The following is a 57,671-nucleotide window of genomic DNA, read 5'->3' as shown; positions in this document are numbered from 1 at the left end:
AATATAGGTGCTTTATTTTATGTGAAGTTTTGTATATATTGCATATACAAGCAATACAATTATTTTTTAATATTCTTGTTCTATTAAAGATTATATGGTAATAGTAGTACAAATGTCATATGAACAGCATAAAAAAGAATATTACACTATAAATTTAAGACATATCAAATAAATTATGATTGGATATCTATATAAACGCCATACAAAAGTACTTAAGTGTAATATGATTAATAAAAATATATACAGATATGGGGGAATAATGATGAATTATTTTAAGAATTAGTTTGTTATAACATATTTCTATGATTCTATATATTTTTTACTTAAGAATTTATTACTTTTTTGGCACCATGAAATAAAATAAGTATCTAATTGAATATTAAAAAAAAGAGTGCTATACTTTTTTCGTATAGGGTACTATGGTACTTTATTTGAAAATCCCTGAAATATATATAAGTGATCCTCGGCTCATTAACTGTATCAGTCATTGTATTTATTGGTGTTTATATCAATATATTATGGTGGAATTATGTTGATTCAAATGAGAAAAATGACATTCGCAAATGAATTGGAACAATTATAACAAGAGCAGATAATCATAATAAGATTTCACTTTCGTTAAATACTACTTCTGAAAAGGCATTAAATTTATCATCCTTGATAATCATAAATGAGATAGTATTGTGTGGAAGGCCTGTAGAAGAGAACGTTTATTGAAGCAGATCGGAGGTGCAAAAGTGCAAAAAAAGATATTAGTTATAGATGACGATAAAGATATAGTAAAACTTATAACAAAGAGTTTAAGCTATGAAGGATTTGAAACTATTTCGGCATATTCTGGGAAAGAAGCCTTATGTGTATTGAAAGAAAATAATATTGATTTCATCATTCTTGATATAATGATGCCTGATATGGATGGCCTTGATGTCTGCAGAAGCATCAGAAAATCTTATAATGCTCCAATTCTGTTTTTAAGCGCCCGGGATAAGGATATTGATAAAATCGTTGGGCTCGAAATAGGGGCAGATGATTATATGACAAAGCCCTTTAGTATTCAGGAGCTTAATTCCAGGATAAGGGCCAACTTCAGGAAAGTCGACAGGCTGTTTAAAGAGTGGAATGAACTTAGTCCAAATAGAGAAAAGATTGATTCTCCTCTCATTTTGAATGATAAGACTTTTGAAGCATTTCTAAATAACAAAAAGCTTAACTTATCAACAAAGGAATTTCAAATATTGTCCATGCTCATGCATAACCCCAATAATGTATTGACTCGTGAGCGGATATATGAATATGTCTGGGGAGACGAATACGGAGAATTAAATACTGTAACGGTTCATATAAAAAATATCCGTAAGAAACTTGGTCCTGAATATGATTTTATTAAAACAATTTGGGGAATTGGATATAAGTACAAGGAAAGAGAGTGATAATATGAAACTGAAAATAAAGCTTCCTTTACTATTTCTGGTTATGTTTATAGTTTTTATGGCTTCAATTGGAATCTATTTGAAGTTTATCTTTGCAGAATATTCACCTATATCTAGTTCATTACTGGATCCATCATATATAGTATTACTCCTTCCCATATTTGCTATTGCCTGTTTCATCTTTATTATTTTAATTATGTATATCCATTTTTGTATAGAAGAACCAATAAGATTACTTAATTCCAGACTAGAAAGAATAAATATTGTGCATCCATTGCCGCCACTTGCGCTAAGGAGTAATGATGAAATTGGAGACCTTTATAATCATTTTAATAATATGGAAAAGAGGCTCCAACTAGCACATAAAGAGCAAATGGATATGATTGCTGCCATTGCTCATGATCTAAAAGCGCCATTAACATCTATTAATGGTTTTGCTGAACTGTTAGCCATGCAAAAGGGTCTACCAGAAAATGAAAAGCAGGAATATTATGAGTTGATTCAAAAAAAGTCAAAATATATGGCTGAACTTATCAACGACTTTGTAAGCTTCATCAAAGAGAAACTGAATTTAGAATCCATGACCGTGAAACCCGTTAATGCATCAAAATTATTTGAGAACATTGCCCTAGAATATGAACATGAGCTATCAGGATTTGACTATGAGCTTATTTACAAACATTTATTTAAGGAAAATATGATGCTTATGGTCAATGAGATTATGATAGGTCGAGTCTTTGGTAATCTATTCAGTAATGTTGTAAGATATGGAGGAAAAAATGAGTTGAAAGTGTATATGACTGGATACTCACAAGGGGCTTATGCCTATTTTGAAATTGAGGATAATGGGATTGGAGTACCGGATAAGGATATATCTTCACTATTTCTTAAATTTTTCACTGTGGATAAATCCAGGCAAATTGAAAATGGTGGGATAGGACTTGGACTAGCAAGCTGTAAATCAATTATTGAATATCATGGTGGAGAAATCTATGCATATTCTTCTGAATATGGTGGCCTGGGTATAAAGTTCAGCCTTCCACTTGTACAATACTAATTTTATTTCTCTAAAATAAATTAAAGGTCACTGTTGGTTGAACGTAGAGAACACCGGCAGTGGCTTTTTTGCTTCCTAATACTTTATAATTTTTTACATTCTCTTTATAAAGATTTATTTTCCTTTTAGGGCAGCTTTATTTTTATATCGTAAAATTTACTTGTAGCTTAAAAACTACAAGTAAATTGATAGGAGGAAATGATATGGTAGAGAATCAAGTTCGTGGCACGGACATAGATAGGTGCCGCTATTTCGAAACATGTACTCTTATGCTTAATCAGAGAAGGATGGAAGTAATAAATATAACTAGAGAAGGAGGATACTGCAATGTCAATTGAATTTAGCCGTTGGCCAAACAACTATATGATGTCATATCAAGTAACTAAAGCTCTAGGTTTGGCAAGTCTTGGTGCTGCTGACGTCACCGAAATTTATGAAGCATGCAAAAAAATAGATCCAAATGATAAGGAAACATGGCATAGGGAATGGCTCATAACAGCAGATGCTTTGGAAAGGCATGGTAAGGAGGCAGAAGCGGTTGGAAACTGGTATACAGCACGTAACTGTTACATTCGTGCTTGCAATTACCACCGAATCGCTGAATATGCTGTGATGGATAATGATGCCGAGAAACTCCGTATATTTAGGAAAGTAAATGAACTCTTTGAAGCTGCTGGAAAGTACTTTGATGTAAAACCAGAGAAAATCCAAGTAGATTATGAGGATGTCAAGTTGGATGGGTACTTTTTCTCACCTCCTTGGATAAAAGGTCCGAAGCCCACAATTTTGGCCCTCAATGGTGGTGATGAGTGGTCAATTGAGAACTATTTCTGGTTAGGACCTGCCTTTATTTCGTGTGGATATAACTTTATGGTCTATGATCAGCCTGGAACTGGTCTTTCAATGTACGAAAAAGGAAAGGGCAGAAGAGCTGACAGCGAGGCTTTTCATTCAAGAGCAATTGACTTTCTTCTAACTAGACCGGAAGTGGATCCTAACAAGATTATTGTTCATGGTGAGAGTTTTGCGGCATATGACTCCCTTAGATTTGCTGCATTCGACAACAGGATTGCTGCCGTCATCTCTGACGGAGGAACCCACGCGTTCGACTGGGAGGCAATGCTAAAATGGATGCCACCAAGTTTAGCTGCTCACGGCATGAGAATTTTGGGTGCAAGAAGCTTGGATGACTTTGCTGGAAATCCTCGTTTTGCCTACAATCTTGAGGGCGTGCTTCACCAGATAGAATGCCCACTTCTTGTGATGCACGGTGCGGAAGAGATATTGGTTCAGCCCAATCCGCTAACACAAGCTCTTAAAAATTACGAGCAGGCTGGTTCGAAAAACAAGACGTTCTTCGCCATAGAGGATAGAAGACTTGGCGGATTAGAACACTGCCAGGTAGACAACATAAATGTGCTGCATGAGGTAGTACTGAATTGGCTTTGTTCTATTGGTCTTGGACCTTCTGCACCTAGACCAAGTGATTTCTAGGATATTTTTAAGTTAATCAGAAGGTGGAGCTTATGAAACTTACATTTATACAGGTGGAACCGTGCTTGTTAGAAAGCATATAGCGAGATATTTTAATTTAAGGATACGGAAGATATTAAAGAAAATTTAGATGATTATTTTAAAGAATTAACTTATGTAGTAGTAGGATAGCCATTTGCCACTGTATTTAAAATATAATGATGATGAAATTCCTGTTAAGATAATTGGAATTAATGGAAAGCCTGGAACTGGAATAAAGAAAGCAATGATCACTTGTTTTTATTTAGTTCATGTTAAGTTAATTATAAATAAGGTATATCATATGCCAATTTTTAAAATTCATGATAAATTAGAAAATATTGATTTAATGGAGTTAAGTAATATCGTTAAGGAGACACGTAACTTTGAGGGCCAGTACATATTTCTAATTCTGAATGATGGAATTGAGAAACTTGGAATAAAAGGAATACTTAGAGTAATAGGAACTTTGAGTATTCCTTTTTCTATTTTGAAGAGGTACTAACGATGATGAAATTATATAAAAAGGAACAACTAGAGGAACTAAAATAAAAATACTCAAAGTAAATATTAAATTAAGTAGAGGAAATAAAAATCATGTTAGGCGAAAAAGAAATAGAGCTTAAAATTGTACTGTAGTTGTACTATTTTATTTTGATAAGCAAAAAATAATAAGAAATTAAACAAAAAAATGAACAAAAGTTTTCATACTGATTCTTAAAAGGAAAGTCAAAAAAATATAGATAAATATTTTAGGAGTTTAGTGCATATATACGCTAATACTTGATATTAAATGCTAGCATCCTATATCAAAGAATTTGGATTTATAAATGTAAAAGAGATGAGGAATCAAGAGATAAGAGATAGTGTTTTTCTCTCAAATCTACCAACAAGCTATTTCAATATATGTAATTATTTGTATGAAATAGCAATTAGGAGTATAATTTAATATTATTTACAATAAGAAAGGAGGCTGTCCATAAAAAACGAATGATAGCAAAAGATCACTTTTAATTATTATTAAAAGTGGACTTGCAGTGATATCAAAAAAATGAAAAGTTATGTGGGAGGAATAAGATAATGAAAAAAATAAAATTAGGTTTTCGCAATAAAAAATCTAAAAGTTTACTTATTGGAGCAATTGCACTTATTTCAGTAATTACTGCAGGTAATTGCCAATATTCTAGTGCTGCAGTAGTTAATAACACATCTGCAATTCAAGATGCTAGCGGAAATTCTGTTTCAGAAAAAGAAAATTATTCAATACCTGAAAAATCTAAAATAGTGATTGGAAAAACTGTTGAAGATAAGGGAATTAAGGTTACTCTATCTGATTGTTATGCAGATACTCATATGCTTACTTTTACAACACATTTGGATAGTAAAGAAAGAGGTGATTATGCACAAGAGTTGAAACCAAGTATATCTATTAATGGAAAGATAATAAATAATGAAACAAATAAATTTAAGTACGATTATATCCATAACGATGATGGAACTTGTGATATAGTGACACATATTTACTTAGACAATATAGATACAAGTCAAAATTTAAATATTTCAATAGATTATGATAGGATAGGGGTAACTAGTACATCCAATATTGACTCGTATGTAACAGGGAATTGGAAATTCAATTTTGCAATTGGCGCATCTCAAATAGACAAGCCGATTTTAGCCAAGGATATTAATCAGACTCTAGTAATAGATGGCCATGAACTATATGTGCACAATATAAAAATATTCCCATACCGAATTGAATTTACAGGAGGCAGTGATATCGATAGTTTTAGTGATACTACAGATATGGCATCATGGGAACTTACGGATGATAAAGGAAATAAGATTAAGGAATCAGATGGTCATGGATCTGATAAAAGTATAATGTTAAATTATTTTGTTGACACAACTGATATGAGAAGTGTAACGATAATCCCAAGAACTTCTTTTAACAACCCTGATACAGCATATCCTAGAAAATTTCCTACTATTAGCAATTATGATAAAGCCATTACAATAAATATAAGATAATAAGTAAAAGAAATACTTAAAGTAATAAGAACTTTAAGTATTTCTTTACTTATGTAGGAGAATTATCATGAGAAAAAGATTAAGTATATTATTGAAAATACTTTAGATTTGGATTATATAAATAGACTAATTTCGCAGTGAGGAATATCCAGCGTTCATATAAGTTAATAATATGTTTTTCATATTTTGATACTAAGAATATAAATAAACTTCGAGTAGTATGTTTCTATATCTATAATTACATATAGATTAAGAAGTTATATTCTAAGTAGATAAAATAAAATTTTTATAAATTAAATGTTGTGTATATTGTATAGACAAGCAATACAGTATATATTTTTCTAGATAAGATTATGGAAATTTAGACTTTGTATAAGGTAATTGAGGTATAAGAACCATACTAATGACATAAAAAAGAATACTAAAATAAGTATTACGTTTGGATAAGCAATTTATAAGCAGATTATATTACAAATGCCATATAAAAGTATTTGAATAGAATATAAGAACAAGAAAGTAGTTATGACAACATATATAATAGTGTGCTAAGATTGAATAATAAGATAGTAATGTATTACAATAATGTTATTGCAACTATTGAAATCGTATAATAATTAGAGGATGATTAAAAATGAAAGTTGATCTAAGCAAAATTGTTAATAATAAAAAAATCACACCGATAGAAGAACAAGTATTAGAATATATAATCAATAATATTGATAGTGTAATGGATCTTGGCGTTAGAGGGGTTGCTGCTGAAAACTACACATCTACATCAACTATTATGAGACTTTCAAAAAAATTAGGTTTTACAGGATTTATAGATATGATTTATAATATAACACCACTAATAGATGGTGGTGGCACGGGAATTATAGAAGAGTCAGAAGCATTAATAGGTACTGATATTAAGTTTTTATCTAAATATACAGATGAGGAAAATGTAAAAAGGTTTATAGAAATATTAGCAAGTGGAACCAAAAAGTATATTTTTATTTATGCAAGAGGCTACTCTGAAATCACTGGAGAATACTTTAACAAAAAGCTGCTTGGGGTAGGGATAAAGAGCATATTAATAGATTCTAAGGGGAGTTTTGAAAATAATCTAGAAGACATGGAAACATTAATAGTAATATCAAAGTCTGGAGAGACTAAAGAAGTATTAGATAAGGTTCAAGTGGCGAAGAAGAAAAATAAAGTAGTAATTTCCTTCACAAAGGAAGTAGAAAACAGTATTTCAGCTCTTTCGGATATTTCATTTAAGATATTTGATATGCATAAATTAGATGACAGTAATGTGCTGCCTAACTCGTTTTTTGCAAATATGCTTATGTTTATGGAATACTTAATCTACAGATATTATCAAGAAACAAGAAAAGAAAATAAATAGTCAAATTAAGAAACCTGTTATCTTTTAAGCTAACAGGTTTCTTAATGCTTGCAATCTATTTCAATTAAATGAAAACGTATATATAATGAGCCTATGGATGACACAATAATTGATAAGAGGTGGAATATATGAAGGATAAAATTATGAATGCTATGCAAAGATTTTCTAAGGCTATGTTTATTCCAGTATTAATACTTCCGATTGTAGGTATATTAATAGCTTTTGGAAATATTCTCACAAATACCAAATTAGCAGAATATGCACCGTTCTTAAAGAATAGTGTGATATTTGGATTTGGAAAAATATTATCAGGATCCTTGGTTCCTATACTATCAAACCTTGGAATAATATTCTGTGTTGGTTTAGCTGTAGGACTTGCGAAAGAGAAAAAAGCAGAATCAGGTTTCACATCAGTATTAGTATATTTAATATTTAATAATGCCATGAATATTTTCTTGAGTTTATCAGGGAAGTTAGTAAATCCAGATAATTTAAGAGGTTCTGGTCAGGCGATTGTACTAGGGACTCAAGTTTTGGATATGGGAGTTTTTTTAGGAATAATTTTAGGTATAGTGGTAGCGTATTTTCATAATAAATATTGCAAGAAAGAATTTAATGGAGCATTTCAAATATATGGGGGTTCAAGATTAGTATTCTTAATATTAATTCCAGTAGTTGTTGTATTAGCTGTTATACTTTCTTATGTTTGGCCATCAGTACAGTGGGGAATATCAAGTTTAGGATATTACATACAAAAGAGTGGTAATTTTGGAGTATTTATGTATGGAACACTAGAAAGACTTTTAATACCAACAGGATTGCATCACTTGGTATATACTCCATTCTTATATAGTCAGCTTGGAGGAATAGAGACTATAGGGGGAAAGGCGATAGAAGGAGCAAGAAACATTTATTTTGCACAAATTGCAGATCCTTCAATTAAAGTTTTATCCAGTACAGTTATATGGGATGCTAGAGGATTATCAAAGATGTTTGGATTAGTAGGAGCGTGTTTAGCACTTTATCACACAGCTGATGCTGATAAGAAAAAGAAGGCTAGAGCGATTCTTATACCAGCAGCAGTAACTTCAATAATAGCAGGTGTTACAGAACCTATAGAATTTTCATTCTTATTTACAGCACCAATATTATTTGGAGTACATGCAGTTTTAAGCGGTCTTGGAATGGTAGCTTTAAATATATTAAACGTAAGGGCTATAGCACCTAATGGATTTATAGATTTCTTACTTTATAATTTACCATTAGGTATAGAGAAAACAGGTTGGCCAATGTTTATTTTAGTAGGTGTAGTGCAATTCACAGTTTACTATGTAATATTTAGATTTCTAATAGTTAAGCTTAACTTAAAGACTACTGGAAGAGAAGAAAGTAATGAAGAAGTTAAACTTTATACTAAGCAAGATTATAAGGATAAAGTAACAGGAGGCCAAGGGTCTGGAGATAAAGAATCAACATCAGGAAATGAAGCACTTGTAATAATAGAGGCCCTAGGAGGAAAGGAAAATATTAAAAAAGTAGATAACTGTTTCACAAGACTAAGATTAATCCTTGATGACACATCAAAAGTTGATGAAGCTACATTAAAGGGAACAGGAGCTACAGGAGTAGTTAAAAAAGGAGAAAATGTTCAAGTAATTTATGGATTACATGTAACTAGAATAAGATCGATAGTGGATGAAGCACTAGGAATTGTAGGAGAATAATAATATAAATCGTAGAAATATTTGAAGAATAGTATAAATTAAAGGAAAGAGGTAATATATATGAAAAAACATTCTATTGTTATTGCAGGAGGCGGAAGTACATTCACTCCAGGAATAGTTATGATGCTATTAGATAATCTACACCGTTTTCCAATTAGAAAATTAAAATTATATGATAATGATGCTGAGCGTCAAGGTGTCATTGGTGAAGCTTTAGAAATTGTATTAAAAGAAAATGCACTAGATATCGAATTTTCTTATACAACAGATCCTAAAGAAGCATTTACAGATGTTGATTTCTGTATGGCCCATATACGTGTTGGAAAATATGAAATGCGTGAGAAGGATGAAAAGATTCCTTTAAAATATGGAGTGATTGGTCAAGAAACTTGTGGAGCAGGAGGAATTGCTTATGGAATGAGAAGTATAGGAGGTATGTTAGAGTTAATAGATTTGATGGAAAAATATTCACCAGACTGTTGGATGTTAAATTACTCTAACCCAGCATCAATTGTTGCTGAAGCCTGCCGTAGATTAAAACCAAATTCGAAGGTATTAAACATTTGCGACATGCCGGTTGGAACACTTCGTCGTATGGCTGGTATTGTGGACTTAGAACCAAGTGATTTGGAAGTTAAATACTTTGGATTAAACCACTTTGGATGGTGGACTAGCGTTAAAGATAAACAAGGTAATGATTTAACAGACAGAATTAAAGCTTATGTTGCAGAAAATGGCTACTTAACAGTAAAAGAAGTAGAAACACAACATACAGATCCAAGCTGGCAGGAAACTCATAAAAAAGCAAAAGATTTATTAGCAGTAGATCCAAGATTTTTACCTAATACTTATTTAAAATACTATCTATATCCTGATTATGTTGTAGAACATTCTAATGCAGAATATTCTAGGGCAAACGAAGTAATGGATGGAAGAGAAAAAGATGTATTTAATGCAGCACGTGCTATTACAAAGGCAGGAACAGCAAAAGGCGGAGAATTCCATATTGATGCTCATGCAACTTTTATAGTAGATTTAGCTAGAGCAATTGCCTATAACACACATGAAAGAATGTTATGTATAGTAGAGAATAAAGGTGCAATATCTAATTTTGATCCAACAGCTATGGTTGAAGTTCCATGCATTGTTGGAAGTGATGGGCCAGAACCTTTAGCACAAGGAGAAATTCCACAATTCCAAAAGGGATTAATGGAGCAACAAGTATCAGTAGAAAAATTAGTTGTTGAGGCATGGATTGAAAATAGCTATTTGAAATTATGGCAGGCACTTACTTTATCTAAGACTGTACCAAGTGCTAGAGTTGCTAAATTATTATTAGATGATCTTATTGAAGTTAATAAGGGCTATTGGCCGGAATTAAAGTAGGAGTATGTATGTTTAAGAATTTGTTTAATAAAAATAAGAATAAAGTATTTTATGCTTTTGCTAATGGTGTAAGTGTTGACCTAAGTGAGGTTAATGATGAAGTGTTCTCACAAAAAATGATGGGGGAAGGAGTTGCGATTAAACCAAGTGAAGGAAAAATATATTCACCTTGTGATGGAACGATAGCGGCAGTTATGAAGGAAAGTAAGCATGCTGTTGGAATAAGGACCAAAGATGGAGTAGAATTTCTAATTCACGTGGGAATTGATACTGTAGCTCTAAACGGAGAAGGTTTTGAACTATATTGCGAAGAAGGAAACGCAGTAAAAAAAGGTGATCTTCTTTTAAGCTTTGACAGAAAATTTATTAAGGAAAAGGGCTTAGACGATATTACTATGCTGGTAATATCAGAACTTAATAATCATAAAATTGTGGATATTCATATTGATTTGGATATGAAGGTAAATGAGATAATCCTACTAGAGTACAACTAGTTTGTTAAAGATACAATAAATTAAAATGATAAATTATGAAGGTTGATTTAAATGATCTAGAGTATAATATGTGAATATATGCTCTAGATTATTTTTTATTCTCTAAGATTATAGTTGTTAAATAATCCTTTGTATAAATCAATATACTGGCAAGAGAGTCAAGTCTATATACTGGAGTGACTTACGAAAGTGATAATGTTTATATAATATAAAAAACAAAATACGAAAGAAGTCGAGAGATTTTATAATTTTCATGCTATATTTTTACAAAAAATGTAAAACAAGTGTGATATTGTATGTAATGTATAAATCGTAATTACATTATATACATTACGTAGAATGGGGGGATACGATGAAAGATGCTACCATAATGCTCAGAGTTACAACAGAACAGAAGCTAGCTATAAAAAGAATGGCTAGAAAGCAAGGAATGACTATTACAGAATTTATGCTATTTAATATGATGAAATCGATTAGTGAATCTGAATTATCTGAAATAAATGGAGATATTAATTTGAATTTAGAATCCAAAGAATAGTAAGTTGACCTTGAGTTTTACCTGCTTGTATATAAAGCATAGACAAGCAATACATTGTACAAATACTGTTTAATGGCCTAAGGTACTAGCAGTATGATAGCTATATAAACTACATACAAAGGAATATTAATGGAGAAACATTTCATAAGGATAAATAATTTTTAGGTGAACGGTGGTATAAACGCCATAAAAAGATATTCAAATAGAATGTAAAAGTAAAAAAGGGGGATTAAAAAATGAGAATCAGTGCAGACATAGGCTACAATACAACAAATTTTATTGGACATAACATAGAAGGCTCCTTTTCATCGACAGTAAAAGAAAAGATGCACGAGTTAGAGACGGCTAAATATACTGTTGAGTACAATAATAAAACATATTTAATTGGTAATGATGATGGATTTACCAGCATAGAACATTCAAGAGATAAGGATATTATATTTCATATTTGCCTATATACAGCTATAGCAGCTACAATGAGTTCAACAATAGATAACAATGTAAGGGTTATAACAGGACTTCCTGCTCAATTTTTTGCAGAACAAAAGAATTCTCTGATAAAAGCTCTTGAAAATAGACGAGTCTTTATGAAACTTAATGGAGAAAATAGAAGTTTTACAATTACCAAAGTAATTGTATTTCCTCAGTCGGCAGGATTATTTTTATATGATAAATCATTAGTAGAAAAGGATACGCTAGTAGTAGATATAGGTGGTGGTACACTAGATATAGCATATATGAGCAATGGCCAATTTAAAGAAGGTAGAACGTATCCATTGGGAGTGAATCCGACATATGATGTACTTCTACAAGAGTTAACCAAATATGGAGTCAACTACTCTAATCGTATGAAAGCAGAACAAATAATTGCAGATAAAGCTATATTTGTAGAAGGAAAGGAAATAGATGTAAGCAAGGATATTGATAATGTATTAAGTTTGAGAGCAGGAGAAATAATAAATGCCATAAAACAGGCATTTCCAGAGCAATCGAAATATTCGAGATTTGTTTTCATAGGTGGGGGAGCCTTATTGCTTAAAAATTATTTAAAAGACTATAGAGTATTAGATGATGCACAGATGATTAATGTAAAAACTTATGACATAATAGGTAAGAGTAAGAATGTGTAAAAAGTTAAAAACTACAATTACTTTAGCTCCCCATATTAAGGAATTTGCATCTAAAGAAGCTAAATCTCTGGGTTTAGATTTTTCTGCATATATAACTGTACTAATAGGTGAAAAAATGAGAGGTACTATGATACCTTCAACGATTAAAAAAGTTAGTGATGATAAAATTGATGAGGCAGCTATATCCATAGACGAAAAAGAATCTATAAAAATAGATAGTGAGCAGGAAAATGAGATAGATAGATTGCTTCAGTGGTAAAGAACAGATGAAAATTTTCATCTGTTCTTATGCATCTCATTATTAATAAAAGGATATGAATGTATAGTTGCTGGATTATAGAAATTTATATGAAATCTATGTAATATTTCACAAAAAGTAAAAGAACTAATATAATTAATTGCTATTAGTATGTATAATAGTAATTAAGTAATGATAAAATGAAATTTTCATTGAAATAAATTTTGATTTTATGCTTACTACATGATATAAATTAATTTAAAATATTTACTATAGATATAACTGTTTAAAGGGGGAGTGAGAATATGGAAGTTGTTTTAGAACAGTTTATTCCATCAGATAAGCCTAAGAGAATTAGTAACATACTCCAAAAGATTTCAATTGTTTTTTTTGTAGTTGGATTAATGATTGTTTTTGCATCACCAATAATCGGAATAGCGCTAATAATAGTAGCATTAATATTTTTTGTGGGAAGTTACTTTATGTATATTGATTATGAGTATGAGTTATATAATGGTGATATAACAATATCTAAGGTCTATAATGCAAGTAGAAGAAAGATTGCTCAAAAGATTAGTAGAGATGATGTGAGAAAAGTATACATTACAGAACGGAAAGATGCTCTTAAGAGCGGGGTGGCAGCATATTATAATACTAATATAAATGGACTAAAGATTTATACTTTTGAATTAAACAACAATAAAATAATACAATTAGCCTTAAATGAAGAACTTGAAAAAATAGTCAAGATAATTTATGTTCAAAAAATTACATTTTAAAAATACAGTATAGTTAATAAGTGTATTCCTTAAACTACAAAAAGGAGTACACTTTTTTTATGTTCTAAGAACTAATTGTTTTATATATAAATTTAATTCTTAAAATTAGCAATAATAGTGGGAACAGTACCACATAAGATGAATTATAGTTTTCGAAAATATAAATCATATGAATAGGAAGGCGTAATGGATAATGTATTAGAAACCATGCATTGTACATGGGGGAGAAAGGAAATTTATATAATTTATTATTTAGGTAAAAAACGTATTGACACATTATATATGGAACTGGTATCATATTAACATGAAAACGGTTTTCGAGGTTAATTGAATTAGGAGGGGACATTAATGAAGGAACAAATAGTAGCAAAAGAAATTCTAGAGAATATTGGTGGAAAAGAAAATATAAAATCAGTAGAACATTGTGCAACTAGATTAAGACTTATACTTAATGATAAGGAAAAAATAAATGAAAAAGCTATTGAAAATATTGATGGTGTAAAAGGACAATTTTTCTCGGCAGCGCAATACCAAATAATTCTTGGAACAGGATTTGTAAATAAAGTTTATGATGTCATAGTTGGACAAAATTCTGACTTAGTAACTGGAAATAATAAAGAGGAAGCTTATAGCCAAATGACATTAATTCAAAAAATATCTAGAACTTTTGGAGATGTATTTGTACCTATAATACCAGTATTAGTTGCAACAGGTTTGTTTATGGGACTAAGAGGTCTTTTGACAAATCTAGGAGTTCAAATGAATGAGAATTTTGTTCTCTTTACTCAAGTATTAACAGATACTGCTTTTGCATTTTTACCAGCATTAGTTGCATGGTCAACCATGAAAAAGTTTGGAGGTACACCAGTAATAGGTATAGTAATAGGATTAATGCTTGTATCACCGAGTTTACCAAATGCTTATGCTGTGGCAGCGGGAACAGCAACTCCAATTAATCTAACTATACTAGGATTAAACATTCCTGTAGTTGGATATCAAGGGTCTGTGTTGCCAGCATTAGTATTAGGAATTATTGCAGCTAAAACTCAAAAAGCACTTAAGAAAGTAGTTCCGGATGTATTAGATCTAATAGTAACTCCATTTATTACATTATTATTTTCAATGGTACTCGGATTATTAATAGTTGGGCCAATTATGCATAATGCTGAGCAATTAATATTTGGAGCAATCAAAGGATTCATGGGGCTTCCATTTGGATTAGGTGGACTAGTTGTAGGAGGAGTACATCAACTTATAGTTGTTACTGGAGTTCACCATGCATTAAATGCTTTAGAAGTTGAATTACTATCCAGCACAGGAAAAGATGCATTTAATGCAATGATAACTTGTGGTATTGTAGCACAAGGTGCGGCAGCTTTAGCAGTAGCCGTCAAAACAAAAGATAAAAAGAAGCGCTCATTATATATTTCATCGGCAATTCCAGCATTTTTAGGTATTACTGAACCAGCAATATTTGGTGTTAACTTAAGATTCATAAAACCATTTATATTTGGATGTGCAGGAGGGGCAGTTGGAGGAATGCTTTCAGGAATACTTCATCTAGCAGGTACAGGAATGGGAATTACAGCATTACCAGGTATGCTATTATATGTGAACAATCTTGGAAGTTACATTTTAGTTAACGTTGTAGCTATAGCTGTTGCTTTTTGCTTAACATTGTTCTTCTTCAAGCCAGAAGAATAGGAATAATAAAAAATATTTAGATGAATTATAGATAGATTTAGCAGGGATAATTTTGATTGCTAAATCTATCAAGCTATATAAAGCTATATTTTATATATTAATATCCATATAAGTTTATAAGTTATCTTTTCAATAATATGTATTAATGATATATAATAATATTTATATAAAACATATATGGAGGATAATATGGATCGAAAAGTCACAATTCAAGATATTGCTAATATGGTTAATGTTTCAAAGAGTAGTGTTTCTAGATATTTGAATAATGGATATGTGAGCGAAGAAAATGCTAAGAAGATAAAAGAAGCGATTGAAAAGACCGGATTTGAAACTAATTTTTTTGCAAAGAGATTAAAGACTAAAAAAAGTGGATTAGTTGGAATTGTAATTCCTAGAATCGATTCTGTTACAATAGGCAAAGTATTAACTGGTATCAATAAAAAATTAATGGAAAATGATTATCAAGGAATTATCTTGATCAGTGAATTAGATATAGAGAAAGAACTAGCAAACATTAATAGCCTTTATCAGCAAGGAGTTGATGGAATAATTATTAATTCTATGGCTATTACTAAAAAGCATATTCAATTAATTAGTAGGCTTAGTATTCCAACTATATTTACAGGACAAAAAAATGAGTTTACTAATTATATAAAAATAGACGATTATGAAGCAGGAAAAATACTTGGAAGTTACTTTAAATCTAAGGGGCATAAAAATATAGTATTTTTAGGAGTAAATGAATGGGATATAGCAGTAGGAGTGGATCGTAAAAATGGATTCATTGATGCCGTGAAGAAAGATAATCCAGATTGTAATGTTCAATTTGTTGAAACTGATTTTTCATTTACTAATGCATACAGTAAGGCTAGCCAGATATTAGAATATAAGCCCACAGCAATAGTTTGTGCAACTGATAATATTTGTTTAGGAGTACTTAGATATTTACATGAAAATAATATTAAAGTTCCAGAAGAAATTTCAGTAGCTGGATTTGGAGGATATGATATAGGAAGTGTTTCATACCCTACACTTACAACAGTAGCTTTTGATTATGAATTAATTGGTATAAAAGCAGCTCAAGGAATTCTAGATTTAATAGAGGGAAAAGAGTTAGAAGAGAATAAGGATACTTCCTTGAGGCTAATAGAAAGAGAAAGTGTGGGTGGGATTAATTAAATTAATAGGAGAAGAGGAAAGATGCCAAACCCAAAATCATACCAGGAAATAAACCAAAATTTAAATAATTATTACAGTAATAAAGAAACGAGTATATGGCGAAACAACTTTCACATTGAGATGCCGTTTGGTCTGATCAATGACCCAAATGGATTAAGTTATTACGACAATAAGTTTTATATATTCTATCAATGGAATCCATTTGGATGTGAGCATAAAACAAAGCACTGGGGATTAGTAACAACAACCAATTTCGTTAACTTTACTAAGCCCCAAATAGCGTTAAAACCACAAGATTGGTTTGATAGAAATGGATGCTATTCAGGGTGTGCATTGATTAAAGATAATGAGTTAAAGTTATACTACACAGGAAACGTAAAAGGTCCAAATGGTGAAAGAGAGTCATATCAGTGCTTAGCCACTTGTAATAAAGATGGAATAATAGATAAACATGGAGTAATTATAGATAAACAACCAAACGGATATACAGCTCATTTTAGAGATCCATATGTATTTATAGAAGATGACACTTATTACATGATATTAGGTGTTCAAAGTGAAGACTTAAAAGGAAGAGCTTTAATTTATGAATCAATAGATTCAGTTAAATGGAACTTGCTTGGTGAGTTAAAAACCGATATGAAGGACTTTGGATACATGTGGGAATGTCCTAATATAATAAGGATAAGTAAAGGCAAACATGCATTTATATTTTCACCACAAGGTTTAGAAAAAGAAGAATTGAAAAATCAAAATTTATATCAGTCAGGGTATGTAATTGGTGAGCTAGATATAAAGAGCGTTGAGCTTAAAAATCATAGCAGATTTAAAGAATTAGATATGGGATTTGATTTTTATGCTCCGCAAATATTTAATCATAATGGTAAAAATATAATGGTTGGATGGATAGGAATGCCAGATAGGGACTCTGAATACCCGACGTATGAGAATGGATGGATGTATTCATTAACTATGCCTAGAGTTTTAGAGTATAAGAATAATGTCCTTTATCAAAAGCCCATTAATGAAATGAGAAATTTAAGAGAAACTCAATTAATAGATATTAAAGGGTTAACTTTGAATAAGTACAATTTAGCTTTAGAGTCTCGTTCAATAGAAATAATGATGAGTATAGAAGTTGAGGATATTGAATCTACAGAAGTTAAATTTAAATTTAATGACGAATATATTCTGATAACATATGATAATAAAAGACAACTATGTACAGTTGATAGAAGTAATATGAATATTGGCGGAAAAGGCATAAGAAAATTCAAATTAAATTCTTCAAAAGAACTAAAAATGAATGTATTCATTGACAATTCTGTGATGGAAATATATTATCAAGATGGATTAGAAGTAACAACATTAACATATTACCCTAAGAGTGAAGGATTAGAACTTCAAATAAGAAATGATAGCAAAATTACAATTAATGAGCTAAATATGTGGAACTTAAGGAGTGTGAAGTATGAATAATAATGTTTTTTGCATTGGGGAACTTTTAATTGATATGGTTTGTGTAGACAATAAAGGTTTAAAAAATGGAGAGAAATTTGAGAAAAAAGCAGGTGGAGCACCAGCAAATGTAGCGGCGAGTATTTGTAAATTAGAAGGTAATGCTTATTTTTTAGGACAAGTAGGTAATGATTTTTTTGGTAAGCATTTAGTTGAGTTGCTAAAAAGCTTGAATATAAATACTGAGATGACCGTAGAAAGAGGAAGTACAACAATTGCATTAGTTGGAATTGATGCAAATGGTGAACGTAACTTTGACTTCTTAAGAGGTAGTGATGGGGAATATTCGTTTGATAATATAGATCTATCAAAGATAAGTAATTCAGATATAATTCATTTCGGGTCTGCAACGGGATTTTTAGAGGGAGAGTTAAAAAAGACATATTTTAAACTATTAGAATATGCGAAATCTAATAACATATATGTATCATTTGATCCTAATTACCGCGATGCACTAATTACTCAAGACAAGTTAGAGTTGTTTGTTGAGGATTGTGTTAAATTCTTGAGATATAGTAACTTTACGAAACTAAGTGATGAAGAATTATATTTAATAACAAAAGAAAAAGATATAGAAAGCGCTGTTAATAAGTTACATGAAACTGGAGTTAAGGTTGTAACAGTTACTTTAGGTTCTAAGGGCACATACTTAAGTGTTAATGGAAAAAATGAAGTAATACCATCTATAAAAATTAAGCAAGTAGATTCCACTGGTGCGGGAGATGCATTTGTTGGAGCAGTATTAAGGCAGGTATCCGATATTGATGACAAAGAGAGTATAAGTTTTGATAGATGGAAAGAGATAGTTTCATTTGCAAATAAGGTAGGTGCAATAACATGCACCAACTACGGGGCTATAGCTTCAATGCCGACACTAAACGAATTAAATTAAGCCGAGTTAGATGAATTCATATATAGGAGGGAGATATTTTAAATATATCCCTTCTATATTTTTGGATTTTTATTTGATTATTGAATATAAGTTGATAATAATGAGTATGAAACTTATGATTTTATATTTTTATTATATGATAGAATATTGAGAAAGGAACATATATAATATTAAAAATATTTAGTCAAGAAAATTCATGATGGGAGCATTACAAATGGTTGATTTTCTAAAAATTGCAAAAGAAGAAGCTAAGATGGCAATGAAAAAAGGGGAGATTCCAGTAGGAGCAGTGATTGTATTGGATGATAAAATAATAGGAAGAGCTCATAATTTAAAAGAAACCTTAAATGATAGTACTGCTCATGCTGAGATTTTAGCTATTAAAGAAGCTTCGAAATTTATTGGAGATTGGAGATTAAATAGAGCTGAAATGTATGTTACATTAGAACCTTGTCCCATGTGCGCGGGGGCGATAATTCAGAGTAGAATATCTAAAGTATATATAGGAACATTTAATAAAGATATGGGTGCTTGTGGTTCGGTAATTGATGTTACAGATAATAAATGGTTAAATTCTTTTGTAAGTACCAAATGGCTATATGATAAAGAATGTTCTGATATCATGTTGGAGTTTTTTTGCCAGAGAAGAAATAAGTATAAATAAATTATAAAAAATATATATAGTTAAGAATGGAATTAATTTTAAATTTTATTGTAATATAGAAATAAACTATGCACTTTAAATCTTAAAAGTATTAGATTTAAGGTGCTTTTCTTATTTAAAGAGATTAGTAAAGATATAGGTAGTTAGTGAGAGCCAATTGGAAATATGGGGAATAAAATCACATTTTTAGAATATTATGAAGTTGAGATATAAAAATAAATATGATATAGTAATAGCAACTGGTCAGACCACTATACCAATGATTTTTAAACAAGAGGTGATTTTTAGTTGAAGTATTTAAAGCAGTTAATGATTATTCTAGTATCATATTTTTTAGGAACAATAGTACAAGTAGTTTTTAAATTACCTATACCAGGCACAGTTTTAGGTCTCATTTTTCTTTTCTTAGCTTTATATTTTGGAATCGTTAAAGTTGAGATGATTGAAGATATATGTGAGGTATTAATAACTCATATGTCATTCTTATTTATCCCAGCAGGGGTAGGGTTAGTGACATCATTTCAAGCAATTAAAGGCAAGATTATACCTTTCTCCACTATAATTGTTATTTCTACATTTGTAGTTTGGATTGTGACTGCCTACGTTGTTAAATTTTTAAGGAAGGTGACTTCAAAATGAATGATATGATAAATTCACCTGTTTTTGGAGTCTTAATATCTATTATTGCTTATGAAATAGGTCTTTTAATAAAACAAAAACTTAAGCTTTCAATATTTAATCCATTACTTATAGCAATAGTAATTCTGATTACATTTTTATTAAAATTTAATATTAAGTATGATGATTATAATAGCGGGGGACAAATAATTTCTTTCTTTTTGGCTCCGGCAACTATTGCATTAGCATTACCATTATATAAAAAGTTTTCTTTGTTTAAAGAAAATGCTTTGCCTATTTTATCAGGTATTTTATTTGGAGCCGTATCTGGTATGATATCTGTAATTCTGCTTTCGAAGGCATTTAATCTTTCAAGCGAGCTTACAAAATCATTAATTCCTAAATCTATAACAACTCCTATAGGAATGGCATTATCTAAACAGTTAGGAGGGCTTCCTTCTGTAGCTGTTGTTGCTATTATAATTACTGGAATATTGGGTTCTATCATTGGACCATTCCTATATAAAATATTAAGGATAAATGATAAAGTAGCCATGGGAATTGCCATGGGAAGTTCATCACATGCTGTTGGGACAGCAAAAGCTATGGAAATAGGTGAAATTGAAGGAGCTATGAGTAGTTTGACTATTGCAATTTCTGGGATTGTGACTGTACTGATAGCACCTGTATTATGGAGTTTATTTTCAGTATTTTTAAATTAGTTAGGGGGGATTATCTTTGAATGGAGATAAAAATAACTACAAAAAGGGAGAGAGTCCAATTAATAAGTTATTTAGTTCTATTGATAATTTATTAATTGAAGAGAGAGAACAGAGGCTAAAAGTAAAGTTAGGAAAAGAGATAAAAAATAGCATATTCACAGATGAAATTATAATGAAGCTTAATGAAAATGACTTCTCTGGTTTAATTGATGAGGAAGATAATAATATGGCGATGCTTTTTTCAAGTATATTTCCAGTATTTATAAAAAGTAGAGATGTTGTTTTTAGACTGTATAAGCATAAAATAGAAGTTAATTTATCTGATGAAATGAGCGATAGATATATTTATATCTTTTCTGATGGGAGGTTGACCTCTGGATTATTTCAATGTTTTAAACTAAGTGATGATGAATATGTATATGGAATAAAGAGAATAATTGATAGTATTCCTCTTTTTAAAATTGCTATTATGAACACATTGGATAGCTTTAGAAAAAATATTAGTATACATAATCATAAAATAGAGAATTCAAAAAATAAAGAACTGTTAGCAGAAAAAAATTACAACGAATTACTTAACTACTTATCAAAAGCAAACATATAAAGTTTTGAGAGGATGATATCGATGTTAAGTCCTGTGAAGAGTACAAAAATATATGAAATAGTAATAGAGCAAATAAAAGAAATTGTTAAAAGAGGAGAACTAAAGAGTGGAGATAAGTTACCATCTGAGAGAGATTTATGTGAGAAGCTTGAGGTTAGCAGGGCATCTGTTAGAGAAGCACTAAAATCTTTACAAATGCTTGGACTTATAGAATCTAAGCATGGGGAAGGGAATTTTATCAATGAAAAATTTGAAAATAGTCTGCTTGAACCTTTATCTATTGTATTCTTACTTCTAGGAAGCAAAAGTGAGGATGTTCTTGAGCTTAGAAAAATAATTGAACCAGAAACAGCAGCTATAGCTGCTAAAAATATAACTGATGAACAACTTATAGAATTGAAGGAAATAATGGACGAGTTAAATAATAATTCAGATATTGAAGCCTGTGCTATATTAGACAAAAAATTTCATTATAAAATAGCACAAGCTACTGGCAATCACTTAATTTCAACTATAATGTTTTCTATATCTTCTTTGGTTGAAAAATATATTGAAAATTCAAAAGTTCATACTATTAATAAAATACTTGTTAAAGACCATCACGAAGAAATATGGAAGGCTTTAAAAGACCACAATTCTAGTGCAGCTTCAATCGCAGCACAAAAACACTTGGAATTAAATCATATTGTTTAGAATCTATTTAGAAATTTAATTTGCATATTTCTGTTTAAAGTTCTATATTTAATAATTAATTTTAAATAGGGAGATGATTATCATGATTATTGATAAAATATTTTACAAAACATTATTTAAGAATTTATTTTCAGATACTTTTGAATTAAAACTTTGGGATGGAAGTTCAGAAATTTATGGGGAAGGGAATCCAGAATTTAAAATAATATTTAATGAGCCTATTCCTAAAGCCGATATTATAAAGGATCCTTCATTAACATTTGGTGAAGCTTATATGACTAAAAAAATAGATATTGAAGGAAGCATTCAAAAGGTTATAGAATCTTTATATAATAATCAGGAAAGTTTTTTGAGTAATAGTGACAAATATGCAAATTTACTAAGGATGGCTACAAATAGTATTAAAAATAGCAAGAAAAATATTGAGTTCCACTACGATATTGGAAATGATTTTTATAAATTATGGTTAGATGATACTATGACATATTCATGTGGATACTTCAAATCAAAAAGTGATTCATTAACTCAAGCACAAAAGAATAAAGTAGATCATATTCTTAAAAAGTTAAACTTAAAAGAAGGAGAAACACTACTTGATATAGGTTGTGGTTGGGGTGAACTGATAATATCTGCAGCAAAAAAATATAAGGTAAAAGCGATGGGCATAACTTTAAGTTCTGAACAATTAGCAAAAGTTAAAGAAAGAATAAAAAGTGAAGGATTAGAGGATCTTATTGAAGTTGAACTTGTAGATTACAGAGAACTAAAAAATAGAACATTTGATAAAATCGTTAGTGTGGGAATGTTAGAACATGTAGGGCAAGATCATCTTGCAGAGTATTTTTCAAATGTCAATAACTTATTAAATGATAAAGGTGTATCTTTACTCCACTGCATAACATCAACAGAGGTTGGAGGAAATAATACATGGATTGATAAATATATATTCCCAGGCGGATATGTGCCAGCAGTTAGAGAACTAATCAATTGTATGTCAGATGAAAAGTTCACTTTAATTGATGCAGAAAACCTAAGACTTCATTATGGAAGAACTTTGGAGCATTGGGCAAAGAATTTTGAGAATGCATTGCCAGAGATAAGTAAGACTAAGGATGAAACATTTATAAGAATGTGGAGATTGTATTTAAATGCTTGTGCAGCATCTTTTAACTCCGGAAATATAAGTATTCATCAATTTGTATTCAATAAAGGAGTAAACAACGATTTACCATGGACTAGAGAGTATATGTATAAATAAGTTTATATAAGTACTTTAAGAGATAACCTTGTGGTAGTACTATCTATTTCATTATAGAAATGATAGCTAATTAAATTAGAAGTAATTTATAGTAGGCAAAAGTACTTAAATTTTAAGTATTTCTGCCTATTATTTGCATTAATTACGAAAATGGAAGGATGATGGTTTATATTAAATATGAATAAATAGATTCTATTATATTAAATGATAGGATTTCCATATATAAAATATTCAGTTGAATCGATAACAATTATATGATATTATAATAAAGCATTAAATACTATATGGAGAGATGTCCGAGTGGTCGAAGGAGCACGCCTGGAAAGCGTGTATAGGGGCAACCCTATCAGGGGTTCAAATCCCCTTCTCTCCGCCATGAAATAAGATGTTAAAGGTGCCTGAGAACTTAGTAAAACTAAGAATTCAGGCACCTTTTTAAGTTGTCCAAATCATAGCTCAAACTACCGTATAAGACGTTAATTTTCCAGCTATATTCTAATCAAAATAGGGTGATGCAACCAACGCTTTATGCGAGCGTGGATGGGAGATAATAATATAATATAAAGAGGAGTGTGCTACTTAGCGTGGAAAAAGACTTACACAGTGTTTCGAGATATATAGAATTTTAAATGAACTGTTATGGCTAGATAAAAAATATAAATAAGTTTGTAAAAATAATATTGAATGACAGTGGAGAACTAAGATGTGAAGATGAAGCGTTGCAAGATTACAACAAATGATTAATTGCACCTATAGCCATATCATCATTATTACTAATTATGAGTTAAATGAGTTTTTGTTTCATCTTCATAAAATATGTAAAAATAAACAAATAGATTGACTAGTCAACTTGATGATGACAAAGTATTGTTGATTGGTCAATTATATTGGGATATGATAAGATGATAAATTTTAAAAGTATAAATTTGATAATGTTTATAAGTAAATATGGACAATGAGCTGTTATATTATCACTTTGTAGTAAGAGATCAATTATCATGTTTTCAATAATTAAAAAGATTATTCAAAAGTAATTTATATAAGTCTGTTGTGAGAACGGGTTGTATGATGATTAAGATTATGTGAATATAAATAGAATATTTATATTCTATTTAGTAAAAATGTTCCATTATAAAAGTTGACAAGTCAACATAGTGTAAATATAATATAGTAGACTAATCAATTATATTATAAGGAGAGAATGATTATGGATGTTGAAAGCATGAATCTCATAATGATTACAAGTAAAATTTTCAGATATAAGCAAATGTATTTAGAAAAGGCTTTAAAAAAATATGGATTAAGCAGTGGTTCCAGCCCATATTTGTTTAATCTTGAAGGAAACGAAGGTATAAGCCAAAACGGCTTAAGCAAAGAACTTGGTAATGATAAGGCAATGTCTGCAAGAACAATTACAAAATTAGTAGATCTTGGTTATGTCTATAAAAAGCAAGATGAAAAAGATAGTAGATCTTATAAATTATATTTAACAGAGAAAGCTAAAGAAGTATTGCCAAAAATACATGAAGATGTTCAAACGTTGATGAGTTTAATAACAGAAGATGTATCAGAAGCAGAAATGTTAATTACAATGCAGTCTTTAAAAAAAATTCTAATCAATATTCGAAGATTAAACGAATTTGAGAATTAAGGTAATATGGTTATGTAAGTTAAATAGTGACAAGTAACAAGGGAGGAAAATTTATGGAAAATGTAAAAAATAGAAGCAAATGGTCAATATTAGTAATAGTTTTAATGTTTACAGTTATGTCTGCCCTAGACGGTAGCATTGTAAATGTAGCATTACCTAAAATGGCTACTGCTTTAAATGTAACAACATCTAGTATACAATTAGTTGCAACAAGTTATTTAATAGTAATTGCTGGGACAGTATTGATTTTTGGAAGACTTGGAGACATGCTTGGAAAATCCAAGATGTTTACATTCGGATTAGGATTATTTACCCTTGGATCGTTACTATGTGGTATAACAAATTCTTTTCCAATACTTATTTTAGCAAGAATAGTACAAGCTATAGGTGCTGCTGGAACTATGGCTAATAATCAAGGGATTATTACAGAAACATTCCCTCCACATGAAAGAGGAAAAGCTCTTGGATTTTTAGGTACCTCTGTAGCTTTAGGATCTCTAATAGGACCAGGACTTGGAGGACTAATAGTAGGTGCAGCAAGTTGGGAATATATTTTTTTAATAAATGTACCTATTGGAGTAATAGCATTATTTTATGCTATTAAATTGTTACCGAAGGGGAATAAAACAGTTAAGGGAAAATTAGATATCTTAGGAGCTGTATTATTTATGTTTGCAATAGTTCCACTCTTTGGAGCTTTAGATGAAGGTTTGAACATTGGCTTTTCAGATCCAATGATTTTATTGAGCTTTGCCATCGCAATTATCTCATTTATAATGTTTATTTTTGTGGAAAAGAAAAAAGAAGATCCTCTATTACAATTAAATATATTTAGCAATAAATTATTTTCTTTAAGTATATTTTGTGCATTTGTAACTTTTGTGGCAATCTTCTGTAACAATATTATTCTGCCATTTTACCTTCAAGATGTAATGAATTATACGCCAGAACATACTGGATTAATAATGATGGTTTATCCATTACTCTTAACTGTAGTAGCACCTCTTAGTGGAAGCTTATCAGATAAAATTGGTTCAGAGCTTTTAACCTTCATAGGTTTGATACTTATAAGCCTAGGTTTAATATTAATGTCCACTTTAAATGTAAATTCAACTGTAATAATCACAATAATATTCATAGGAATTATGTCTATTGGTATGGGATTATTTCAATCGCCTAATAATTCTTTGATAATGTCAACAGTACCGAAAGAGAAACTTGGAATTGCAGGAAGCGTAAATGCTCTTGTAAGAAACTTGGGAATGGTATGTGGGATAGCTTTAGCTACAACGCTTTTATATAGCATGATGAGTTCTATAATTGGATATCGTGTTACAGATTTTGTAGCAGGGAGAAATGATGCTTTTATATATGCTATGAGAACTGTATATATAGCGGCTGCAGTAATAAGCTTAATCGGTGCTGCCTTGACTTTTTTAAGACTAAGAAGTAAAAAGCTGAAAAGCTCTAATATGCATTTGGAGCACCAGTTTAAAGTTTAATATGAACAAAGGTAAATATATACCTTTATTCATAGAAACATATTTAAAAAGATAACTATATTCCTATGTAACTATAAATATATGTAAATATTTATAGGACACATAAGAACTTCAGACATCATTGTGTAAAATAAGAGTTTATGAAATATAAGCTCTTATTTTTTTGGTGTGCCCAGCATGGGCACGTACTAATCGGTGAAAGTCCGCAATGGGGGCTGATAGTGCCAGAATCATAATTGTAAGGAATATACGAACATATGTTTGAAATTAATGCATTTTTATTGTATAATATGAATAAAGTATAAATTTAAGGAATAAGGAAGAACGAAAGCTATGGGTATAAAGAGTGAACTTGAAAGAACTAGAGAGGAATTAAATATATTAATTAAGAATAAGGAAATAATTACAAATGATAAGGAATTATTAGAGCTTAGTATAAAGTTAGATAAGTTGATTAATGAATATATGAATAGTATTAATAAAAGTATTTAGGTATTTTTTTTATCGCAAAAATTCGAACTGATATTTTTATATTATCTGTAGATTAGTATTTCTAAATCATATAGTTTTATGAATATATAAAAACAATGATATTAGCCAGAAAATAATAAAACATGTTCTTACCATTTGCACTTAAGTGAAAATAGCAAGGCATGTTTTTCTCTTACAAGGGTAATATTAGAAATAAAGGCTTTACAAATTTATAATTTTAATAGTTCATATAAAGATAAAATAAAGTAAAATAGTCCAAGTATTAACCCCAGAGAAGAATAACTTTTAATTTTTATATCAGTTTTTTTAGATTTTATTAGGGATATCAAACTAATTATTATAGTAACAGTTGGGATAATTATTATATAACGATTTAGGATGGTATTCAATAATCCACCCATAGTGAATAATGTTAAGCCTAGCAATGCCCCGACTAAAGAAAGTCTAGTGTTTATTTTATTAGATTCCATTTGAATACCTCCTATTACAATTATATCCATTGTGATAGGATTTTCAATGCTAATTTATGAAATTTATTATGAAAGGTGAATGTGGAAGTTACGAGCCATTGATTGAGCATTAACTAGTGCATATAAATTAATATGATGAAAAAAATTATAAGTTTTTTAATAGAATGAATAATATCATATGGGATATATGGCTTTATATTCTAGTATATTTAATTTTATATTACACACAATAATAACTGAAAGAGGTGGTTCTCATGGACATTGATTTTAACAATAATATTTTAGGATTAGTCCGAAAATGATTTTAAAGTCCCCATAAGTACACTTGTTTCGAAACAGACCAGGGTTTAAAAATAAACCCTGGTTTTATATTTTTTGATACTATTGATTTTAATTATTTATAACCAAGAATATCAATATGAATAAGTTGAAATTCATACAATGGACAAAATAGTAATCGCATTTATGGACGTTTGGGAATACTGGAATTGCTATTGTAGTGGTATTTAATTAACTGTAGATTAAAAGTTTCTATAAGTTTTTGGAGTCATATTCATAATCTTAAGAAAGTTTCTATTAAATGAACGGATGCTTGAGTAGCCACATTTATAAGTAATATCAGTAATCGGGTCCTCTGTATTTTTTAATAAATATGCCGCGTAATTAATTCTATTCTGATTAACAAAATCAACAAACGATATTCCGAGTACATTATTTAAATACTTGGATAGATAATTGTAACTGTAGCAAAATTCATCTGCAATGCTTTTTAATGAGATATCTTTAGTAAAATTATTTTGAATATAGTTAAGTATTTTATGTAATAATTCATAATCATTTTTCACGCTTATAAGTAATTGCGTATGTTCCATAACTTCAGAACAAAGCAAATAAAGACAAGCTTTCATCTCGAGAACATTGACATTATCTCTGAAAATTTTGTCTAGTATAAGAGCTCGCGCGTTATGTGATAAATTAAAGACTGGATTTTCGAGAAATTTACCATAGATCATGCTGTCAAATGTTTTTACATATTCGGGGGAAAATATGCAAATACGAGCATCAGAGTACTTTTTAGTTGAGAGAGAGTGGATTTCGTAAGGCAAAATTAATATACATTCATCCTTTTTTACTTCAAGATTTCTATTATTAACAGAAATTTGAAGATCTCCATCAATAACAGATATGAACTCGAAGCTTCGATGTAGATGAACAGGGTAATTAAGATTAATTGGATGGTAGTGGGAAAAAAGAGTGTTTTCTCCAAAGTGGTGCGACTCGTATTTTAACATAGAATACCTCCAAGAGAGTAAATTTTGTCTACAATTATATAAATACTTTCTTGTTAAGTCAACCATAAATTTTATATTATTAAATTACAAATTGAATATTGTATTATAGATTTTAATCTCCATAAATATTTAAGGAATAGAGGGATATAGATGAATGGTGAGCAAGAAAATACTCATGAATTTGCAGTAAAGGCAGCAAAAGAATTAGTATCTAAGATGACATTACAAGAAAAAGCGGAGCAATTAACTTATCAATCACCAGCAATAAAGCACTTAAATGTACCTGAGTATAATTGGTGGAATGAAGGTCTTCATGGGGTAGCTAGAGCTGGAACAGCAACTGTGTTTCCTCAAGCGATTGGTTTAGCCGCTATATTTGATGATGAATTCCTGGGAAAGGTTGCAAATATTATTGCTACAGAGGGACGTGCTAAATACAATGAATACAGCAAAAAAGACGACAGAGGCATATATAAGGGATTAACTTATTGGTCTCCCAATATAAATATTTTTAGAGATCCTAGATGGGGACGTGGACATGAAACTTACGGGGAAGACCCTTATTTAACATCTAGATTAGGGGTTGCATTCATAAAAGGATTGCAAGGAGAAGGAAAATATTTAAAGTTAGCTGCTTGTGCAAAACATTTTGCAGTTCATAGCGGACCAGAAGGGTTAAGGCATGAATTTAATGCGGTAGTTAACAAGAAGGATCTATATGAGACATATTTACCAGCATTTGAGGCATGTGTAAAAGAGGCAAATGTTGAAAGTGTAATGGGAGCATATAACCGTACAAATGGGGAGCCATGTTGTGGTAGTAAGACTTTGTTGAAAGATATCTTAAGAGGCAAATGGGGATTTAAAGGACATGTAGTATCTGACTGCTGGGCTCTTGCAGATTTTCATTTACACCATATGGTTACAAGTACTGCAACTGAATCAGTAGCATTGGCTATAGAAAATGGCTGTGATCTTAACTGCGGAAATATGTATCTTAATTTGCTATTAGCTTATAAAGAAGGTTTAGTAACTGAAGAACAAATAACTACAGCAGCAGAAAGATTAATGACAACAAGATTTAAATTAGGTATGTTTGATGAAGAGTGTGAATATAACAAGATACCATATGAAGTAAACGATTCTAGAGAACATAATGAATTTGCGTTGATAGCATCTAGAAAATCCATGGTATTACTAAAAAATAATGGAACGCTTCCATTAGATAAATCAAATTTAAAATCAATTGCAGTAATTGGTCCGAACGCAAACAGCGAAATAATGTTGAAGGGAAATTACTCTGGAACAGCATCTAAGTATACAACAATATTAGAAGGAATTCATGATGCAGTTGGTAATGATGTGAGAGTATATTACTCTGAAGGATGTCACTTATTTAAAGATAAAGTGGAGGACTTAGCAAGACCAGATGATAGATTATCTGAAGCGATTTCAGTAGCAGAAAGATCTGATGTAGTTGTATTATGCCTAGGATTGGACTCTACGATTGAAGGAGAGCAAGGGGATGCGGGGAATAGCTACGGGGCAGGAGACAAAGAGAATTTGAACTTGCCAGGAAGGCAACAAAATTTACTTGAAAAAGTACTTGAGGTTGGAAAGCCAGTTATTGTTGTCCTTGGAGCTGGAAGTGCTTTAACACTAAATGGTGCAGAAGAAAAATGTGCAGCTATTTTAAATGCATGGTATCCAGGTAGCCATGGAGGAACTGCTGTAGCGGATATATTATTTGGAAAATGCTCACCGAGTGGGAAATTACCAGTAACTTTTTATAAAGACACAGCTAAGCTTCCTGATTTTACTGATTATTCAATGAAGGGAAGAACTTATAGATATTTAGGACATGAGAGTTTATATCCATTTGGGTATGGTTTAACTTATTCAACAGTAGAATTATCTAATTTGCAAGTGCCTTCTGTTAAGCAAGGTTTTGGGAGTTTTGATATTAGCATAGAGATTAAAAATACTGGGGAATATGATATTGAAGAAGTAGTTCAATGTTATGTAAAAGATATAGAATCAAAATATGCTGTATTAAATCATAGCCTAGCAGGATTCAAACGCGTTTCATTGAAAAAAGGAGAAAGCAAAATTGTAACAATAAAATTGAATAAGAAATCATTCGAAGTTGTAAATGATGACGGAGAAAGGCTTCTTGATAGTAAGAAATTCAAATTATTTGTAGGGGTATCACAACCAGATAAGAGAAGCCTTGAGCTTACCTCAGTAGCGCCATTGGAAGCAAATATTGAATTAATATAGAGATTTAAATTATATATTAAAGAGACAAATTATAATTATAAAAATGTAAGTTAGTATGGAAATAAATATTCAAAGAAAAGATAGGAGAGAATCATATGAAAAATATTGCAAAACAAAACGAGCCTCTAGTAACTCATATTTATACGGCAGATCCTTCTGCTCATGTATTTGAAGGTAAGATCTACATCTATCCTTCTCATGATCTTGACCAAGTACAGATTTCAAACGATAATGGTGATCAATATAACATGGAAGATTACCATATTTTATCTCTTGATGATACTAATTCACCTTGTATCGACAATGGAGAAGCACTGCACTTAAAAGACATTCCATGGGCAAGTAAACAATTATGGGCTCCAGATGCTGCTTATAAGAATGGAACTTATTACTTGTTTTTCCCAGCAAGAGATAAAGAAGATATCTTTAGACTTGGAGTAGCTACTAGTGAATCTCCTTCTGGACCATTCAAAGCGCAAGAAAGTTATATACCTGGAAGCTATAGCATTGATCCTGCTGTTTTAATGGATGACGATAATAGATCATATGTTTATTTTGGAGGCCTTTGGGGAGGACAGCTAGAAAAATGGCAAACTGGCACTTTTAATCCAGATGGAGACGGTCCTGCTGCTACAGCACCTGCTATAGGACCAAGAGTTGCTGAATTAAATGATGATATGCTTACATTTAAAGAAGCTCCAGAGGAGATATCAATTGTTGATGAAGATGGAAATCCTATACTTGCTGGTGATGAAGAAAGAAGATATTTTGAAGGACCATGGGTTCATAAATATGATGGAAATTATTATCTTTCATACTCTACTGGTAGCACACATTGCATAGTATATGCTATGAGTAAGAATCCAAAGGGACCTTATACATTTAAAGGAAAAATACTTGATCCTGTAATTGGTTGGACAACTCATCACTCAATTGTTGAGTTCCAAGATAAATGGTATTTATTCTATCATGATAGTTCTTTATCAGGTGGAGCAGACAACAAACGTTGTGTAAAATACACTGAAATAAAGTACAATGATGATGGTACTTTACAAAAAGTAGAGTTATCTTAATAATCTAAATTATAATAAATATGTATCTTGAAAGTTTATAGAAAGGTACTTCATATTTGAAATTCACCCTGTCAAGTAGACAGGAGAAATAATGAAAAATTATGATGCTAAGGTCTGATTTCAATAGTCCATTGGAGTCAGGCCTTTTAATATTTTATATAGTCTGTTTATGTATAAAATTCTTAACTTAAGGAGGAGAATTATGTTAAAAATTAAAAACCCAATCTTAAAGGGCTTTAATCCAGATCCATCTATATGTAAAGCTGAGGACAACTACTATATTGCAACCTCTACTTTTGAATGGTTTCCAGGAGTTCAAATTCATCATTCCAAAGATCTAGTGAATTGGGAGCTTATAGCACATCCATTGAATAGAGTCTCTCAGCTAAATATGTTAGGAACCCCTGATTCAGGTGGAATTTGGGCGCCATGTTTGTCCTATAATAAAGGTATCTTTTACTTAATATATACAATAGTAAACAACAATGGACATATTAAAGATACCCATAATTATCTGGTAACCTCAAGTGATATTTGTGGTGAGTGGTCAGAGCCTGTTTATCTTAATTCGAGTGGTTTTGATCCATCTCTATTCCATGATGATGACGGAAAAAAGTGGCTTATAAACATGAAATGGGATAATCGTATAGGAAAGAATAATTTTGCTGGTCACCTTTTACAAGAATATGATGAAAAAAACAAATGCCTCACTGGCCCTGTAATGAATATTTTTAAAGGGACAGATTTGGGTTGCTCTGAGGGTCCTCATATATATAAGCATAATGATTACTATTATTTGATGGCGGCTGAAGGAGGCACTAGTTATGAACATGCAGTAACACTTGCTCGTTCGAGAAAACTTACGGGTCCCTATAAGGTTCATCCACAAAATCCAATTCTTACTTCTGTGGGAAGTGATATGCATAAAGTTCTTCAAAAAGCAGGACATGCAAGCATTGTGGAAGGTCCTAATAATGAATGGTTTATGGTTCATCTTTGTGGAAGGCCTCTTCCTGAAACAGATCGCTGCATTCTAGGAAGAGAAACGGCTATACAAAAGGTGGAATGGCGTGAAGATGATTGGCTTTATCTATGTTCTGACACAGATAACTTACCTTCTTGGGAAATAGAAATTAACAATGACAGTGAAAGTGAATCAAATAATGAAGAAGATGTCTTAGTTTCACAGTATGACGATTTTAATAATACTTTATTAAATATAAATTTTCAGTCCTTAAGAGTTCCAGCAGATACCTTTATGTCACTTACTGAAAGGCCAGGATTTTTAAGGTTATATGGAAAAGAATCAATGTTTTCCAAGTTTACACAAAGTATGATAGCAAGACGTCAGCAGAACTTTGTTTATTCTGCCGAAACCTGTGTTGAATTTGAACCTGAAACAACGTTGCAGCTTGCAGGATTAATTTGCTATTACAACACAGAAAACTATTATTATTTGAGGATAAGCATGGATGAAGAATTAGGAGGCAAATGCATAGGGGTTCTAGCTAGCATAAATAATGATTTATCAGAGTCCATGACTCAGGATGATAACATCTTGATAACTGATGTAGAACGTATTTATCTAAAAGTGGAAGTGAATTTTGGGCAACTTAGATTTTTCTTTGCTACCAATAAGAACGAGTGGAGGCCTATAGGCAAAGTTTATGACGCAAGTACATTGTCAGATGATGCTATCAAAGGTTCATGGGCTTTCACCGGTGCTTTTATAGGAATTGCGTGTCAGGACTTATCGGGTATGAATAAGTATGCAGATTTTGATTATTTTTCATATGTAGAGGGGAGATAAGTTAAAATTCCAATTGCATTATCATAAATGGTTCATATGTCAAAACAGGTGGTTTCAATATAGATTTAAACCACCTGCTAATATATAATATACGGAGATAAATAAGAAGTATTTTAAAAATTTATTTATCAAGTTTAAGTTGATCTTCGCCCCATACATATAATTCCTTTAATGTAGGAAGTAAGGCTTTTCCTCTTTCTGTCAAAGAATATTCAACCCTAGGGGGAATAGTTTCATATTGAGTTCTAACAATTAGCTTATGTTCTTCTAATTCCTTTAAGGACTTTGTAAGCATCATGTTAGTAACACCTTTAACTTTTCGTTTTAATTCATTATATCTAGTAGAATCTTTACTTGATAAATACCACATGATAGGTAATTTCCATTTTTGACCTAAAATATCAAGTGCATATATAACAGGACACTCTGTTTCATAGATATTATCATCAGGGAATTCTTTATTATAACGCATATAATCACTCATAAGTATAGCTCCTTTGAATCTTATAGTATACTTTTTATACTGACACAGAAAAAACTGCATACTTGTATATTTATACCTTTATGTTATATTGATTATAACAGAAAAATAAAACATTAAAAAGAGGAGTGTTATTTGTGAAGGTTTATGCTATCAATGGAAGCCCAAGAAAAAATAAAAATACGGCTACATTACTTCAAAAAGCTTTAAATGGAGTGAAAGAAGCGGCGAAAGATAAAGAAATTGAAACTGAAATAATTAATTTATATGATTATAACTATACTGGATGCAAAAGCTGCTTTGCTTGTAAGAGACTTGAAGGGAAAAGTTATGGGAAATGCGCAGTAAAAGATGATATTCAAGAAGTTTTAGAAAAAGTGTCTCAAGCTGATGGAATTATTTTTGGATCTCCAGTATATTTTTTAGATATAACAGGTCAATTGCGATCATTCATCGAAAGATTATTATTTCCTTATTTAGTGTATGATAAAAATTATTCTTCACTGGCACCAAAAAAAATGCCAACAGCAATAATTTATACAATGAATGTAACAGAAGAGATAATGAATAAGTCTGGTTACTTATCAACTTTTAATAATGTAGAAGGAGCGATTGAAAGAATATTCACAAAACCATTAGTTATGTATTCAAATGATACTTATCAATTTAATGATTACTCAAAATACAAAATGGAAGTATTCTCTGAGGAATCAAAAGCGGCACATAGAAAAATTCAATTTCCTATAGATTGCCAAAATGCATTTGAAATAGGGGCTAGTCTAATAAAGTAATATATATAAGTTTAATCATAAAACATTTTACAAAGTCATAATAGATGAGGTATAAAGATATTAACTTAAATGAATGGAGATGTATATATGAAATTTATAGAATTAGCTGCCAAAAGATATTCTGTAAGAAGTTTTGATACAAAGAAAATCAGTCAGGAGGATTTAAATTTAATTTTAAAAGCAGGACAATTAGCTCCGACTGCTGCAAATCGTCAACCACAAAGAATTTTGGTACTTGAAAGTGAGGATGCTCTTGCTAAACTACAAACTTGCACAATTTATCATTTTAATGCACCGGTAGCCTTACTTATATGCGCCGATAAAAATGAAGCATGGGAACGCAGCTATGACGGAAAAGTCCACACTGATATTGATGGAAGCATTATTGCTACGCATATGATGTTACAAGCTGCTGAACTTGGAGTAGGTTCAACATGGGTTGGTCATTTTGATCCTGCGGCTATACGTGAGGCTTTTAATATACCAACAAATCTTGAACCTGTATGTCTTTTACCAATTGGTTATCCAAGTAGCGAGGCTAAGCCAAATCCTAACCACGAAAAAAGAAAGGATATTTCCAAAACTGTCTTTTACAATAATTTTTAATGTATGATTTATTTATTAGGATAATTTAATTGTATAGGAAATTATAGAATTTTTAAGAGTTTAAAGCTAGATGAAATCTGGCTTTAGGCTCTTCGGTATGTTAAGAAGTAACTATAAAATTAAGAGGTATACAAATGAAAAAGGATAAAATAAATAAGATACTAGAAGACTATTGGAATAGTTTTGTGAAATTGTATGGTAAAAGCAAAAATAAAGAAAGCCCGACGTGCAAGCCGGGCTTTAAATATGTGCAAAAAATGAGCTACTACAAACTTAGTTAATTACTTTTGTAGCAGCTCTTTTTATTTTAATTTAGTAAATAAGTACTTTTTAAAACTTATTTAAGAAGTAAAGATTTCAAATGTAGAGGTAAAGATATTACATATAATTAATTAATGCATTACTGTAAAATAACAAATGTAAACGATGTTAAACGCTTTGAAGATGAGAGTTTAGCAAACGTATTCTTAGAGATTTAATAACTTTTTAATCATTATTTAAAAAGTAAAAATTTCAAATGTAGAAGTAAAGATATTAAATATAACTAACTAATATATTATTGTAAAATGTTCATGAAAACGATTAGTGAAAGTTGAGGTGGTTAGAATTGAGTAATGTATTTTTAGAAATGAAAAATATACATAAAAGATTTCCAGGAGTTTATGCTCTTAAGGGAGCACAGTTGGAAATTAAAAAAGGTGAAGTACATGCTTTATTAGGAGAAAACGGTGCTGGAAAATCAACTTTAATGAAAATACTTGGGGGAGTTCATACACAGGATGAAGGTCAAATATTTGTTGAAGGAGTTGATTGTGGAGTTATTAATCCAACTAAAGCTGCACAATTAGGTATTGGATTTGTTCATCAGGAGCTAAATCTAGCAGAGACATTGACGGTTGCAGAAAATGTTTATATGGGAAGACTACCATATAAAAATGAAGCCTTGGGTATTGTTGACTACAAGAAATTACACGAAGATACAGATTCCATAATAAAAAAATTAGGAATAGATATAAAAGCTACTGACCTAGTTATGCAGCTTCCAACTGCAAAGAAACAGATGGTAGAAATAGCAAAGGCAATAAGTTTAAATGCAAAAGCGATTATTTTTGATGAACCGACAACATCGTTATCTCAGAAGGACGTTGAAAACCTTTTTAAAGTTATAAAAACACTAAAAAATGAAGGTGTTGCAGCAATATATATATCACATAGATTAAAAGAGGTTTTTGATATTTGTGATAGAGCCACAGTACTCAGAGATGGTACTTATATTGAAAGCTGTGAACTAGAAGGGATAACTCAGGAAAGACTTATAAATATGATGGTAGGAAGAGATTTGACAGAGCTATTTCCTAAGGAGATTTTTGAACCTAAAGAATACGTTTTAGAAGTAGAAAATATTAGTGATAATGTTGGCAGAGTTAAGAATGTTAGTTTGAAAGCAAGAAAAGGTGAAATTTTAGGACTAGCTGGTTTGGTTGGATCAGGTAGAACAGAACTTATGAGGCTTGTATTTGGCGCTGATAAAATAAGTGAAGGTAAGATAAGAATCAATGGGAAGGAAGTTAAGATTAATTCACCTATGGATGCAATCAATAATGGTATCTGCCTTTTAACAGAAGATAGGAAGAGCCAAGGATTATCTCTAGTAATGAGTGTGCTTGATAATATAACTTTAACTAACTTAAAAGATTTTGTGTTAAATCATAAAAAGTTAAGGGAAACTGGAGAAAGATTTAAGGATGCACTTGAGATTAAAACAGCAAATCTTGATGTTATGGCAGGAACATTATCAGGTGGAAATCAACAAAAATTAATACTAGCTAAATGGTTAAATACGGACTCGGAAATATTTATTTTTGATGAGCCGACTAAAGGAATAGACGTTGGTACTAAAGCTGAAATATATCACATAATGAATGATCTAGTTAGAAAGGGCAAAGTAGTTATAATGGTGTCTTCTGAATTACCTGAATTATTAGGTATGTCAGATAGAATATATGTTATGTGTGAAGGAAAACTCACTGGAGAACTTAGCAGAGAAGAAGCGACACAAGAAAAGATTATGAAATTAGCTACGCTTGGAGGGATTAATAAAGATGAATCAAACAATTAATAATAAAATTGTACAAGAAGAAGGTATTAAGATGAAAAAGGAAGGGTTTAATATTAAAAACTTATTTCTCAAATATTCAATCTATCTAGTACTTGTAGTGCTTATTTTAGTATTCTCAATAGCAAGCCCGGACTTTTTGGGAGCAGCAAATGCTTCAAATTTCTTAAGACAGATTCCTACAGTGGGAATTTTAACTGTTGCTATTACTATGGTAATAATAACTGGAGGTGTTGATCTTTCCATTGGTGCAATAGCTGCATTTTCTGGATGTACAGTAGCCTATCTATCTGTAAAAGGGGTTAGCGTACCAGTTTCTTTACTTGCTGGGTTATTAGTAGGTGCAGTTTGGGGATTATTTAATGGAGTATTAATTACAAAATTTAAATTAGAATCTTTTATACTTACTATGGGTACAAGTTATTTAATAAGAGGATTAATACTATTTTTTACAAATGGGATTTATATCAAGGGTGTTCCGGATTGGTTCTATAATATTTCTAACACAGAAGTTGGAATATCAATAATACACACTAACACTATAGTATTCATCATAATAGTATTAGTAATGGCTTACTTAATGAAAAATACAAGATTTGGTAGATACTGCTATGTGGTTGGATCAAACAAGGAAGCAGGAAGATTATCAGGAATAAATGTAAACAAGCATGTTATAAAGGTATATGCAATAGAAGGTGTTTTAGCTGCAATAGCTGGTATATTACTAATGTCTAGTATAAATGTTGGTGCTCCAAGTGAAATAAATGGTCCAGATCTATTTGCAATGGCTGGTGCAATCATGGGTGGAGTACAATTCGGTGGAGGAGTAGGAACTATCGGTGGAGCTATGGTAGGAATATTTACTATACAAGTATTCCAAAGTGGATTAGCAATCCTTGGAATTAACTCATTCTTACAACAAGCTGTAACAGGAGCTGTTATTGTACTTGCTATAGTTGTTGACTTCTACAGAAAAGGAAGTTTATTTAAGAAAAAAGGCTAATCATAAAAAGTCGTTTGAGCGTAATTTGGTAGACTTGAGGCTTAAGTGTTTACTACTGAATAAGGCTTAAAATATAAAAACATATCTAAAAAATTGGAATTACGGAAGGGGAAAAATTATGAAGAAGAAAATAATTGCTTTATTATCAACAGTGCTTATTGTTGGTAGCTTAGCAGGGTGTGGAACAAAGACACAAGCAGTGGGAACAGCAAGTACAAGTGGAAAAAAGGTTATTTATTTTATTCCAATAGTTGATACAGGAGCTTACTGGTCACCTATGAAGAAAGCAGCCGAGGATGAGGCTAAGGCATTAGGATATGATTTAGTAGTTAAAACTTCACCACCAAATGAAACACAAAAGAACGAAAAGCATATAGGATTCCTTGACGAAGCTATAAAGAATAAAGCAGCAGGAATAGCTATTGCTCCAATGGATCCAGATATGTTTGATAAGAAGGTTAAGGAAGCAAATGATAAGGGAATTCCAGTAGTAACTTTTGATGCTGATGTAAAGACAAAAGAAAATAGAACATCTTATATAGGAACAGACAATAAGCTAGCAGGAGAACAACTTGGTGAAAATGGTGCTAAAGCTTTAAAGGAAAAGGGCATCACAAAAGGTAAAATTGCAATGGCAGCAGTAAACTTAACTCAAACAACTATGACATATAGACAAGATGGAATAAAATCTGGATTTGAAAAAGTTATGGGAGCAGATGCTAAGAATTTTGAGTGGTTAGAACCAATCCAAGATAATGACCAATCAGCAGAATCTAAAAGACAATTAGAAGGACAAATAACTTCAAATTCTGATATGGTAGCTGTATTCTCATTAGGATCAGAAGGACCAGATACAGGTGTAATGGAAGCAATAAAATCTCAAGGTAAATCAGGAAGTATCTATCACTTTGGTTTTGACTATACTCCAACTTGGGAAAATGGTGTAAGTAGCAATTTAATATCAGGAATTGTTGACCAAGACTCTTATGCAATAGGTAAAACTATAATTGATACTTTAGATAAGAAAATAAAAGGTGAAAAAGTTGATGATGTTTATCCAGTACCAGTTAAATGGGTAACTCCAGATAAAATTGTTGAATACGGAAAAGAAAAACAAAAGCAATTTACAACAGAAACTAAATAATAATTAAATACAAATAAAATTAATAAGGGCTAACTCAAATGATTAATGTATTCAAATTTACTTTAGTATATTTTCAAATTGAGTTGCCCTTTTTATTGCTATTTAATTAAATAACGATACATATTAATTGGTAATAGGGAATGATTTATAAGTGATTTAAGATACATATGAAAATCAAGCTTTGAACTAAAGGTTACAAGGAGGTTTAGAGGATGAATTTTGGGAATAATTTTAGTGTAGGCAAAAGATTGGTAATTTCATACACGCTATTATTCATAATTATAACATCGGTAGGAGTCATAGGTTTAAAGAGTTTAAGTAAAGTTAATAATGCATCAGATAGTATGTACAATACAGATCTTGTATCTATAGATGTTTTACATAGATTAAACGCAAATTCATTGGAAATAAATAATAACATATTAAGCCTAATTTATGATAGAGATGAATTAATGATAAAAAAATTAAATGATGACATTTCAAAAGGATTTGAACAAGGAAATATACTTATAGATGAATATAGAGGGTTAAATTTAGATGAATATCAAGAGAATGAGCTCGTAAATTATAATGAAATTTATAAGGATTATAAGGAAAAAAGTGATTTGTTACTAAAGCTTGTAAAGGAAAATAATTATGATGAAGCTATACTAGATTATCGAAATTTATCAGTATCGCGAAGCAAGGTTGCAGCATCACTAACTAAATTATTAGAGTATAGCTCGATTAAGGCAAAGAATGAGAATATTAACAATGCTGATTTATACAGTAAGGTAGCGATACAAATATTAACTTTTATAATAGCAGGGTTGATGCTTACTATAGTTTTAGGATATGCAATGACTAGAAATATGATAGTACCTTTAAAGAAGATAAAGAATTATGCGAATAATCTTGCGCAGTATAATTTTTCAGAGGAAATTATACTTAAGGGAAAAGATGAATTTGCACAAACAGGAGACGCTCTTAATATAGCATTGAAAAATGTAAGGGAACTTATTAGGACAATCCTAGATAACTCAACAGAACTATCAGCATCATCTGAGGAATTAGCTGCATCTGTTCATGAAATAAGCTCAAAGCTTTCTTTTATAAATGAATCGACAGATGAAATAGCAGTAGGAGCTGAGCAGACGAGTTCATCAACCGAGAAATTTGTTTTATCTATTCAAAAGATTAATGAAAATATAAATAATCTAGCTGGAATAGTAAATCAAGAGCTTAAAAAATCAGTAGATATAAAAACTAAATCAAGTAGCATGATGGAAAAAAGCGAAGATTCCATACAATTATCTAGAAAGATATATGAGGAGAAAAATAAAAAAATTAAAGATGCTATAGAGAGGGGAAAGGTAGTTAAAGAAATAGAAGTTTTAAGTGAATCTATAGTAAGCATTGCTTCAGAGACTAACCTTTTAGCCTTAAATGCAAGAATAGAGGCAGCAAGAGCGGGAGAAATGGGAAAAGGTTTCTCAGTTGTTGCAGATGAAGTTGGAAAGCTAGCAGAAGAATCTATTACTACTGTAAGTGGCATTCATGGAATTATAGAAGAAATAAAAAATGTATTTGAATATTTATCAGAAAATTCAAAAGGAATTTTAAAGTATATAGAACAAAACGTAAACGATGATTATGAGTTTATGATAGAATCTAGTAAAAGTTATGAAAATGATGCTAGATTTATAAATGAAATGTCTGAGGAAATTGCTATCATGGTAAAGGCAATAAATTCAAATATTGATAATGTAGATAGTACAATGAGAGAGTTTTCAAGTAATATAGAGAAATCTAAAAATAATTCTAATAAAATATTAGATAGTATAAATGAAGTAACCAAAGAAGTAGAGCAAATTTCCTTTAATACGCAGAATCAAAGTGAATTAACAGTAAAATTGAATGAGGTCATTAATAGATTTACTATATAGATGAGTTGTGTTAAAAGAGAGTTTTGGTTTTATTAAAATATAAAGTATATTTATATTTTAAGAGGAATTTGAAGACTTGCAGTAAAAGCATAATACAGATATAGTTAAAGAAGGAAAATTTAAATGATTGATCATCATCGACCTAATTATCAGTTTTTTTGGGGAGGGATAATTATTAAAAAAGTAATTTTATTTCCTATAATTTTAATATTTTTAGTTAGTTTAAATGGCTGTTCTTTAGATAAAAAAAATGACACAGAAAATAAAGAAAAAATAACATTAACAATGTGGCATATATGGTCACAAACTACAATGGATGCTAATGGAAGGATAATTCAGGATACGGTGGAAGAATGGAATAAGGCTAATCCTAATGTCCAAATTAAAGTTGAGGCTGTAGAAAATGAAAGATATAAAGCAAAAATAAAGACAGCATTTGCCGTAAACGAGTTACCTGATATATTTTATTCTTGGGGAGGTGGCTTTAGTAAGCCATTCATAGAATCTGGAAAGGTATTAAATCTTAATGAATATATAGATGAAGATACAAAAGATAAGATTAATAAAGATATGCTTAATAATGTAACCTATAATAACAACATATATGGATTACCAATGACTTTATCAGTTGGAACATTTTATTGTAATACAAAGCTCTTTTCACAAGCAAATATTAAAGTACCAGAAAATTATGGTGAATTCCTAGATGCAGTAAAAGCTTTTAGGAATAAAGGTATAACACCTCTTTTAGTAGGTGAAAAAGACAATTGGACAGGAATTCTCTATTATGATATCTTAGCGTTACGGGAAGGTGGAATAGGTGGAGTCAGTGATCCGCATGTAGGTGCCAATAAAAGTGATACAATATTAAAAGCTGCATATAGATTAAAGGAATTAATAGATTCAAAAGCTTTTAATGAATCAAATATGGAGCTTACAAGAGATGAATCTGAGATCTTATTTAAACAAGGAAAAATTCCTATGTATTATACAGGAAACTGGTTCATTGGTGAGATAGGGAATATGGATCCGTCTATAAAGGACAATGTAATCGTTAAGAAATTCCCGGTAGTTAAAGAGGGAGATGGGAATGATAAAGAATTTTTGGGTGGAGCAGTGGATCACTTAATGGTAAGTAATAATACAAAATATAAAAAAGAAGCTGTTGATGCGGCAAAATTTATAGCTGAAAGAATATCAAAAAGATATTTTGAATTTGGTTCAGGGCTTCCAGCGTGGAAATACACTGATGATAAGAGCAATGTAAATAGATTATCTAAGGAATTAGAGACATTAACAGAGAATGCATCATATAGCTTATACGGAGATATTTACTTAGGAGAAGAAAAGGGAAACAAAGAGAAGGAGCTAGTTAGTAAGCTATTTAAAGGACAAATAAGTCCTGAAGACTTCACAAAGGAAATGGTGAAAATAGAATGATGAGGATATGATTAAATGTATAATAAATTTTTTATATTAAAGAATTTGAAGGATAAATATTTAAATTCAAAAATAAGTATAAAGATTATTGTATATTTTTCAATAATTTTTGTGCTTTCAACAGTCATACTTACCTTTGCATATAAGAAAATAAATTCTATTTATAATATAGAAAAAATGAAACAAAGTTCAGTTGAGGTTTTGGAAAGTGCAGAAACTAATACGAGCATGATAATTGATAATGTTAATAACGTATCAAAGATGATTATATCAAGTGACAATGTTCAAAATACATTAAAGAGAGTTCAGGAAGAAGGGATTGCCTATGATAATGTTAGTAATTATCTAATACAATTCACTAATTTTAGCTCTAATATATCTTCAATATATGTATTAGATAACTATGGCAATAAGTATTATTCTGAAAATGTCTTTTATAAGGATTTTCAGATGGATAAGATTAAAAATTCTGAATGGTATAATGAATTACTAGAGGGTAAGGGTAAATATATACTAAGATTAAATGGCGGAGGATTTTTTGAGGGTTATGGTAATAATTATGTATCCCTCATAAGAGAAATAAATGATATAAATACTGGTGAAAAAATTGGTTTGATAATTATAAACATGAACGAGAATGCATTCTATAATTTAAGTTTGAAGCTAAATAATCAATATGGAACAAAATTGATTATAAAGAATGATAAAGATGAATTGATAACAGGTTCAGAGGTTGACTCTAAAATACTAAGTAAAATAAAAAATTATAATGATTCTAAATCAAAAGTGTTTTTTTTAGAGGAAAAAATACAAGATAAAGATTATATAATATCAAATCTTAAAAATTCAGACTATAACTGGAATCTGACGACTGTGGCAGAATACAATGAATCTCCGGAGCAAACAAAGTATACTAATTATTTTCTTTTGTGTTTTAGTATAATAAATTTCCTATTAATTATTATTGGGTCTATAGTAATATCTAAATTTATAACAATGCCTTTAAAGAAGCTTAGTGAATCAATGAAGGGGATTCAAAGTGGAGAGTTTAATATTGTTAATGTAAAAACGTACAACGACGAAGTAGGAGAATTAAAAAAGGGATATAACATTGCAATTTCTCAAATTAATTTACTTTTGGATAAAATACGTAAAGATGAAAAGATAAAAAGGCAAAATGAATTGAATTTGTTAATGTCACAAATAAAGCCTCACTTTCTATACAATACGTTTGATACTATTAATTCTTTAGCTCTACTCGGAAAAAATAAAACAATATATGAAATGATAAAAGCCTTGGGTAAATTCTATAGAACAAGCTTAAATAATGGAAAAGATATTATTACTGTAAAAGAAGAAATAAATACGGTAAAAAGCTATCTGATAATTCAAAATATAAGATATGAGGATATGTTTGAGGTTGAATATGATTTAGATCCACGATGCGACGATTTTAAGATAATAAAATTAGTATTACAACCGCTAGTTGAAAATGCTATTTATCATGGAATTAGAAGTAGCAAGAATAAAGGAAAGATAAGAATATCTACCTTTCAAGAGGAAGAAAAAGTTATATTAATGCTAGAAGATAATGGGAATGGCATGGAGGAATCACAAGTTAGAAATATAAACGAAAATAAAACTACTGGCATTGGAGTAAGAACTACAAAGGAAAGATTAAGAGTGTTTTATGGAGACGAGCACGAATTTATTGTTGAAAGCAAAAAAAATGTTGGTACCAGAATAACTATTAAGATGCCTAGAATTAAGAAATAGATTAAGTTTTCTAACGAATATTCTAAAGGGAAGTGGATTATTTTATGGATAACATTATAAAGGTTATGATAATTGATGATGAACATCTTATAAGGGATCTAATAAAAAATTGCATTGATTGGAATGAAATTGGAATGGAGATAGTAGCTGAAGCTTCTAATGCAGTTGAGGGATTGAATCTAATAAATAAAGAAAAGCCAGATATTATTTTAACAGATATAAATATGCCTGTAACAGATGGATTGGATATGAGTAAAAGCATATTAGAAAGGTATCCAGATATAAAAGTTATTGTAATTACAGGTTACAATGAATTTGAATATGCTAAAAGAAGTATAAAGATTGGTGTGAATGATTTTATTCTTAAGCCTATAGATGAAGATGAATTAAGAAATTCAGTTTTAAAGCTAAAAGACGAGATTCAAGATGAATATCTAAAGAAAAAAGAATATAAGGATATTAAAGAAAAGATGGTTGTATATAATAATATAATAAATCTAAATGATGCTAATGAAACTGAGGATAAAAATTTAAGTATAGAACAAATTAAAAAATTTATAGTGAAAAATATATCTAATCGAGATTTATCTTTAAAACTGGTAGCTGAATATTTTTATGTTAATCCAAGTTACCTAAGCAGAATTTTTAAGGAAAAAACTGATGAGACTTTTTCAGAATATATTGTAAATACTAAAGTAAAGATAGTTACTGAAATGCTCAAGAACCCAAATGCGAAGGCTTATGAAATTTCAAAAAAAATTGGTATCGATGATCCTAACTATTTTAGTAATTGGTTTAAGAAGTGTACTGGTCTATCAATCAAAGAATATAAAAAACAAAAGTCATGAATTTACAAGAGTATAGATATATGCAGTAGAAATGTAGGAATATGTAGTTTGTAAAAATTAGATATTCTTACATTTCTTTTTTTTATATTTAAGTTTCAATAGCCTGAAATCAACACATAGATAATAAAGAATATAAAGTAGAAAGTTATAATTTTCACTATAATGTTAATGTTCATTAATTAATGAATATAAAATAATTCACAAGAATAAAAAATTTAAAGTCACAGATAATAAAATAAGTTATGAATGATTAGTCTATGTTTAATGCAGTTACGCATTTAAACAATAAAGCAAGAAAAAGGAGAATAAAAATGTTTAAGGAATTCAAAGAATTTGCTATGAAAGGAAACATGGTTAGTCTAGCGATAGGTGTTGTTATTGGTGGAGCTTTTAGCAAAATTGTTACATCTTTAGTTAATGATATTATAATGCCACTAGTTGGCTTATTGATGGGAAGAGTTGATTTCTCTAATTTATTTTTTACTTTAGGAAGTGGAAATTTTAAAACTGTTCAAGAAGCTAAAGATGCAGGAGTGGCTACAGTTAACTATGGAATATTTATAAATAACATAATAGATTTTCTGATTGTAGCATTCTCAATTTTTATTATTATACAGCAAATAAGCAAACTTACTAAGAAAAAGGGAGAAAATATTGTTCCTGATAAGAAAAAATGTAAATACTGCTACAGCGAAATTAATTCGCAGGCAACAAGATGTCCTAATTGTACGTCAAAATTGAAAGAAAATTAGATAAATGAGATGGTGTATAAATACAGAAAAATGAAAGAAAAATTTTTTTATATTTCATATTTGTGAAAAAAAATAGCTTGCAGGCATAGTGAGAATTATGTAAAGATTCATAGAAAAGATAAATAATATGTATCATTTAACGTCAAATATGTTATAATCAATATATTAATTTTTTAATGAACAAAATTTGTATTATGACAACTTATGAGTTATAAAAATTGCATAATTGGTTTCTAACAACTAACACATGCATTAAAAGATAATTCATATGAAATAAAAATAATAAGCATTGAAGGAGTTGTATTTTAATTGGGGAAAAAATTTAAAAGAGTACTGGTTGCAAACAGAGGCGAAATAGCAATAAGAATTTTCAGAGCTTGTCATGAACTTGGAATAAGAACTGTGGCTATATACACAGAAGAAGATAAGTTTGCTCTTTTTAGAACTAAGGCTCATGAAGCATATCAAATTGGAAAGAATAAGGGGCCAGTTGAAGCTTATTTAAACATTGACGAAATAATAAATCTTGCATTAAAAAAACATGTAGACGCTATCCATCCAGGATATGGATTTTTATCTGAAAATCCAGACTTTGCTAGAAGATGTGAAGAAGCTGGTATAGAATTCATAGGTCCAAAATCAGAAATGATGGAAAAATTGGGGGATAAAATTAAATCAAAAATAGTAGCTAAAGAAGTTGGCGTTCCAGTAATACCAGGGATAGAAAAGCCTATATCTTCTGAAGAAGAAGCAATTGAAATTGCAAAAATATGTGGTTTTCCTGTAATGATAAAAGCTGCTGCCGGTGGTGGTGGTAGAGGAATGAGAATAGTAAGAAGCGAAAATGAGCTTCTACCTTCTTTTAGAAATGCTAAGAATGAAGCAAAAAAAGCTTTTGGTAATGATGATATGTTCATTGAGAAATATATAGAAGGACCAAAGCATATTGAAATACAAGTGCTTGGAGATAAGTATGGTAACATAGTACATCTTTATGAAAGAGACTGCTCTATTCAAAGAAGACACCAAAAGGTTATCGAAATTGCTCCAGCATTATCATTAACACAAGAAAAAAGAGAAGAAATCTGCGTAGATGCACTTAAAATAGCTAAATCTGTAGGTTATAGAAGTGCAGGAACTCTAGAGTTCTTAGTTGATATGCACGGAAATCATTACTTTATAGAAATGAATCCAAGAATCCAGGTTGAACATACAATTACTGAAATGGTCACTGGAATTGATATAGTTCAAAGCCAGATTTTAATAGCAGAAGGCTATGAGTTAGGCTCTGCAGAAGTAGGTATACACTCTCAAGACGATATACAGCCAAGAGGATATGCAATCCAATGTAGAATAACTACAGAAGATCCTGCAAATAATTTTTCACCAGACACAGGTAAAATTGATGTTTACAGAACAGGATCAGGTTTTGGTATCAGACTTGATGGAGGAAATGGATATAGTGGCGCAGTAATAAGCCCATATTATGACAGTTTACTTGTAAAGAGTACTGCATATGCAAGAACTTTTGATGATGCTGTTAGAAAATCCATACGTGCAATCAAGGAGCTTACAATTTCAGGGGTTAAAACTAATGTAGACTTTTTAATTAATGTGTTAAATAATGAAACCTTCAAAAAAGGTGAATGTGATACTAACTTTATATCAAATAATCCACAATTATTTGATATAAGGCCTAGAAGTGATGAAGAATACAGAGTATTAAAGTTCATTGGTGAAAAGATCGTAAATGAAACTAAGGGTACTAAGAAAGAATATGACGTGCCAGATATTCCAGCTATAGCATCTTTAGAAGGATTAAGCGGAACTAAGCAGATTTTAGATGCAGAAGGTCCAGAAGGTGTAGTTAAATGGATAAAAAATCAAAATAAGCTGCTTCTTACAGACACAACTATGAGAGATGCTCAGCAGTCTTTAATGGCTACTCGTGTTAGAACTCAGGACATGAAGAATATTGCAAAGGCAACAGCAGTTTTTGGAAATGATTTATTCTCACTTGAAATGTGGGGAGGAGCTACTTTTGATACTGCTTATAGATTCTTAAAGGAATCTCCATGGAAGAGACTTGAATCGTTAAGAAAGAGAATTCCAAACGTAATGTTCCAAATGCTTGTTAGAGGAGCAAATGGTGTAGGTTATAAGAATTATCCAGATAATGTTATAAGAGAATTTATAAAAGAATCAGCTGACAGCGGAATAGATGTATTTAGAATTTTTGATTCTCTTAACTGGTTAAAGGGCATAGAGGTATCTTTAGAGGAAGTATTAAAATGCAATAAGGTAGCTGAAGTTGCATTATGCTATACTGGAGATATTTTAGATGAAAAAAGAGATAAATATAGCTTAGAGTACTATGTAAATAAAGCTAAGGAAATTGAAAAAATGGGAGCTCATATTCTTGCAATAAAGGATATGTCAGCACTACTTAAACCTTATGCAGCTAAGAAGCTTATAACTGCATTAAAGAATGAAGTTTCGATCCCTATTCATCTTCATACTCATGATACTACTGGTAATGGTGTTGCTACAGTATTAATGGCAGCAGATGCAGGCGTTGATATTGTTGATACAACTTTCAATGGAATGTCAGGACTTACAAGTCAGCCGGCTTTAAACTCAGTTGTTGCTGCTCTTCGTAATACAGATAGAGATACAGGTATTAATTTAAGCGGAATTCAAAAGATATCTGATTATTGGGATACAGTAAGACCAGTATACAGCCAGTTTGAATCAGACTTAAAATCAGGAAGTGCTGAAATTTATAAATTTGAAATACCTGGTGGACAATATTCAAACTTAAAGCCACAAGTTGAGAGCTTTGGTCTTGGACATAGATTTAATGATGTAAAATACATGTATAAAGATGTAAATGATATGCTTGGAGACATAATCAAGGTTACTCCATCATCAAAAATGGTTGGAGATTTAGCTATCTTCATGGTTAAGAATGATTTAACTCCTGAAAATATAGTTGAAAAAGCTAAGAATATGGCCTTTCCAGATTCTGTAGTTTCATATTTCAAAGGAATGATGGGTCAGCCAGAAGGCGGTTTCCCTAAGGATTTACAAGAAATTGTATTAAAAGGAGAAGAGGCTATAACTGTTAGACCAGGTGAATTATTACCACCAGAAGACTTTGGAAAGATTGAAGCATACTTAAAAGAAAAGTATAAGTTCACACCATGCAAAAAAGACGTAATAAGTTATGCATTATATCCAGATGTATTTGAAGCATATATAAAATCTATATTAGAGTACGGTGACGTAAGTCGTATGGGCAGTGATGTATTCTTCCATGGACTTGCAGAGGGAGAAACTAGTGAAATTGAAATAGCAGAAGGAAAGACCATGATTGTCCAACTGGTTAAAATCGGAGATCTTGATGCTGAAGGAAATAGAACCTTAGATTTCGAAATCAATGGAAATAGAAGAGAAATTAAAATAAAAGATAAAACTGAGAGAATTATCAGTAATTCAGGTAAGGATGATTCATCTAAGATGGCTGATCCTGATAATAAGCTAGAAGTTGGAGCTAGTATCCCAGGAACCATAATCAAGGTGCTTGTAAAAGAAGGAGACGGTGTAAAAGAAGGAGATAGTTTACTTGTGGTAGAAGCAATGAAGATGGAAACAAATATTGTTGCATCTAGTGCAGGAACTATTGAATCTGTTTTAGTAAGTGAAGGACAACAAGTTAAAACAGGTGAATTATTAGTAAAACTTAAATAATAAGCATATATAAATAGCCCTATAAGATAGTTTATAGGGCTATTTATAGTGGATGGAATATTAATTATACAGAAAGTGACAAGCTCAAAATATAATATAAATATGAAATAAAAAATAGGGTGATTTACTGATTTTTATCTTAACTAGAATGTGTATTAATATGATAAATTTATTATATTATGTAGAAATTTCGTTGAGTATTAGTAGAATTTAAAATATAATGATAATATGATTAACTTACAAAGCATATTAAATTTAATGGTTATTTTAAGAAGGAGAATTGTGAGACAGATTGATATTAAAGTTAGGTAGGTTGATTGTATTTATAAATAAAGGGGTAGGTGGTGTAATTATGAAAAATGTGAATATTGTTATAGTGGATGACTCGCCTTTTCAAATTGCTTTATTGAGAGATTTATTGACAGAAAGTGGATTTAATGTTGTGGGTGAAGCAGGTTCCTTAGAGGAAACTATTGAGGTTGTTACAAATATGAAGCCGGATTTAGTAACAATGGATATGACTATGCCAGGAACTGATGGATTTGAATGTACAAGGGAAATACATAAAATTGATCCTAATATTAAAGTTATAATTGTTAGTTCTATGATGGATGATGAAATAGTAAGAAAAGCGAAAAAGAATCACGTATGTGGGTACGCACAAAAGCCAGTAGATGCAGAAGAATTAACATTATTAATAAATAGAGTTATGGCAGATGAAGAATTGTTTTTAGAATTGGAAGGTCTATATTCATCAGTGTTTAGAGAGGCTCTATTAGATGTCTTTAATAAGCTTACTAAAACAGTGCCGGTGATTACACATGAAAGTAATGAAAATGTTGAGAAAATTAGTAAGGGAATTTCAATTGTCATGGGGGTTATAGGAAAGTATTCAGGAAGAATAATTTTCGATATGTCATTTGAAACTGCTAATAGCATAGGAAAAGCATTGCTTAAGAGAGAGGTAAAGAATACTGAAGAAATGCTTAATGTTATGTCTGAGATAACAAATATGGCGGCAGGAAATGCATGTTCAATGATAAATAAAAGAAATAGGATATTTGGATTAAGGGTTGCTCCGCCAACCACATTCCATGGAGAATCAATTAGTATATCGAAAGCAGAATTAGAAACTACTTATTCTGCGAATGCAAAAACTCAGTTCGGAGATTTATCAATTAGTATAGGCTTTGGAAGAGGTGAAGGAGAATGGATGTCAATTATATAAATCCAATATTAAATTCTTTTGCAAGTGTATTGCCACAGTTAGGGTTACCTGATGTAGAGAAAAAGGGAATAAGTCTAAGAGGTAGATTCATAGAGAGTCCTGGAGTTGTCATTATTGTTGGTATTATAGGTGACATTAAAGGTAATGTTATTTATGGGTTAAGCTTAGATGATGCAAAACGAATAGCATCTACAATGATGATGGGAATGCCGGTTGAACAATTTGATGAATTGGCTCAAAGTGCAATTTCAGAACTTACAAATATGTTAACTGCAACTGTAGCAACTAATTTTTCAAAAGAAGATATTAATATAAATATATCTACACCAACTCTTGTACATGGAAACTTTACTGCAAATGCGAGTTCAGATAAAGTTGTATGTGTGCAAATGGGTGTTGGAGATATGAATATTGAGGTTAACATTTCAATGGAGAAAAACACAATTTAGAATATTTATAATTTTTATAATAAAACCATTTGTGATTTTGGATCATAAGTGGTTTTATTAAAGGCGAATTAGATTATTTAAGGAAGTGAATTCATATAAATAAGAGTATATTTTCAAAAGTTTTAAGAATAGCTTTGGGGATTTCTAGAGATATATTTTATGCGATATCAATTATATCCATTATAGTTTTAAGTGTTTTAAATACAACTAGTATATATGGTTATGCAATACAAAGATATAAATTAAATGAATACACTGGATTATCAACAGAAATATTAATGGATAACTATAAAAGAGTAATTTATTATGTTCAGAATCCGTTTATTAAGGAATTAAAGTTTAATAGTATACCTATGAGTGAATTCGGAAGGATACACTTTTTTGAGGTGAAGAGAATATTTATAGCGCTATATGTATTTAGTATAATATTTATTGGCGTTATAATCTTTAAAGCATTGGCTAATAAATCAAATGATTTAAAAAAGAGGCTTATAGCAAATTTCAATAGTGGTGTAAATATGATGGCAGTAATATTCATATTTGTTGGTGCAATATCAGCAAAGGATTTTTCCAAAGCATTTATTTATTTTCATAAAATATTCTTTAGAAATAATTACTGGATATTTGATCCTAGAACTGATCCTATAATAAATGCATTACCAGAAGAATTTTTTATGCTTGAATTAATGAGTATAATAATTTTGTTGATAGTAGTTACTGTCGTTATAAAGTTATTTTATATTAGAAACAAGTTAGGTTCGAAAAGTTAATTATAATTTACTTTTGAAACTCTCTGGTATATAATAACATTTATAAGAAAAACTGATTAAATATAGCGAGGTTAATACTACATACGCTATGTTAAAGACTCTTGCTTTAGAAGGCGGGAGTTTTTTTATTATTAAGGAGGAGATTATTTTGCAAAAGATTATTTATGTTGGAATAGGTGGTTGCATTGGAGCTGTAATGAGATACCTAGTGACCATGCAATCAGCAAAAATGATAAATTCTAATATTCCATTAGGAACATTAATAGTAAACGTAGTCGGAGGTTTCCTTATAGGAATGATAATGGAACTAAGTGTTTCAACAGATTTGATATCGCCCAATTTAAAGCTTTTTTTAACAACAGGTGTTATGGGTGGGTTAACAACATTTTCAACATTTAGCTATGAAACAATAAATTTAATTAGCGACGGAAGATACTTATTTGGAATTGCTAACATTTTATTAAATGTATTTTTAAGCATAGGGGGAGTTGCCTTAGCTAGATTAGTATGTAGTATATCAATTTAGAAAAGAATAGTTATTTTAAAAAACTAAAAAAAGATGAGATTAAAGCAATGAGTCTATGAAAAGTATGTTAAAATATATATGAAATTTAAGGGGGATGGACTATTTGAAGTGTAGAATATGTGGTATGGAAATAAATGAAAGAAATTTTAATTTTAATGAAGAAGCTTTTATTAATAAGAATTCGATAGATAATATTATTCATTGTCCATTTTGTGGTGTAGGTAAGGAGTATTTGAGTGAAAGTAATGAAATAATTGCAGTACAAAGTGACTTGTTTGATGAAAATACTTTGAAGATTTTAGATCATGCTGTTAAGCTTGAGCTCTTTAATGGTGACTTTTATAACACGGCAGCTATGAAAGCTAAAAATGATAAAGTCAAAAAAGTATTTGAAGCATTATCAAAAATAGAAATATGTCATTCAAAAATACATCAAAGACTAGGTGGCTTTATAAAGGCTCCTAATTTAAGTAAAGTTAGCTATGATAGCTATGATAGTGATAGTGCACTTTTACAATTAGCAAAGCAAAAAGAAGAACATGCTGTTGGATATTATGAAAAATATAAAAATCAGGTTAATGACAGCAATTTATTTGAAATATTTGCAGCTTTAGCTGGCGTAGAAAAAGAGCATATCATTCTTGTTGAAGAGTAGATAATCTTTAATTTGAAAAGATTTAAGGCTTATTTAAATAAAAAATATGAGGGAAGAAATGATATAAAGTTAATTTTATTATTGTATTATGGTATGTATGGAATAAATTTAACATAAAGACAGTAATAATGTTCTTGAATTTAGACTTTTTATGTGTTATCATTAACAAGTATCGAAAATGACATTTAATAAATTAATAATAATTTTTAAAATATATTTTTGATAAAAGCAATGATTAACATGGTTTGACGTCTGAGAAGAGACGATTTTCTCAATAGGAGAAATTAAGGTGCAAACCCTTATCATTCCACCATTGCCATGCTAGATGGGGAGTTAGCGGTGCCCTGTAACCTGCAATCCGCTATAGCAGGATTGAATTCCTCGCTTAGGTATTAGCGATTTATAGTCTGACTTTTGTAAGTGGTGTTGATGACTGGGTCCCACGCAATGGAAGCCCATGAACCTCGTCAGATCTGGAAGGAAGCAGCGATAAGTGGTTCCTTCCATGTGCCGTGGATCAATCTGGTCTGAGCTAACTGCATTAGTAACGTATAGAAAACTAATAACGAAGCGAGGTGCATGGTTTATTTTAATGTTTAATTATAGCATGGAAATGAAAAATTAATTAGGTTATTCTTCAATAGGATTAACATAGGACACAATAGGATAAGAAAGTGAGGGCATTTCAGTAATGAAATACCCTCATTTTCTTATCCTATTTAATTTAAATTTACTATTTACTTTACAATATTTTTAAGACAGCCTATACCTTCAATTTCGCATTCAACTATATCGCCAGGCTTTAGGAATTTAGGCGGTATGAATCCCATGCCCACACCAGCTGGAGTTCCCATTGCAATAATAGTTCCAGCCTTTAAAGTAATTCCCTGAGACAATTCATGAATTACGTCTTGTATTGAAGTAATCATAAGATCAGTAGTACTATTTTGTCTTAGCTCTCCGTTAACTCTAGAGCATATCCTTAATACTGGAGGATTAACAAATTCATCTTTAGTGACAATACAAGGCCCCATTGGAGTAAAACCATCTAAACTTTTACCAAAATACCATTGTTTATGTCTTGTTTGAAGGTTTCTTGCACTCACATCATTTATTATAGTATAGCCAAAAACATAATCAAAAGCTTTTTCTTTAGGTACATCTTTAGCGTCTTTTCCAATGATCACTGCTAATTCAGCCTCATAATCTAGACTATCAACTATTTGTGGATAACTAGGGATATAATCACCATCAGCAGTCGCAGTATTAACTCTTTTAGAAAAATATACTGCATATGGTCTATCTCCACCAAAGGCTTCGTTTTTATATCGAGCAGATTCAACTGCATGTTCCATATAGTTGATACCTAAACAAATAATATCTTGATTAGGATTAGGTATTGGAGGCATTTTAGAAATATTCTCTATGGAGATATATTCCTTATCATTATTAGTTAATGATTTTTGTAGAAGATCCATTTCGTGATCTGTTATGTTTTCTATTAAACTGATCATGCTATCATAATTAATGCCAAGAGATTTTATAGGATAAACTCCTTGCTCATTGAGAGCTAGTATTCCTACTTGCTCTATACCTTCATGCTTAAAAGTTACAAATTTCATAATACATTCCCCAATTCTAAAGATTTTTTATTTTAAAGTTGTATTTTAGCCAATTTCTAAAATAGAATTTAATTCTTCGTAATTATGATAGAGTAATATGAATTTAAAACTGATATTACTGTATATTTACATTTGTATTAAATTTACAAAAGTATAATGCAATCCATTCTTTTCATCAATAAATTTCTCTGATGTGTATTCAGTATTATAATTTGAATAATTAATTCCAGGGAAATATGTATCGCCTTCAAATTCTTCATCTACTTTTGTTAAGTATAATTTCTTTGCATAAGGGAGAAATTGTTTATAAATTTCAGCACCTCCAATTACAAAGACTTCATCTTCACACTTCAAATATCTTTGAAGTACTGAATTAAAATCGTGCTCTATTGTCACCTTATCTGAATCTACATTAAAATTATTATCTCTAGTTAGAACTATATGTTCTCTATTTGGTAAAATTCCAGGCAATGATTCAAAAGTTTTTCTGCCCATAATCATTTTTTTGCCTGTAGTTATTTTTTTAAATCTCTTTAAATCCTCTGAAATATGCCATAATAATTTGTTATCTTTTCCGATTACATTATCTTTAGCAATAGCAACAATTATTGAAATCATTTATTATCCCACCTATCTTAGGCACAATCAAAAAGTATATTATTTTCTTTCATATGCCTTAAATTTAATTATACTGATACGTCCATTTTTATAGATTCATGATGCTTATAATCTTCTAATTTTATGTCGTCAGGAGTAAAATCATAGAAATTTGTAATCTCTGGATTGATCCAAAGTTTTGGAGCATTATATGCATCATTTTTTCTTGTAAGTTGAAGTTTCAAACCATATACTTGATTTTCGTATATATGAGCATTATTTATTACATGAGTAAATAATCCTGGCTTAAGTCCAGTAACTTGAGCTAACAGATGAACTAATACAGCATACTGAGATGTATTAAATGGAACACCAAGTCCCCAATCTCCGCTTCGTTGAACAAGCATACAGTTGAGCTTCCCATCTGTTACATCCCACATTGTAAGAAAGCAGCAAGGATATAAAGGAGCGCTATCTAGGTATGGAATCTGCCATAAATTAATCATCATTCTTCTATCTTGTGGGTTATTTTTTAATGCATCTATTAATTTATCCATTTGATCGAACTTTTTCACTATCCAACCATAAGAAGTTCCGATGGTTCCGTCTTCCATCATCCATTCATCCCATATTTTTACGTTTTGAGATTGAAGTTCTTTTACACTGTTTGATTGAGCTTTAAAGATCCAAAGAAGTTCTTTAACGGCAGTTTTAAATGCCACAAATTTTGTTGTTAGTATTGGAAATTCTTTTTCTAAATTAAATTGCATAATTTGATGAGGTAGTTTATAAGTCTTGACTCCAGTTCTGTTATTATCGAAGTAACCATTTTCTAATATATCATTAGCAATGGCTAAATATTTATCATCATATAAACTCATTATAGATATGCCTCCTTATATTTAAAAATTATTTTTATAATAAAATTATTCAATATACATTTTAACCTAAACTATTTAACAAGTCATCCAATATATTTTAGATAAAAGCATATTAAAAGTATATGGTCTTCAGAAGGAGTGTAAATTCAAGAAACTATTAGTATTTATTTTTAAAGA

52 protein-coding genes, 1 tRNA gene and 1 other RNA gene are annotated in these 57,671 nt (G+C 30.4%); 48 read left to right on the top strand and 6 right to left on the bottom strand.

Annotated elements, in window-relative coordinates; all coding sequences use genetic code 11:
- Positions 1–737 precede the first annotated feature (737 nt).
- The 28 genes from F3K33_RS25720 to F3K33_RS25585 all read left to right on the top strand — a co-directional run bounded on the left by F3K33_RS25720 (position 738) and on the right by F3K33_RS25585 (position 27,209).
- Positions 738–1,430: a response regulator transcription factor gene (locus F3K33_RS25720; RefSeq protein ID WP_023974945.1), complete on the top strand. Its 693-nt coding sequence runs from the start codon at positions 738–740 to the stop codon at positions 1,428–1,430.
- A 4-nt stretch (positions 1,431–1,434) separates the two neighbouring features.
- Positions 1,435–2,487, top strand: a complete 1,053-nt coding sequence (locus F3K33_RS25715) for a HAMP domain-containing sensor histidine kinase (RefSeq protein ID WP_023974944.1) — start codon at positions 1,435–1,437, stop codon at positions 2,485–2,487.
- A 203-nt stretch (positions 2,488–2,690) separates the two neighbouring features.
- Positions 2,691–2,825, top strand: a complete 135-nt coding sequence (locus F3K33_RS25710) for a hypothetical protein (protein ID WP_017212322.1) — start codon at positions 2,691–2,693, stop codon at positions 2,823–2,825.
- The gene (locus tag F3K33_RS25705) at positions 2,815–3,981 is read left to right on the top strand and encodes an alpha/beta hydrolase family protein (protein WP_039773956.1); all 1,167 of its coding nucleotides are present in this window, start codon (positions 2,815–2,817) and stop codon (positions 3,979–3,981) included. The genes F3K33_RS25710 and F3K33_RS25705 overlap by 11 nt, the downstream gene beginning before the upstream one ends.
- 175 nt (positions 3,982–4,156) lie before the next feature.
- Positions 4,157–4,504 carry a DUF2326 domain-containing protein gene (locus tag F3K33_RS25700; RefSeq protein WP_023974942.1) on the top strand — a complete coding sequence of 116 codons (348 nt, stop codon included), beginning with the start codon at positions 4,157–4,159 and terminating at the stop codon, positions 4,502–4,504.
- Between the two features lie 575 nt (positions 4,505–5,079).
- Positions 5,080–6,030 (top strand): DUF4179 domain-containing protein, encoded by a 951-nt coding sequence (locus tag F3K33_RS25695; RefSeq protein WP_039773957.1) that lies wholly within the window; start codon positions 5,080–5,082, stop codon positions 6,028–6,030.
- Between the two features lie 631 nt (positions 6,031–6,661).
- Positions 6,662–7,420 (top strand): MurR/RpiR family transcriptional regulator, encoded by a 759-nt coding sequence (locus F3K33_RS25690; RefSeq protein ID WP_012061169.1) that lies wholly within the window; start codon positions 6,662–6,664, stop codon positions 7,418–7,420.
- Between the two features lie 128 nt (positions 7,421–7,548).
- Complete coding sequence (locus F3K33_RS25685; protein ID WP_023974938.1) at positions 7,549–9,144, top strand: PTS transporter subunit EIIC; 1,596 nt, start codon at positions 7,549–7,551, stop codon at positions 9,142–9,144.
- A 60-nt stretch (positions 9,145–9,204) separates the two neighbouring features.
- A complete protein-coding gene (locus tag F3K33_RS25680; protein ID WP_023974937.1) occupies positions 9,205–10,530 on the top strand; it encodes a 6-phospho-alpha-glucosidase in 1,326 nt (441 codons plus the stop codon).
- 8 nt (positions 10,531–10,538) lie between these two features.
- Positions 10,539–11,024: a PTS sugar transporter subunit IIA gene (locus F3K33_RS25675; RefSeq protein WP_012061166.1), complete on the top strand. Its 486-nt coding sequence runs from the start codon at positions 10,539–10,541 to the stop codon at positions 11,022–11,024.
- Between the two features lie 352 nt (positions 11,025–11,376).
- On the top strand, positions 11,377–11,562 hold the full coding sequence (locus F3K33_RS25670; RefSeq protein WP_023974936.1) for a plasmid mobilization protein: 186 nt from the start codon (positions 11,377–11,379) through the stop codon (positions 11,560–11,562).
- Between the two features lie 236 nt (positions 11,563–11,798).
- Complete coding sequence (locus F3K33_RS25665) at positions 11,799–12,692, top strand: ParM/StbA family protein (protein WP_012061164.1); 894 nt, start codon at positions 11,799–11,801, stop codon at positions 12,690–12,692.
- The gene (locus F3K33_RS25660) at positions 12,685–12,951 is read left to right on the top strand and encodes a hypothetical protein (protein WP_012061163.1); all 267 of its coding nucleotides are present in this window, start codon (positions 12,685–12,687) and stop codon (positions 12,949–12,951) included. Before F3K33_RS25665 ends, F3K33_RS25660 begins: the two co-directional genes overlap by 8 nt.
- 284 nt (positions 12,952–13,235) lie before the next feature.
- Positions 13,236–13,709: a DUF6106 family protein gene (locus F3K33_RS25655; RefSeq protein WP_023974935.1), complete on the top strand. Its 474-nt coding sequence runs from the start codon at positions 13,236–13,238 to the stop codon at positions 13,707–13,709.
- Between the two features lie 348 nt (positions 13,710–14,057).
- Positions 14,058–15,413 (top strand): sucrose-specific PTS transporter subunit IIBC, encoded by a 1,356-nt coding sequence (locus tag F3K33_RS25650; RefSeq protein WP_012061161.1) that lies wholly within the window; start codon positions 14,058–14,060, stop codon positions 15,411–15,413.
- 189 nt (positions 15,414–15,602) lie between these two features.
- The gene (locus tag F3K33_RS25645) at positions 15,603–16,595 is read left to right on the top strand and encodes a LacI family DNA-binding transcriptional regulator (RefSeq protein WP_017212311.1); all 993 of its coding nucleotides are present in this window, start codon (positions 15,603–15,605) and stop codon (positions 16,593–16,595) included.
- Between the two features lie 21 nt (positions 16,596–16,616).
- Entirely contained in the window at positions 16,617–18,074 is a 1,458-nt protein-coding gene (locus tag F3K33_RS25640; protein ID WP_023974933.1) for a glycoside hydrolase family 32 protein, read from the top strand.
- Entirely contained in the window at positions 18,067–19,005 is a 939-nt protein-coding gene (locus tag F3K33_RS25635; RefSeq protein ID WP_023974932.1) for a carbohydrate kinase family protein, read from the top strand. Before F3K33_RS25640 ends, F3K33_RS25635 begins: the two co-directional genes overlap by 8 nt.
- A gap of 214 nt (positions 19,006–19,219) precedes the next feature.
- Positions 19,220–19,669 carry a nucleoside deaminase gene (locus F3K33_RS25630; protein ID WP_012061157.1) on the top strand — a complete coding sequence of 150 codons (450 nt, stop codon included), beginning with the start codon at positions 19,220–19,222 and terminating at the stop codon, positions 19,667–19,669.
- Positions 19,670–19,957: 288 nt separating this feature from the next.
- Positions 19,958–20,308, top strand: coding sequence for a CidA/LrgA family protein (locus F3K33_RS25625; RefSeq protein WP_017212307.1), 351 nt, complete (start codon positions 19,958–19,960; stop codon positions 20,306–20,308).
- Entirely contained in the window at positions 20,305–21,009 is a 705-nt protein-coding gene (locus F3K33_RS25620; RefSeq protein ID WP_017212306.1) for an LrgB family protein, read from the top strand. Before F3K33_RS25625 ends, F3K33_RS25620 begins: the two co-directional genes overlap by 4 nt.
- Before the next feature lie 16 nt (positions 21,010–21,025).
- Positions 21,026–21,613: a hypothetical protein gene (locus tag F3K33_RS25615; protein WP_012061154.1), complete on the top strand. Its 588-nt coding sequence runs from the start codon at positions 21,026–21,028 to the stop codon at positions 21,611–21,613.
- 21 nt (positions 21,614–21,634) lie between these two features.
- Positions 21,635–22,306 (top strand): FadR/GntR family transcriptional regulator, encoded by a 672-nt coding sequence (locus tag F3K33_RS25610; RefSeq protein WP_017212305.1) that lies wholly within the window; start codon positions 21,635–21,637, stop codon positions 22,304–22,306.
- An 82-nt stretch (positions 22,307–22,388) separates the two neighbouring features.
- Entirely contained in the window at positions 22,389–23,564 is a 1,176-nt protein-coding gene (locus F3K33_RS25605; RefSeq protein ID WP_039773958.1) for an SAM-dependent methyltransferase, read from the top strand.
- A 286-nt stretch (positions 23,565–23,850) separates the two neighbouring features.
- Positions 23,851–23,940, top strand: a tRNA-Ser gene (locus F3K33_RS25600).
- Positions 23,941–24,771: 831 nt separating this feature from the next.
- Positions 24,772–25,215, top strand: a complete 444-nt coding sequence (locus F3K33_RS25595; protein ID WP_039773959.1) for a MarR family winged helix-turn-helix transcriptional regulator — start codon at positions 24,772–24,774, stop codon at positions 25,213–25,215.
- Between the two features lie 53 nt (positions 25,216–25,268).
- On the top strand, positions 25,269–26,717 hold the full coding sequence (locus F3K33_RS25590) for an MFS transporter (protein WP_039773960.1): 1,449 nt from the start codon (positions 25,269–25,271) through the stop codon (positions 26,715–26,717).
- A 333-nt stretch (positions 26,718–27,050) separates the two neighbouring features.
- Positions 27,051–27,209, top strand: coding sequence for an aspartyl-phosphate phosphatase Spo0E family protein (locus tag F3K33_RS25585; protein ID WP_023974926.1), 159 nt, complete (start codon positions 27,051–27,053; stop codon positions 27,207–27,209).
- Between the two features lie 209 nt (positions 27,210–27,418).
- On the opposite strand, the gene F3K33_RS25580 is transcribed toward F3K33_RS25585, so the two are convergent.
- Both F3K33_RS25580 and F3K33_RS25575 read right to left on the bottom strand, forming a co-directional pair.
- Positions 27,419–27,679, bottom strand: coding sequence for a hypothetical protein (locus tag F3K33_RS25580; RefSeq protein ID WP_023974925.1), 261 nt, complete (start codon positions 27,677–27,679; stop codon positions 27,419–27,421).
- 521 nt (positions 27,680–28,200) lie between these two features.
- Positions 28,201–28,971, bottom strand: coding sequence for a helix-turn-helix transcriptional regulator (locus F3K33_RS25575; RefSeq protein WP_039773961.1), 771 nt, complete (start codon positions 28,969–28,971; stop codon positions 28,201–28,203).
- Between the two features lie 150 nt (positions 28,972–29,121).
- Between F3K33_RS25575 and F3K33_RS25570 the strand changes: the two genes are divergently transcribed.
- The 3 genes from F3K33_RS25570 to F3K33_RS25560 all read left to right on the top strand — a co-directional run bounded on the left by F3K33_RS25570 (position 29,122) and on the right by F3K33_RS25560 (position 34,134).
- The gene (locus F3K33_RS25570) at positions 29,122–31,251 is read left to right on the top strand and encodes a glycoside hydrolase family 3 C-terminal domain-containing protein (RefSeq protein WP_039773962.1); all 2,130 of its coding nucleotides are present in this window, start codon (positions 29,122–29,124) and stop codon (positions 31,249–31,251) included.
- Between the two features lie 95 nt (positions 31,252–31,346).
- The gene (locus F3K33_RS25565) at positions 31,347–32,324 is read left to right on the top strand and encodes a glycoside hydrolase family 43 protein (protein ID WP_039773963.1); all 978 of its coding nucleotides are present in this window, start codon (positions 31,347–31,349) and stop codon (positions 32,322–32,324) included.
- Between the two features lie 202 nt (positions 32,325–32,526).
- Positions 32,527–34,134: a glycoside hydrolase family 43 protein gene (locus F3K33_RS25560; RefSeq protein ID WP_039773964.1), complete on the top strand. Its 1,608-nt coding sequence runs from the start codon at positions 32,527–32,529 to the stop codon at positions 34,132–34,134.
- 121 nt (positions 34,135–34,255) lie between these two features.
- Here F3K33_RS25560 and F3K33_RS25555 read toward each other — a convergent pair whose 3' ends face one another.
- Entirely contained in the window at positions 34,256–34,618 is a 363-nt protein-coding gene (locus F3K33_RS25555) for a winged helix-turn-helix transcriptional regulator (RefSeq protein ID WP_012061121.1), read from the bottom strand.
- A 134-nt stretch (positions 34,619–34,752) separates the two neighbouring features.
- Between F3K33_RS25555 and F3K33_RS25550 the strand changes: the two genes are divergently transcribed.
- From F3K33_RS25550 to ffs, 17 genes are all read left to right on the top strand, one after another.
- Positions 34,753–35,406, top strand: a complete 654-nt coding sequence (locus F3K33_RS25550) for a flavodoxin family protein (protein ID WP_023974919.1) — start codon at positions 34,753–34,755, stop codon at positions 35,404–35,406.
- An 87-nt stretch (positions 35,407–35,493) separates the two neighbouring features.
- The gene (locus F3K33_RS25545; RefSeq protein WP_039773965.1) at positions 35,494–36,012 is read left to right on the top strand and encodes a nitroreductase family protein; all 519 of its coding nucleotides are present in this window, start codon (positions 35,494–35,496) and stop codon (positions 36,010–36,012) included.
- A 607-nt stretch (positions 36,013–36,619) separates the two neighbouring features.
- Positions 36,620–38,131 carry a sugar ABC transporter ATP-binding protein gene (locus F3K33_RS25540; RefSeq protein WP_012061118.1) on the top strand — a complete coding sequence of 504 codons (1,512 nt, stop codon included), beginning with the start codon at positions 36,620–36,622 and terminating at the stop codon, positions 38,129–38,131.
- On the top strand, positions 38,115–39,131 hold the full coding sequence (locus tag F3K33_RS25535; RefSeq protein WP_012061117.1) for an ABC transporter permease: 1,017 nt from the start codon (positions 38,115–38,117) through the stop codon (positions 39,129–39,131). The genes F3K33_RS25540 and F3K33_RS25535 overlap by 17 nt, the downstream gene beginning before the upstream one ends.
- Positions 39,132–39,249: 118 nt before the next feature.
- Entirely contained in the window at positions 39,250–40,275 is a 1,026-nt protein-coding gene (locus tag F3K33_RS25530; protein WP_039773966.1) for a sugar ABC transporter substrate-binding protein, read from the top strand.
- 212 nt (positions 40,276–40,487) lie between these two features.
- On the top strand, positions 40,488–42,200 hold the full coding sequence (locus F3K33_RS25525; protein WP_039773967.1) for a methyl-accepting chemotaxis protein: 1,713 nt from the start codon (positions 40,488–40,490) through the stop codon (positions 42,198–42,200).
- Between the two features lie 123 nt (positions 42,201–42,323).
- A complete protein-coding gene (locus F3K33_RS25520) occupies positions 42,324–43,640 on the top strand; it encodes an extracellular solute-binding protein (protein ID WP_174775800.1) in 1,317 nt (438 codons plus the stop codon).
- A 15-nt stretch (positions 43,641–43,655) separates the two neighbouring features.
- Positions 43,656–45,416: a sensor histidine kinase gene (locus F3K33_RS25515; protein ID WP_039773968.1), complete on the top strand. Its 1,761-nt coding sequence runs from the start codon at positions 43,656–43,658 to the stop codon at positions 45,414–45,416.
- Between the two features lie 44 nt (positions 45,417–45,460).
- Complete coding sequence (locus F3K33_RS25510; protein ID WP_012061112.1) at positions 45,461–46,264, top strand: response regulator transcription factor; 804 nt, start codon at positions 45,461–45,463, stop codon at positions 46,262–46,264.
- Between the two features lie 311 nt (positions 46,265–46,575).
- Positions 46,576–47,016 (top strand): large conductance mechanosensitive channel protein MscL, encoded by a 441-nt coding sequence (gene mscL / locus F3K33_RS25505; RefSeq protein ID WP_039773969.1) that lies wholly within the window; start codon positions 46,576–46,578, stop codon positions 47,014–47,016.
- A gap of 309 nt (positions 47,017–47,325) precedes the next feature.
- The gene (locus tag F3K33_RS25500; protein WP_039773970.1) at positions 47,326–50,766 is read left to right on the top strand and encodes a pyruvate carboxylase; all 3,441 of its coding nucleotides are present in this window, start codon (positions 47,326–47,328) and stop codon (positions 50,764–50,766) included.
- A 352-nt stretch (positions 50,767–51,118) separates the two neighbouring features.
- Entirely contained in the window at positions 51,119–51,994 is an 876-nt protein-coding gene (locus F3K33_RS25495; RefSeq protein WP_023974910.1) for a response regulator, read from the top strand.
- Positions 51,976–52,443 (top strand): chemotaxis protein CheX, encoded by a 468-nt coding sequence (locus tag F3K33_RS25490; RefSeq protein ID WP_012061108.1) that lies wholly within the window; start codon positions 51,976–51,978, stop codon positions 52,441–52,443. Before F3K33_RS25495 ends, F3K33_RS25490 begins: the two co-directional genes overlap by 19 nt.
- 134 nt (positions 52,444–52,577) lie before the next feature.
- Positions 52,578–53,213 (top strand): TIGR01906 family membrane protein, encoded by a 636-nt coding sequence (locus tag F3K33_RS25485; RefSeq protein WP_039773971.1) that lies wholly within the window; start codon positions 52,578–52,580, stop codon positions 53,211–53,213.
- A gap of 88 nt (positions 53,214–53,301) precedes the next feature.
- Positions 53,302–53,739, top strand: a complete 438-nt coding sequence (gene crcB / locus F3K33_RS25480) for a fluoride efflux transporter CrcB (protein ID WP_012061106.1) — start codon at positions 53,302–53,304, stop codon at positions 53,737–53,739.
- 103 nt (positions 53,740–53,842) lie between these two features.
- Positions 53,843–54,394, top strand: a complete 552-nt coding sequence (locus tag F3K33_RS25475; protein ID WP_084670621.1) for a ferritin-like domain-containing protein — start codon at positions 53,843–53,845, stop codon at positions 54,392–54,394.
- Between the two features lie 316 nt (positions 54,395–54,710).
- An RNA gene (gene ffs, locus F3K33_RS25470) (signal recognition particle sRNA large type) lies at positions 54,711–54,977 on the top strand.
- 154 nt (positions 54,978–55,131) lie between these two features.
- On the opposite strand, the gene F3K33_RS25465 is transcribed toward ffs, so the two are convergent.
- The 3 genes from F3K33_RS25465 to F3K33_RS25455 form a co-directional block, all read right to left on the bottom strand.
- Positions 55,132–56,016: a fumarylacetoacetate hydrolase family protein gene (locus tag F3K33_RS25465; RefSeq protein WP_017212282.1), complete on the bottom strand. Its 885-nt coding sequence runs from the start codon at positions 56,014–56,016 to the stop codon at positions 55,132–55,134.
- Positions 56,017–56,142: 126 nt separating this feature from the next.
- Positions 56,143–56,634 (bottom strand): dihydrofolate reductase, encoded by a 492-nt coding sequence (locus tag F3K33_RS25460; protein WP_023974905.1) that lies wholly within the window; start codon positions 56,632–56,634, stop codon positions 56,143–56,145.
- A gap of 68 nt (positions 56,635–56,702) precedes the next feature.
- The gene (locus F3K33_RS25455) at positions 56,703–57,494 is read right to left on the bottom strand and encodes a thymidylate synthase (RefSeq protein WP_023974904.1); all 792 of its coding nucleotides are present in this window, start codon (positions 57,492–57,494) and stop codon (positions 56,703–56,705) included.
- Between the last annotated feature and the right edge of the window lie 177 nt (positions 57,495–57,671).

This window comes from Clostridium beijerinckii (assembly GCF_008705175.1).
GTDB lineage: Bacteria > Bacillota > Clostridia > Clostridiales > Clostridiaceae > Clostridium > Clostridium beijerinckii.
The sequence above is the reverse complement of the archived record's forward strand: the minus strand, read 5'-3'. Positions and strand labels throughout refer to the sequence as shown.

Coding starts and splice junctions, on each gene's coding strand:
- F3K33_RS25715 (WP_023974944.1), top strand. CDS start 1,435: ATGAAACTGAAAATAAAGCTTCCTTTACTATTTCTGGTTATGTTTATA.
- F3K33_RS25710 (WP_017212322.1), top strand. CDS start 2,691: ATGGTAGAGAATCAAGTTCGTGGCACGGACATAGATAGGTGCCGCTAT.
- F3K33_RS25705 (WP_039773956.1), top strand. CDS start 2,815: ATGTCAATTGAATTTAGCCGTTGGCCAAACAACTATATGATGTCATAT.
- F3K33_RS25695 (WP_039773957.1), top strand. CDS start 5,080: ATGAAAAAAATAAAATTAGGTTTTCGCAATAAAAAATCTAAAAGTTTA.
- F3K33_RS25690 (WP_012061169.1), top strand. CDS start 6,662: ATGAAAGTTGATCTAAGCAAAATTGTTAATAATAAAAAAATCACACCG.
- F3K33_RS25685 (WP_023974938.1), top strand. CDS start 7,549: ATGAAGGATAAAATTATGAATGCTATGCAAAGATTTTCTAAGGCTATG.
- F3K33_RS25680 (WP_023974937.1), top strand. CDS start 9,205: ATGAAAAAACATTCTATTGTTATTGCAGGAGGCGGAAGTACATTCACT.
- F3K33_RS25675 (WP_012061166.1), top strand. CDS start 10,539: ATGTTTAAGAATTTGTTTAATAAAAATAAGAATAAAGTATTTTATGCT.
- F3K33_RS25670 (WP_023974936.1), top strand. CDS start 11,377: ATGAAAGATGCTACCATAATGCTCAGAGTTACAACAGAACAGAAGCTA.
- F3K33_RS25665 (WP_012061164.1), top strand. CDS start 11,799: ATGAGAATCAGTGCAGACATAGGCTACAATACAACAAATTTTATTGGA.
- F3K33_RS25660 (WP_012061163.1), top strand. CDS start 12,685: ATGTGTAAAAAGTTAAAAACTACAATTACTTTAGCTCCCCATATTAAG.
- F3K33_RS25655 (WP_023974935.1), top strand. CDS start 13,236: ATGGAAGTTGTTTTAGAACAGTTTATTCCATCAGATAAGCCTAAGAGA.
- F3K33_RS25650 (WP_012061161.1), top strand. CDS start 14,058: ATGAAGGAACAAATAGTAGCAAAAGAAATTCTAGAGAATATTGGTGGA.
- F3K33_RS25645 (WP_017212311.1), top strand. CDS start 15,603: ATGGATCGAAAAGTCACAATTCAAGATATTGCTAATATGGTTAATGTT.
- F3K33_RS25640 (WP_023974933.1), top strand. CDS start 16,617: ATGCCAAACCCAAAATCATACCAGGAAATAAACCAAAATTTAAATAAT.
- F3K33_RS25635 (WP_023974932.1), top strand. CDS start 18,067: ATGAATAATAATGTTTTTTGCATTGGGGAACTTTTAATTGATATGGTT.
- F3K33_RS25630 (WP_012061157.1), top strand. CDS start 19,220: ATGGTTGATTTTCTAAAAATTGCAAAAGAAGAAGCTAAGATGGCAATG.
- F3K33_RS25620 (WP_017212306.1), top strand. CDS start 20,305: ATGAATGATATGATAAATTCACCTGTTTTTGGAGTCTTAATATCTATT.
- F3K33_RS25610 (WP_017212305.1), top strand. CDS start 21,635: ATGTTAAGTCCTGTGAAGAGTACAAAAATATATGAAATAGTAATAGAG.
- F3K33_RS25605 (WP_039773958.1), top strand. CDS start 22,389: ATGATTATTGATAAAATATTTTACAAAACATTATTTAAGAATTTATTT.
- F3K33_RS25595 (WP_039773959.1), top strand. CDS start 24,772: ATGGATGTTGAAAGCATGAATCTCATAATGATTACAAGTAAAATTTTC.
- F3K33_RS25590 (WP_039773960.1), top strand. CDS start 25,269: ATGGAAAATGTAAAAAATAGAAGCAAATGGTCAATATTAGTAATAGTT.
- F3K33_RS25585 (WP_023974926.1), top strand. CDS start 27,051: ATGGGTATAAAGAGTGAACTTGAAAGAACTAGAGAGGAATTAAATATA.
- F3K33_RS25580 (WP_023974925.1), bottom strand. CDS start 27,679: ATGGAATCTAATAAAATAAACACTAGACTTTCTTTAGTCGGGGCATTG.
- F3K33_RS25575 (WP_039773961.1), bottom strand. CDS start 28,971: ATGTTAAAATACGAGTCGCACCACTTTGGAGAAAACACTCTTTTTTCC.
- F3K33_RS25570 (WP_039773962.1), top strand. CDS start 29,122: ATGAATGGTGAGCAAGAAAATACTCATGAATTTGCAGTAAAGGCAGCA.
- F3K33_RS25565 (WP_039773963.1), top strand. CDS start 31,347: ATGAAAAATATTGCAAAACAAAACGAGCCTCTAGTAACTCATATTTAT.
- F3K33_RS25560 (WP_039773964.1), top strand. CDS start 32,527: ATGTTAAAAATTAAAAACCCAATCTTAAAGGGCTTTAATCCAGATCCA.
- F3K33_RS25555 (WP_012061121.1), bottom strand. CDS start 34,618: ATGAGTGATTATATGCGTTATAATAAAGAATTCCCTGATGATAATATC.
- F3K33_RS25545 (WP_039773965.1), top strand. CDS start 35,494: ATGAAATTTATAGAATTAGCTGCCAAAAGATATTCTGTAAGAAGTTTT.
- F3K33_RS25535 (WP_012061117.1), top strand. CDS start 38,115: ATGAATCAAACAATTAATAATAAAATTGTACAAGAAGAAGGTATTAAG.
- F3K33_RS25530 (WP_039773966.1), top strand. CDS start 39,250: ATGAAGAAGAAAATAATTGCTTTATTATCAACAGTGCTTATTGTTGGT.
- F3K33_RS25525 (WP_039773967.1), top strand. CDS start 40,488: ATGAATTTTGGGAATAATTTTAGTGTAGGCAAAAGATTGGTAATTTCA.
- F3K33_RS25520 (WP_174775800.1), top strand. CDS start 42,324: ATGATTGATCATCATCGACCTAATTATCAGTTTTTTTGGGGAGGGATA.
- F3K33_RS25515 (WP_039773968.1), top strand. CDS start 43,656: ATGTATAATAAATTTTTTATATTAAAGAATTTGAAGGATAAATATTTA.
- F3K33_RS25510 (WP_012061112.1), top strand. CDS start 45,461: ATGGATAACATTATAAAGGTTATGATAATTGATGATGAACATCTTATA.
- mscL (WP_039773969.1), top strand. CDS start 46,576: ATGTTTAAGGAATTCAAAGAATTTGCTATGAAAGGAAACATGGTTAGT.
- F3K33_RS25495 (WP_023974910.1), top strand. CDS start 51,119: ATGAAAAATGTGAATATTGTTATAGTGGATGACTCGCCTTTTCAAATT.
- F3K33_RS25490 (WP_012061108.1), top strand. CDS start 51,976: ATGGATGTCAATTATATAAATCCAATATTAAATTCTTTTGCAAGTGTA.
- crcB (WP_012061106.1), top strand. CDS start 53,302: ATGTTAAAGACTCTTGCTTTAGAAGGCGGGAGTTTTTTTATTATTAAG.
- F3K33_RS25465 (WP_017212282.1), bottom strand. CDS start 56,016: ATGAAATTTGTAACTTTTAAGCATGAAGGTATAGAGCAAGTAGGAATA.
- F3K33_RS25460 (WP_023974905.1), bottom strand. CDS start 56,634: ATGATTTCAATAATTGTTGCTATTGCTAAAGATAATGTAATCGGAAAA.
- F3K33_RS25455 (WP_023974904.1), bottom strand. CDS start 57,494: ATGAGTTTATATGATGATAAATATTTAGCCATTGCTAATGATATATTA.